41 protein-coding genes, 1 tRNA gene, 1 rRNA gene and 1 riboswitch (1 of these 44 running past the window's edge) are annotated in these 54,456 nt (G+C 43.7%); of the genes, 34 read left to right on the top strand and 9 right to left on the bottom strand.

The window, feature by feature from the left end; genetic code table 11:
* Positions 1-150: 150 nt before the first annotated feature.
* Positions 151-266: ribosomal RNA gene (gene rrf, locus AACT23_RS01690) — 5S ribosomal RNA — on the top strand.
* A 29-nt stretch (positions 267-295) separates the two neighbouring features.
* Positions 296-372 (top strand) — tRNA-Asp (locus tag AACT23_RS01685).
* A 527-nt stretch (positions 373-899) separates the two neighbouring features.
* Here AACT23_RS01685 and AACT23_RS01680 read toward each other — a convergent pair.
* Entirely contained in the window at positions 900-2,180 is a 1,281-nt protein-coding gene (locus AACT23_RS01680) for a cation:proton antiporter (protein ID WP_081265549.1), read from the bottom strand.
* 182 nt (positions 2,181-2,362) lie between these two features.
* Here AACT23_RS01680 and metH point away from each other — a divergent pair, with 182 nt between their 5' ends.
* Positions 2,363-6,040 (top strand): methionine synthase, encoded by a 3,678-nt coding sequence (metH, locus tag AACT23_RS01675; protein WP_094128239.1) that lies wholly within the window; start codon positions 2,363-2,365, stop codon positions 6,038-6,040.
* 67 nt (positions 6,041-6,107) lie between these two features.
* Here the strand turns inward: metH and lysC are convergent, their stop codons facing one another.
* Positions 6,108-7,460: a lysine-sensitive aspartokinase 3 gene (lysC, locus tag AACT23_RS01670; protein WP_094128236.1), complete on the bottom strand. Its 1,353-nt coding sequence runs from the start codon at positions 7,458-7,460 to the stop codon at positions 6,108-6,110.
* Between the two features lie 109 nt (positions 7,461-7,569).
* A riboswitch (Lysine riboswitch) is annotated at positions 7,570-7,745 on the bottom strand.
* 178 nt (positions 7,746-7,923) lie between these two features.
* Here lysC and AACT23_RS01665 point away from each other — a divergent pair.
* The 3 genes from AACT23_RS01665 (at position 7,924) to mgtE (ending at position 11,834) form a co-directional block, all read left to right on the top strand.
* Positions 7,924-9,045 (top strand): pyridoxal-phosphate-dependent aminotransferase family protein, encoded by a 1,122-nt coding sequence (locus AACT23_RS01665; protein ID WP_094128233.1) that lies wholly within the window; start codon positions 7,924-7,926, stop codon positions 9,043-9,045.
* 850 nt (positions 9,046-9,895) lie between these two features.
* A complete protein-coding gene (locus AACT23_RS01660) occupies positions 9,896-10,291 on the top strand; it encodes a hypothetical protein (protein ID WP_017050669.1) in 396 nt (131 codons plus the stop codon).
* A gap of 166 nt (positions 10,292-10,457) precedes the next feature.
* Positions 10,458-11,834, top strand: coding sequence for a magnesium transporter (gene mgtE / locus AACT23_RS01655; RefSeq protein ID WP_094128230.1), 1,377 nt, complete (start codon positions 10,458-10,460; stop codon positions 11,832-11,834).
* 114 nt (positions 11,835-11,948) lie between these two features.
* Here the strand turns inward: mgtE and AACT23_RS01650 are convergent, their stop codons facing one another.
* The 4 genes from AACT23_RS01650 to AACT23_RS01635 form a co-directional block, all read right to left on the bottom strand.
* Entirely contained in the window at positions 11,949-13,742 is a 1,794-nt protein-coding gene (locus tag AACT23_RS01650; RefSeq protein ID WP_094128226.1) for a PglL family O-oligosaccharyltransferase, read from the bottom strand.
* A 34-nt stretch (positions 13,743-13,776) separates the two neighbouring features.
* On the bottom strand, positions 13,777-16,599 hold the full coding sequence (gene uvrA / locus AACT23_RS01645) for an excinuclease ABC subunit UvrA (RefSeq protein WP_026029161.1): 2,823 nt from the start codon (positions 16,597-16,599) through the stop codon (positions 13,777-13,779).
* Between the two features lie 168 nt (positions 16,600-16,767).
* On the bottom strand, positions 16,768-17,637 hold the full coding sequence (gene galU / locus AACT23_RS01640) for a UTP--glucose-1-phosphate uridylyltransferase GalU (protein WP_013857894.1): 870 nt from the start codon (positions 17,635-17,637) through the stop codon (positions 16,768-16,770).
* A gap of 117 nt (positions 17,638-17,754) precedes the next feature.
* A complete protein-coding gene (locus AACT23_RS01635) occupies positions 17,755-18,402 on the bottom strand; it encodes a LuxR C-terminal-related transcriptional regulator (protein ID WP_026027842.1) in 648 nt (215 codons plus the stop codon).
* Positions 18,403-18,687: 285 nt separating this feature from the next.
* Between AACT23_RS01635 and AACT23_RS01630 the strand changes: the two genes are divergently transcribed.
* The 8 genes from AACT23_RS01630 (at position 18,688) to AACT23_RS01595 (ending at position 28,940) form a co-directional block, all read left to right on the top strand.
* Complete coding sequence (locus AACT23_RS01630; protein ID WP_064624271.1) at positions 18,688-19,224, top strand: single-stranded DNA-binding protein; 537 nt, start codon at positions 18,688-18,690, stop codon at positions 19,222-19,224.
* Between the two features lie 174 nt (positions 19,225-19,398).
* Positions 19,399-20,721 (top strand): tyrosine-type recombinase/integrase, encoded by a 1,323-nt coding sequence (locus tag AACT23_RS01625; protein WP_094128223.1) that lies wholly within the window; start codon positions 19,399-19,401, stop codon positions 20,719-20,721.
* A 5-nt stretch (positions 20,722-20,726) separates the two neighbouring features.
* Positions 20,727-22,280: a site-specific integrase gene (locus AACT23_RS01620; protein ID WP_094128220.1), complete on the top strand. Its 1,554-nt coding sequence runs from the start codon at positions 20,727-20,729 to the stop codon at positions 22,278-22,280.
* Positions 22,273-24,642, top strand: coding sequence for an integrase (locus AACT23_RS01615; RefSeq protein ID WP_094128217.1), 2,370 nt, complete (start codon positions 22,273-22,275; stop codon positions 24,640-24,642). The genes AACT23_RS01620 and AACT23_RS01615 overlap by 8 nt, the downstream gene beginning before the upstream one ends.
* A gap of 5 nt (positions 24,643-24,647) precedes the next feature.
* Positions 24,648-25,067, top strand: a complete 420-nt coding sequence (locus tag AACT23_RS01610; RefSeq protein WP_076665050.1) for a hypothetical protein — start codon at positions 24,648-24,650, stop codon at positions 25,065-25,067.
* Positions 25,068-25,374: 307 nt separating this feature from the next.
* Positions 25,375-26,487 carry a type II toxin-antitoxin system PemK/MazF family toxin gene (locus AACT23_RS01605; RefSeq protein ID WP_094128214.1) on the top strand — a complete coding sequence of 371 codons (1,113 nt, stop codon included), beginning with the start codon at positions 25,375-25,377 and terminating at the stop codon, positions 26,485-26,487.
* A gap of 570 nt (positions 26,488-27,057) precedes the next feature.
* On the top strand, positions 27,058-28,053 hold the full coding sequence (locus AACT23_RS01600) for a hypothetical protein (protein ID WP_094128211.1): 996 nt from the start codon (positions 27,058-27,060) through the stop codon (positions 28,051-28,053).
* Positions 28,054-28,064: 11 nt separating this feature from the next.
* On the top strand, positions 28,065-28,940 hold the full coding sequence (locus AACT23_RS01595; protein ID WP_001904796.1) for an S-4TM family putative pore-forming effector: 876 nt from the start codon (positions 28,065-28,067) through the stop codon (positions 28,938-28,940).
* A gap of 531 nt (positions 28,941-29,471) precedes the next feature.
* On the opposite strand, the gene AACT23_RS01590 is transcribed toward AACT23_RS01595, so the two are convergent.
* From AACT23_RS01590 to AACT23_RS01580, 3 genes are all read right to left on the bottom strand, one after another.
* The gene (locus AACT23_RS01590; RefSeq protein ID WP_176428654.1) at positions 29,472-30,059 is read right to left on the bottom strand and encodes a hypothetical protein; all 588 of its coding nucleotides are present in this window, start codon (positions 30,057-30,059) and stop codon (positions 29,472-29,474) included.
* Positions 30,060-30,602: 543 nt separating this feature from the next.
* Positions 30,603-30,791 carry a hypothetical protein gene (locus tag AACT23_RS01585; protein ID WP_094128208.1) on the bottom strand — a complete coding sequence of 63 codons (189 nt, stop codon included), beginning with the start codon at positions 30,789-30,791 and terminating at the stop codon, positions 30,603-30,605.
* 331 nt (positions 30,792-31,122) lie between these two features.
* Positions 31,123-32,379, bottom strand: a complete 1,257-nt coding sequence (locus AACT23_RS01580) for a chromosome partitioning protein ParB (protein WP_094128201.1) — start codon at positions 32,377-32,379, stop codon at positions 31,123-31,125.
* A gap of 148 nt (positions 32,380-32,527) precedes the next feature.
* Here AACT23_RS01580 and AACT23_RS01575 point away from each other — a divergent pair, with 148 nt between their 5' ends.
* From AACT23_RS01575 to AACT23_RS01480, 20 genes are all read left to right on the top strand, one after another.
* Complete coding sequence (locus AACT23_RS01575) at positions 32,528-33,700, top strand: hypothetical protein (protein WP_094128241.1); 1,173 nt, start codon at positions 32,528-32,530, stop codon at positions 33,698-33,700.
* A 397-nt stretch (positions 33,701-34,097) separates the two neighbouring features.
* Positions 34,098-35,447, top strand: a complete 1,350-nt coding sequence (locus tag AACT23_RS01570; RefSeq protein WP_094128198.1) for a nucleotide-binding domain-containing protein — start codon at positions 34,098-34,100, stop codon at positions 35,445-35,447.
* The gene (locus tag AACT23_RS01565) at positions 35,444-35,971 is read left to right on the top strand and encodes a hypothetical protein (protein WP_094128195.1); all 528 of its coding nucleotides are present in this window, start codon (positions 35,444-35,446) and stop codon (positions 35,969-35,971) included. The genes AACT23_RS01570 and AACT23_RS01565 overlap by 4 nt, the downstream gene beginning before the upstream one ends.
* 621 nt (positions 35,972-36,592) lie before the next feature.
* Complete coding sequence (csrD, locus tag AACT23_RS01560; protein WP_176428653.1) at positions 36,593-38,581, top strand: RNase E specificity factor CsrD; 1,989 nt, start codon at positions 36,593-36,595, stop codon at positions 38,579-38,581.
* Positions 38,582-38,593: 12 nt separating this feature from the next.
* Positions 38,594-40,036, top strand: a complete 1,443-nt coding sequence (locus AACT23_RS01555) for an MSHA biogenesis protein MshI (protein WP_094128187.1) — start codon at positions 38,594-38,596, stop codon at positions 40,034-40,036.
* A complete protein-coding gene (gspM, locus tag AACT23_RS01550; RefSeq protein WP_017047102.1) occupies positions 40,033-40,677 on the top strand; it encodes a type II secretion system protein GspM in 645 nt (214 codons plus the stop codon). The genes AACT23_RS01555 and gspM overlap by 4 nt, the downstream gene beginning before the upstream one ends.
* Positions 40,667-40,993, top strand: coding sequence for an MSHA biogenesis protein MshK (locus tag AACT23_RS01545; RefSeq protein ID WP_094128184.1), 327 nt, complete (start codon positions 40,667-40,669; stop codon positions 40,991-40,993). Before gspM ends, AACT23_RS01545 begins: the two co-directional genes overlap by 11 nt.
* Before the next feature lie 14 nt (positions 40,994-41,007).
* On the top strand, positions 41,008-42,636 hold the full coding sequence (gene mshL / locus AACT23_RS01540) for a pilus (MSHA type) biogenesis protein MshL (protein WP_094128181.1): 1,629 nt from the start codon (positions 41,008-41,010) through the stop codon (positions 42,634-42,636).
* 5 nt (positions 42,637-42,641) lie between these two features.
* Positions 42,642-43,487 carry an ExeA family protein gene (locus AACT23_RS01535; protein ID WP_026029164.1) on the top strand — a complete coding sequence of 282 codons (846 nt, stop codon included), beginning with the start codon at positions 42,642-42,644 and terminating at the stop codon, positions 43,485-43,487.
* Positions 43,484-44,614 carry a tetratricopeptide repeat protein gene (locus AACT23_RS01530; protein ID WP_094128178.1) on the top strand — a complete coding sequence of 377 codons (1,131 nt, stop codon included), beginning with the start codon at positions 43,484-43,486 and terminating at the stop codon, positions 44,612-44,614. The genes AACT23_RS01535 and AACT23_RS01530 overlap by 4 nt, the downstream gene beginning before the upstream one ends.
* The gene (locus AACT23_RS01525; protein WP_064624286.1) at positions 44,604-46,328 is read left to right on the top strand and encodes a GspE/PulE family protein; all 1,725 of its coding nucleotides are present in this window, start codon (positions 44,604-44,606) and stop codon (positions 46,326-46,328) included. Before AACT23_RS01530 ends, AACT23_RS01525 begins: the two co-directional genes overlap by 11 nt.
* A gap of 12 nt (positions 46,329-46,340) precedes the next feature.
* A complete protein-coding gene (locus AACT23_RS01520; protein WP_013857883.1) occupies positions 46,341-47,558 on the top strand; it encodes a type II secretion system F family protein in 1,218 nt (405 codons plus the stop codon).
* A gap of 10 nt (positions 47,559-47,568) precedes the next feature.
* Positions 47,569-48,030 (top strand): hypothetical protein, encoded by a 462-nt coding sequence (locus AACT23_RS01515; RefSeq protein WP_017050659.1) that lies wholly within the window; start codon positions 47,569-47,571, stop codon positions 48,028-48,030.
* Positions 48,031-48,125: 95 nt separating this feature from the next.
* Positions 48,126-48,701: a prepilin-type N-terminal cleavage/methylation domain-containing protein gene (locus AACT23_RS01510; RefSeq protein ID WP_013857881.1), complete on the top strand. Its 576-nt coding sequence runs from the start codon at positions 48,126-48,128 to the stop codon at positions 48,699-48,701.
* A gap of 37 nt (positions 48,702-48,738) precedes the next feature.
* Positions 48,739-49,200 (top strand): type II secretion system protein, encoded by a 462-nt coding sequence (locus AACT23_RS01505; protein ID WP_094128175.1) that lies wholly within the window; start codon positions 48,739-48,741, stop codon positions 49,198-49,200.
* A gap of 139 nt (positions 49,201-49,339) precedes the next feature.
* Positions 49,340-49,837 (top strand): prepilin-type N-terminal cleavage/methylation domain-containing protein, encoded by a 498-nt coding sequence (locus AACT23_RS01500; protein WP_047688145.1) that lies wholly within the window; start codon positions 49,340-49,342, stop codon positions 49,835-49,837.
* On the top strand, positions 49,827-50,384 hold the full coding sequence (locus AACT23_RS01495; protein ID WP_170901011.1) for a type IV pilus modification PilV family protein: 558 nt from the start codon (positions 49,827-49,829) through the stop codon (positions 50,382-50,384). The genes AACT23_RS01500 and AACT23_RS01495 overlap by 11 nt, the downstream gene beginning before the upstream one ends.
* Positions 50,384-51,154 carry a PilW family protein gene (locus AACT23_RS01490; RefSeq protein ID WP_094128172.1) on the top strand — a complete coding sequence of 257 codons (771 nt, stop codon included), beginning with the start codon at positions 50,384-50,386 and terminating at the stop codon, positions 51,152-51,154. The genes AACT23_RS01495 and AACT23_RS01490 overlap by 1 nt, the downstream gene beginning before the upstream one ends.
* On the top strand, positions 51,129-51,554 hold the full coding sequence (locus AACT23_RS01485) for an MSHA biogenesis protein MshP (protein ID WP_176428656.1): 426 nt from the start codon (positions 51,129-51,131) through the stop codon (positions 51,552-51,554). Before AACT23_RS01490 ends, AACT23_RS01485 begins: the two co-directional genes overlap by 26 nt.
* A protein-coding gene (locus AACT23_RS01480) for a DUF6701 domain-containing protein (RefSeq protein WP_094128166.1) crosses the window boundary here: on the top strand, positions 51,541-54,456 show its 5' portion. The gene runs 1,506 nt beyond the window's last position; only the first 2,916 of its 4,422 coding nucleotides appear in the window; its start codon is at positions 51,541-51,543; the stop codon falls past the right edge of the window. The genes AACT23_RS01485 and AACT23_RS01480 overlap by 14 nt, the downstream gene beginning before the upstream one ends.

Below are 54,456 nucleotides of genomic sequence, written 5' to 3'. Positions count from 1 at the left end.
GGGTGTGTAAGCGCTGCGAGGCGTTGAGCTAACCAATACTAATTGCCCGTGAGGCTTAACCATACAACACCGAAGGGGTTTTGTGGGCTCAATTGAAGAACATTGAATGTGTGAATGAGAACGAAACAGCTTTCCGAATTAAGAAATTTGCTTGGCGACCATAGCGTTGTGGACCCACCTGATTCCATGCCGAACTCAGAAGTGAAACACAACAGCGCCGATGGTAGTGTGGGGTCTCCCCATGTGAGAGTAGGACATCGCCAGGCTTTGAATATTGTCTAACCAGACACGCTGCGGAGCGGTAGTTCAGTTGGTTAGAATACCGGCCTGTCACGCCGGGGGTCGCGGGTTCGAGTCCCGTCCGCTCCGCCACTTATTAAGAAGCCCTGCTAGTAATAGCAGGGCTTCTTTCGTTTGAGCAAAAGAGCATTTTATTTTTTATCACTCTCACTGCCGTCTTCTAAAAATCAATTCCACACATACTTACATATTCACTCCTTGTAATCCGTAACACTCTGATTAGCTAGGGCTCGCTTACCGGTCCGTAATTTTACTTGGCGCCCTTCTTCAATAATCATTGAACCTGTTTGTTCAAACTTGTTCGGTTGACTTTAAGCTATTGTGTGATTATTTGTGTATGTGAATGACTTTCTTTGGGGTGTGCGAGAGCCATCATCACACCTTCATTTGAATAGGGTTCGCCAGCTTTTTAAATAGGTGTTACTAAAGCTATTCATAGTGATATTTCACCATAGTTCAACAGCCTTAATTAGATCATATTTTTTGAATTGGTATTACAGTAGATATAGAGAGGAGCAACAAAGTAAAGATAGCAAAAGCCGATGTTCTAGAACATCGGCTAGGGATAAAATTGGTTTGATCAGTCATTACTGACAGTTTTACACTGACGACTTTTCAGCTTGTTTTGCTTTGTCTATCAATGGGGTAATTGTTGAACCTTGAATAAGTATTGAGAACACCACGACAGCGTATGTCATAACAAGGATTATCTCTTTTACATCAATAAGCTTGTCTGGGATAACTAATATGCCAGATGGGATAGAAAGTGCCATTGCTAGTGCTAGCCCACCTCGTAGTCCTCCCCAAGTTAGTATCTTTATTGACCATGGGTTGTAGGAGCGGTAACGCTTGAAGCCGATGTAAGAGAAAAAAACGCTTAGATAGCGAGCAGATAAGACAAGAGGAATGGCGAAAGCCATCAATATCCAGTCCTCTTCATGGAATTTGAAGAGTAGCATCGACATACCGATAAGTAGGAAGAGCACACCATTCAAAAATTCGTCAACCAATTCCCAAAAGTGGTCAAGGTGTTCTTCACTTTCTTTTGAAAAGCCAATGAAGCGTGTCCAGTTGCCGATCATTATCCCTGATACAACCATAGCTAAAGGCCCGGAAACATGAATAACATCTGCAAAAACATAGCCAGCAGTCGGTATACCAATGGTTAAAAGCAGTTCCATTGAGTGATCATCGGTGGCGCTGATGAGGTAGTGGAATAATAGCCCAAGAGCTAGGCCATACAGGATGCCCCCCATTGCCTCTTGAATAAACAACATAGTTACACTACCTATGGTTGGTGCTTCTGTACCAAATGCAATAGTGAAAATAGTGACAAAGATAACCAAACCAAAACCATCATTAAAGAGCGATTCTCCCTCGATTTGGGTTGAAATACGTTTTGGTGCATTTAACTTTTTAACAATAGCTAATACGGCTATTGGGTCTGTTGGTGATATGAGTGCACCAAAGAGCAGACAGTAAACGAGATCGAAGTGAATACCGATAAATTGACAGAAGGCGTATAGCCCAAAACCGATGAAGAAGGTTGAAAATAGCGTTGCGCCTAGTGCAAGAACCGCGATTTCCCATTTCTGATCTTTTAGGTTGGGTAATTTGATGCCTAGGCCGCCAGCGAAAAGTAGAAAACCGAGTATTCCTTTGAGCAGAAAATTTTCAAAGTTAATACTGTTGACGGTTTCGGTCGCTATTTGAGTTAGATGAAACCAATCATTTTGACCTGCAACTAAGATCAATAATGACAACATCATCGATCCTGCTGTAATGGCGATAGTGGTTTGCATATTGCCTATCTTACTGTTTAGAAAGGCAATCAACATTGCTGCTCCTGATAGGAAGCATAAAGTGTAATAGACAGACATTGTTTTCTCGTCGTGTAACAAAATATGAATGAAATTCTCCTTGGATGATGTACAAATAGCAAACACTTTTTAGCCATGATTGCAGATGTATCAAACGATAATTAAAGTGAAGTTTAGACGTCTAGATTTCTAATGGTTATATGATAGGATGAGCGAATAACCAAAAGGAATGAGGCTGTACTGTGGGAAGAGAAGTTAGAAGTCAAATTGAAGCTCAATTGCAACAGAGAATATTATTGATTGATGGTGGCATGGGCACCATGATTCAGAGCTATAAATTGGAAGAGCAAGATTATCGCGGAGATCGCTTTGCCCATTGGCCAAGCGATCTGAAAGGAAATAATGACCTTCTCGTCTTGACGCAGCCTCAGTTAATCAAAGAAATTCATAGTGCTTACTTGGAAGCAGGTGCTGATATCCTCGAGACGAATACCTTCAACGCGACGAGCATCGCAATGGCCGACTACGATATGCAAGCCATTAGCGATGAGATCAATTTCGCTGCTGCAAAACTTGCACGCCAAGCTGCTGACGAATGGACGGCGAAAACGCCTGATAAACCTCGTTACGTGGCGGGAGTGCTAGGGCCAACAAACCGCACTTGCTCGCTCTCCCCTGACGTGAATGACCCTGGTTTTCGAAATATCAGCTTTGAGCAATTAGTTGAAGCTTACTCAGAATCAACACGTGCTTTAATTCGTGGTGGCAGCGACTTAATTTTGATTGAAACTATTTTCGATACTTTAAATGCTAAAGCCTGTGCCTTTGCGGTGGATTGTGTGTTTGAAGAGTTGGGTTACAAACTGCCCGTGATGATCTCAGGGACAATCACCGATGCCTCTGGTCGAACGCTTTCTGGGCAAACAACCGAAGCCTTTTATAATGCACTGCGACACGTTGAGCCTATCTCATTTGGTTTGAACTGTGCACTCGGTCCGGATGAATTGCGCCAATACGTTGAAGAGCTATCACGTATTTCCGAATGTTATGTCTCGGCTCACCCCAATGCGGGGTTGCCTAACGCATTCGGTGAATATGATCTTGAAGCCGATGAGATGGCGCAGCACATCGGGGAATGGGCGCGAGCAGGATTCTTGAACCTTGTTGGTGGCTGTTGTGGAACCACTCCTGAGCACATTAGACAAATGGCAAAAGTGGTCGAAGGTGTGAAACCAAGAGCGTTACCCGATATTCCAGTGGCTTGTCGTCTATCCGGTCTAGAGCCGCTGACGATTACCAAAGAGAGCTTATTCATCAACGTAGGTGAGCGAACTAACGTCACTGGTTCTGCGCGTTTTAAGCGTTTAATCAAAGATGAACAGTATGATGAGGCACTGCATGTTGCTCGAGAGCAGGTCGAAAACGGTGCACAAATCATCGATATCAATATGGATGAAGGGATGTTGGATGCGCAAGCTTGCATGGTCCGCTTTCTCAATTTATGCGCTTCTGAGCCGGATATTTCCAAAGTACCAATCATGGTTGATTCTTCTAAGTGGGAGGTGATTGAAGCAGGTCTCAAATGCATTCAAGGCAAAGGGATTGTGAACTCGATTTCCCTCAAGGAGGGAAAAGAGAAGTTTGTTGAACAAGCTAAACTCATTCGCCGCTATGGTGCTGCTGTGATCGTGATGGCGTTTGATGAAGTAGGCCAAGCAGATACCCGTGAGCGAAAACTTGAAATTTGTACCAAAGCTTATCGAATTTTGGTTGATGAGGTTGGTTTCCCTGCTGAAGATATCATTTTTGATCCCAATATTTTCGCGGTTGCGACTGGTATTGATGAGCATAATAATTATGCTGTGGACTTTATCGAAGCCGTGGCTGATATCAAACGTAATTTACCCCATGCGATGATTTCCGGCGGGGTTTCCAACGTCTCTTTCTCTTTTCGCGGTAACAACTATGTGCGTGAAGCGATCCATGCTGTATTCCTTTATCACTGTTTTAAAAACGGCATGGACATGGGTATCGTCAATGCCGGTCAGCTTGAGATTTACGATAACGTGCCTGAGAAACTGCGTGAAGCAGTCGAAGATATCATTCTCAATCGCCGCAGCGATGGCACTGAACGCTTACTGGATATTGCGGCTGAATACGCGAACAAAGGTGTCGGTAAGGAAGAGGATGCCAGTGCGCTTGAATGGCGTTCATGGCCAGTCGCAAAACGTTTAGAGCATGCGTTGGTCAAAGGTATCACCGAGTATATTGTTGAAGATACAGAAGAAGCTCGTCAAAATGCCACTCGCCCACTGGATGTGATCGAAGGGCCTCTAATGGATGGAATGAACGTGGTCGGTGACCTCTTTGGCGAAGGGAAAATGTTCCTGCCGCAAGTGGTGAAATCGGCGCGCGTTATGAAGCAAGCCGTTGCGCATTTAGAGCCCTACATCAACGCGCTTAAGCAAGCGGGTTCCAATAATGGCAAAATCCTTCTTGCCACAGTTAAAGGGGATGTACACGACATCGGCAAAAATATCGTTGGCGTCGTTTTGCAGTGTAATAACTACGAAATCATTGACCTCGGCGTTATGGTGCCATGCGAGCAGATCCTTAAAGTCGCGAAAGAACAGAATGTCGACATCATTGGGTTATCCGGCCTCATCACTCCCTCTTTAGATGAAATGGTGCACGTCGCCAAAGAAATGGAGCGACAAGGGTTTAAATTACCGCTTTTGATTGGCGGAGCAACCACCTCTAAAGCACATACCGCAGTTAAAATTGAGCAAAATTATCACCAGCCTGTTGTGTATGTGAACAATGCTTCGCGCGCAGTAGGCGTTTGTTCTTCGCTTCTTTCTGATGAGTTACGTCCTGCTTTTGTTGAAAAATTAAACATCGACTATGAACGCACGCGTGATCAACATCACCGTAAAACCCCCCGTACTAAACCCGTCTCATTAGAAGTGGCAAGGGCAAATAAAGCGGTTATCGATTGGGATAACTATACGCCGCCAGTTCCGGCTAAATTGGGCGTACATGTGTTTGATGATTTTGATGTGGCTACCCTTCGTCGTTACATCGACTGGACACCATTTTTCATGACATGGTCATTGATGGGTAAATATCCGACGATTTTTGAACACGAAGAGGTGGGAGAGGAAGCGCAAAGTTTATTCCATGATGCTAATGCATTGCTTGATAGAGTTGAGCGAGAAGGGCTACTCAAGGCTCGCGGTATTTGCGCTTTATTCCCGGCCGCGAGTGTGGGGGATGATATCGAAGTGTATAGCGATGAATCGCGCACCGAGGTTGCTCATGTTCTGCATCACTTACGCCAACAAACCGAAAAGCCCAAAGGTTATAACTACTGCTTGTCCGATTACATTGCACCAAAAGAGAGTGGTAAACGAGATTGGATCGGCGCATTTGCCGTGACAGGCGGAATTGGTGAACGAGAATTAGCAGACCAATATAAAGCGCAAGGCGATGACTACAACGCCATCATGATCCAAGCGGTAGCTGATCGCCTTGCTGAGGCTTTTGCGGAATATTTGCATCAGCAAGTTCGTAAAGAAATTTGGGGCTATGCTGCTGACGAAGAGTTGTCGAACGATGATTTGATCCGTGAGAAATACCAAGGTATACGCCCAGCGCCGGGCTATCCAGCGTGTCCTGAGCATACGGAAAAAGGCACCTTGTGGAAGATGTTGCAGGTTGAGCAAACCATCGATATGTCTTTAACCACCAGTTACGCTATGTGGCCGGGTGCTTCGGTGTCAGGTTGGTACTTCTCGCATCCTGACTCTCGTTATTTTGCCATTGCACAAATTCAGCAAGATCAGATGCAAGATTACGCGCAACGTAAAGGCTGGAATATGCAAGAAGCGGAAAAATGGCTTGGGCCGAATTTAGATTAAGTAATAAAAAAACAGGTTGGCTAAGTCAACCTGTTTTTTATTCAGCGTGTAACTACTCAATGTGGTTTTATCGTTCAAACAAATCTTGATGAAGTTTCTGAATTGCCGCTTTAGAAACCGACTCGTGTAATAAAAAGCAGAGGTTGTGCGGGCTGGCACCATAGCAAATCATACGCAAATTGAAATCTTCTAAGGTGCTAAAAACTTGTTTTGCATAGCCTTTGCTTTCACTCATGTTATTGCCGATCAGCGCAACTAAACACAGATTATGTTCGACTTCAACTTTACACAGCTCTTCTAATTCTAAGCGCACCGCTTGAGGCAGTTCAGGTGCTCCACCTGAGGTATCGGTTTTATCTAATGTTAATGAGACGCTGATTTCAGAGGTGGTGATCAGATCCACCGAAATTTTGTGTTTGGCTAAAATTTCAAACACCTTCGAAAGAAAGCCGTATGCGTGAAACATGCTAGCGCTGCGTAGCGTAACCATGGTTTGATTGCAGCGTAGGGTCAAGGCTCTAAATAGAGGTGAGCTTTCCACACGTTTACGGATCCAAGTGCCGCCTTTTTCAGGCTCTTTTGAGGAGCCGACAAACACAGGGATATCGTGGCGAAGCGCGGGCAGCAACGTCGATGGATGCAAAATCTTAGCGCCAAAGTTTGCCATCTCCGATGCTTCGCTAAAGCTTATTTCCGCAATCGGAGCGGCTTTAGGCGCAATGCGAGGGTCGGTCGTATAAATCCCCGGCACATCAGTCCAAATTTCTAAGCCAGAAGCTTGTACCGCTTCGGCGATCAAGGCCGCAGAATAATCACTGCCGCCTCGGCCCAATGTGGTTGTATTCCCTTGTTCATCAGCGCCGATGAAACCTTGAGTTACCACTACGTGTTGCAGGCAAAGTAGTGTTAACTTCTCTTGGGCTAATTGCTGGATCTGCTCTAATTGCGGTTCCGCCCGACCGTAGTGGTCATCAGTACGCAGCACTTCTCGAATATCAAAACGGATCGCATCCATGCCACGTTCACGCAGTAATTGCGTCAGAATGAAGGTCGACATTAACTCGCCACAAGCAACTAAGTGATCGGTCAGCTTTTTACTCGCTTGAAAAGAGGCCGCTTCTGCGACACTGGCCACCATATCTAAAATTGAGTGTACCTCTTTTTCAACTTGTAGCGGGTCGGCAAGTTTATCAATAATCGCATGATGAATATCAGCTAACTTTTTGATAATACTTAAGCGTTGATTGGCATCTTGTACGCCATTGGCTAATTCAACCAATAAATTCGTCACGCCAGAGCAGGCACTGCTCACGACTAATTTGGTCTCTGGATTATTTTCGATCACAGCGGCACAAAGGCTCATTGCTTCAAAGTTAGCAACGCTTGTTCCGCCAAATTTGGCGACATTGAATGCGCTCACGGCATTTCTCCCACGACTTCCTGAAATAAAAATAGTGTTGGTGTACCAACGTCCAATGTTTGAAGAGAGTTTTTCTAGAGCAAATAAAGAGGTGTTTTTATGATTGGTTTACCTCAGAAGCTCTTCATCAGGGTTGCTGATGACAGTTGAAGGGATTCAGCCCATTCAACCGATAAACCAAATCCACAACCTTGGTTTATCTCGGCACTGCTCCCCATTAATGTTTTGTATTGGAGTTGAGGCTCCACAAAACATCTGCCTGGGCAGTGCTCCTCTTCTGCTAGATAGCTCATTCATTGAACGTTTTTGAACTGTTAATGTCAATCGCTAATTAAGTCCAAATGTAAAATAAAATTAACCAGAGTGTGACACTGGTTTGACCTCTAGACTTCGGTCGAATTGTTGCATCAGCGGATTTGTTTTACTCTGGGTATTCGTATTTGGCCGCAAGCAAGGAGCAACTATGTCCATTACCAGTTTTAACCCACCCCAGCGAATTTTGATGGGACCAGGCCCGTCAGATATTTACCCCCAAGTATTACAAGCGCTGAGCAGGCCGACTGTTGGCCACTTAGATCCGCTTTTTATCCAGATGATGGATGAGCTAAAGCAGCTGCTTAAATACGCTTTTCAAACGGAAAATGAGTTTACCATCGCGGTTTCCGCGCCGGGCAGCGCTGGTATGGAGGCGTGCTTTGTCAACCTGATTGAGCCGGGAGATAAGGTCATCGTGTGTCGCAATGGCGTTTTTGGCGAGCGTATGCGCGAGAATGTAGTGCGCTGTGGCGGAGAGGCTGTGCTGGTGGATGATGAGTGGGGAGCCCCCGTTTCGCTCGATAAAGTCGAGCAAGCCATACAGGCTAACCCTGATGCTAAAATTCTCGCGTTTGTCCATGCAGAAACGTCAACTGGTGCATTGAGTGATGGGCAAGCATTAGGTTTGCTGGCTAAGCAAAACAACATGCTGAGTATTGTAGATGCGGTGACATCCTTAGGCGGCGTGCCACTTTATGTGGATCAATGGCAGCTCGATGCCGTCTATTCTGGGAGCCAAAAGTGCTTATCGTGCCCTCCGGGTTTATCGCCACTGACTTTTTCAGCGCAAGCGATTGAAAAAATTCAATCTCGCACAACCCCCGTTCAAAGCTGGTTTTTAGATCAAAGCTTAGTGCTTGGTTATTGGAGCGGTGCAGGCAAGCGCAGTTATCACCACACTGCGCCTGTTAACAGTTTGTACGCATTGCATGAAGCCTTGCTGGTGTTGAAAAACGAAGGTCTAGAGCAGGCGTGGGCACGTCATCGTGTGATGCATGACAAATTAAAGCTGGGCCTAGAAAAATTAGGATTTGAATTTGTCGTTGCTGAAGATTGTCGTTTACCGCAATTGAATGCGATCTATATTCCAACAGGGGTTGATGAGGCTAAAGTGCGAGCGCATCTACTCAATCAATACAACTTGGAGATCGGCGCAGGTCTTGGCACTTTAGCGGGTAAAGCGTGGCGTATTGGCCTAATGGGGTATGGGGCACGCAGTGAAAACGTGGCCTTATGCTTGCGGGCGCTAGAAGAGTCATTAACAAATTAGCAAAGAAACTACATAAGGGAGCATTTGCTCCTTTTTAGTGGTGCTGATGCCGAACGTTGTTCGTCTCAGCATCAATCATAAAATTCATTTTTATTGTTAGATCTTCCCTAGCGTGAGTGGAATACTCGTGATTGATATCTTAAGATAAAGTTTGTCGTTAATGGTTTAATTATTCGTATGAATATAAGTGGCATTTTGTGTATTTATAATAAATATACGATGACAAAGTTTGTGGCCTAAATATTAGAACAGGTTTGGATGCTACTTTGTATTGTCATGGTATTGTAAAAAATGAACATTGTTCGATTGTTTTGGTTGACCATTATTTTATCTGCGTTAGGATAACCGCGCTGAGAAAGCATACTTATTATTAACTTTTTAGAGGTGCAATAGAAACCTATGGACTCGTCGAGTAGTCGATTATCCAAGTGTGGTATTTTCTGGTTAGTAGAAAAGCCTACGTTTTGTTGCCAACTTTTCATTTAAAGCCTCGCTTTTGCTAAGTTGGTATTCATACTAACGAAGCTCCTTTTCTTGTTCTCTCCTGTCAATATCACACTCTTTTTATAGAGTATCGTGTTTGTTTAAGTCGATCATATGATTTATTCAATACAGCGTTTCTACTGGCTAGAGCGTGAATGCTTTTGAATTTCTTGCGTGTCATCTGTACACCGCTAGAACTTTCGCAAGTACACGGCTTCTCTATTTGACTGACTTTATCTTCTCCTAACTTGCTTGTTCAAGGCGGGGAATGCTTGAGCTTGATGGTATAAGCTTATTGCAGCTCAGTTACGTGGATTTTCTGCATAATTTGGTTTCTTTGCCTTGATAGTTTCAAGGAGATACAAAGATGGTTATGTACAACACATCATTAGCTATGGGCAACCGGCTACCTGCTGCTCACTCTATTCAAACCGAAATGGATAACAACTTTATTTGTGTAGGCGCATCGCTATCTGTAGAGGCGGTGATTGCGATTCTACGCTCATCGTCCTTAACCGATAAGCGTTTAAACCTTATCTTTATCTCTGGTGATGCAGGTGAATACTTAGGATTTGTTTATTTAAGCAAGGTGGTGGTATCACAGATGAATATCATCATGAAAGATATTATGCACAAAAGCGATATTGCCGTATCGGCCTTAATGGATAAGGTTCAAGCTAGAAAGTTATTATTAGACAGTCATTTGCCTATGATTCCTATCATCGATAGTCGGAATCGAGTGATTGGCGCCTATTCTATATAATAAATATTAACAAACTTTAAAATAAGTCGCTCAACTTCACTAAATGAAATTTTAGTGAGATTGGAACAGTGTGCTTAAAATTTAAGTTATTCATTGAATACATTGATTCTAAAAATAAGCTTTAAAATTATTATGTTTATTTTTAAAGTTAAATATCGGCTGAGATATGATAATGAAATTACAAAAAATAGCGTTAGAACTCGCTGCGATTAATTTTAATCGTGACCCATTAAACTTAAATCAATTAATGGAACAGTATCCTATCGCTGATATTGCTCAAGTCTTCGCTGAGCAGTTGGCTAATCAGACCTTGAGCGAAGAGGATGTCTTTGAGCTGGTGCAATTGATGCCAATCGCTCGTCAAGCGGCGCTATTGGGGTATTTTTCTGAGCCTATCAGAGAAAAAGTGGTAGAGAGAATGCCGCTCGAAGCGCTTGCGAAAGTGCTTCAAGTTATGCCCCATGATGAAAGGGCTGACTTATATGCTCACTTGGATGAGACGCGCCAACCGCCGCTACTTGCTCTACTGGATCAACAAGAGCGGCAAGATGTACAACAACTTGCAGCCTACCCTCAAGGCTCGGTCGGCTCTATCATGACGACAGATTATGCGACGTTAAACGCCGATGATGATGTGCAGCAGGCGATTGCGCGTTTACGTGAAATGGCCAACGAGAGGGAAACCATCTATCAAGCGTATGTGATTGATAAACAGAATCGCTTACTTGGTACACTTTCGCTTAAGGATTTAGTGCTGGCACAACCAACCTCGCTTGTCTCTGACATCATGACCAAAGAGACAGTGTTTGTGCGAGCCGATGAAGATCAAGAGTGTGCAGCGCAAGCCATCAGTAAATACGATTTACTTGCGGTGCCTGTTTTTGATGAGCAATTTCGTTTGGTCGGTATAGTGACTTATGACGATGCGATGGACGTGGCCGAGCAGCAAGCGGATATGGATTTTCATAAAGTCGCTGCGGTTGGTTTTACCGGTAACCTTAAAGAAGCCAGCGTATGGCTAATGTACAAGAAACGTGTGTTTTGGCTGGTGTTGTTAGTCTTTGGTAATCTTTTTTCTGGTGCTGGTATTGCGTACTTTGAGGAGACGATTCAAACCTATGTAGCCTTGGTCTTCTTCTTACCACTGTTGATTGATAGCGGCGGTAATGCAGGATCCCAGTCAGCAACGTTGATGGTTCGAGCCTTAGCCACTGGTGAAGTGGTGATGAAAGATTGGCTATCCATGTTGGTGCGAGAGTTAGGGATTGCGGCGTTATTAGGGGCAACAATGGCCATTGCTGTTTCTTTATTGGGTTTTTGGCGAGGCGGCAGTGATATCGCTTTTGTCGTTGCGGTAACGATGCAAATTGTGGTGATTATTGGTTGTGTTGTTGGAATGCTCCTTCCGTTCATTCTGAATAAGTTTAAGCTCGATCCTGCGTCAGCCAGTGCTCCGTTGATCACGACCATTGCGGATTCTATCGGGGTGATCATCTATTTCAGCGTTGCTACCATGGTGTTGGATTTTCCACCAGTGACGTAAGCCACTCATCTGGCAGTGAGATCTACGGGTTGGAGTGTGAAATAAGCCCAACGGTCAAAAGCTTTCTCTATTTTTGGGAAAGCTTTTTTTATGAATAAGGCTCATATACTCAATTTAATTGGCAGACGAACGATCAGCCGAACTGGCTGGCGGACTATACTGCACCTCACTGAAATCCATATTGGGGAACAAAAATGCGGCTTCGGAGCGAATTTGCTCGGCGCGGCTTTCGTCACCAATACCTTGGTAAGCCAAGATCAGATTATTGTAAAAAGCAGGACGCGGTTTATGTTTTATGATGGCCAATGACCAGTCGATGTATGGCGTAATCAATTTAGGATCTTGATTATACAGGCCAATGTTGAGGTAAGTGCTGTAGACATCCCAATCAAAACGGTCTTTCCAAACCACAGGGTTCGTCACCTTTTGTAGGATATCCGGGTTCTTGGGTTGAGATTTCTCAAATTGGGTAAGCACGTAATTACTGTGCAGTGCGCTGAGCATATAAAAGCCAGTCAAAATCGGCACTACTAAACTCAATACTCGAAACAGGGATTTACTGATAAGGCCAAAAGGGGCCGAACGGTATTTAGCCACGCGTTGATCAACCCAAAAAAGCAGAATAATGAAGGTTATCCAATGAATGGCAGAATGGTAAAATGGGTATTCGAGTTGGCTGTGCAACACGATAGGGATGAAAAGGGCGAACATCGCAAGCCTGGTCCCTTTCTTGGCCGAATACATCCGCATGAGCACGAAAAGCATGGCCAGTGTGATCCCTAGCACAGGTAACAAACCGCCTTCCACCGCCCAGAATAGTAATTCATTATGAGGATGATCCATCGAAGCCAACCCCGGTTGGTAGCTAGGGTTTAATTGGTGTTGCCTTGCGGTATAAAGCAAATATTCAGATTCAAACTTGCCATAGCCATAACCCGTGAAGGGTTTTTCTATGACCATATCGATGGTTTGAGGAAAGGTATAACGACGAGGGCTCTCTAAATCAGCCTTATTCTCTAGAAAATCGCCCGTGCCTTGGGAATAGACAGCGACAAACCCTAAAGCAATACCCAATAGCGTTGCAGCGCTCCATCCCCAAAACCGTTTAGGCGTCGAAAATTTAAATAGGTAAGGCAGAACAAAAAGCGTGCCGAGTGCCGCGCCAATCCAGCCAGTGCGCGAGGCTAATATCACCAGCAACGGTGCAGTGAGCAGTGGAGTGACATAAAGTAGGCTCACTTCGCTAACATGCTGATTGTACTTTTTCGGTTGACGAGCTAGTAAATAGCCGGACATAACTAGCCCTGTCGCGAGAAAGCTCGCCATCACATTCGGTTGCTGAAAAATGCCGTAAGGGCGGTTGATGAGGGTGTTGTAGCCAAAAATATTATCGGGTGAAAGCAAAAAGTATTGGTACAGACCAAATAGAGTTTCAATCAATACCGCGAGTACGATAAACCAGAGTAATCGCTGCTTATGTTTGTTACTAAAACGAAATTGTTGCAGCAATACAAAAAAAAGCAGCCCAGTCCATAGTCCTAACATTCGACTCAGCGACGACTCAATTTGAGCATTCGTATAAAGCAGCGGAATCGTCATGATGGTACAACTGATGAAAAGACCGATGGTCAGTTTGGAATAGCGTAACCTACGGTTAGATGCGAGTTGATACAGACCTAATGAGAGCGTAAAACTAAGGGCAAGCCAAGTGGTTGGATTAAAAGATAAAGCCAGACCTGAGCCACCAGGGTTGGGCATAAAAAAATGCATTGCCAGTAAATAGAGAATGCCAATCGAAAGCAAAAAGGGTTTGTTTAAGGGGATGGCGGGTGTTTGTGCTTCAAGTTGTGTACCGCTTAGATGCAATGTTGCCATAGGTCTCGCGTTCCAATTAAAAGAAACCAGCAACCACTTGCTGGTTTCTTTACTTTACCGTTTTTTTCTATTTCAACATAGGCTTAAGAAAGCGTGCTGTGTGTGAACCTTCGATCTGCGCCACATCTTCGGGCGTTCCTTGAGCAATAATTTCGCCGCCGCCTTGTCCACCTTCTGGCCCTAAGTCGATCACCCAGTCTGCGGTTTTAATCACATCTAAGTTGTGTTCAATCACCACCACGGTATTGCCGTGGTCGCGTAGGCGATGCAGTACGGTCAAGAGCTGTTGGATATCATGGAAGTGTAAGCCTGTCGTTGGCTCATCCAAAATGTACAAGGTTTTTCCTGTATCGCGTTTTGATAGTTCACGAGCCAGTTTGACGCGTTGAGCTTCGCCCCCTGACAATGTCGTCGCCGCTTGTCCGAGGCGTATGTAGGATAAACCCACGTCAATCAAAGTCTTGAGTTTGCGAGCGATCATCGGTACGGGCTCAAAAAAAGCGTAAGCATCTTCGACGGTCATCTCCAACACTTCATCAATCGCTTTGCCTTTGTAGCGGACTTCCAATGTTTCACGATTATAGCGTTTGCCCTTACACACATCGCATGGCACGTAAACATCGGGTAAAAAGTGCATTTCAACCTTAATCACACCATCACCTTGGCATGCTTCGCAGCGTCCACCGCGTACGTTAAAGCTAAAACGACCCGGTTTATAGCCTCGAGAGCGAGACTCTTGAGTGCCCGAGAATAGCTCTCGGATCGGTGTGAAAATGCCTGTATAGGTGGCCGGGTTTGAGCGGGGAGTTCGGCCTATCGGGCTTTGGTCAATGTCGATGACCTTATCAAAATGCTCTAACCCTTTGATTTTTTGATATGGAGCAGGCGTTGCTGTGGTGGCTCCATTTAAGGCCGTATGAGCAATTTTAAAAAAGGTATCATTAATTAAGGTTGATTTACCGGAGCCTGAAACTCCGGTTACGCAGCTAAATAAACCAACAGGAATTGATAAATCAACCGTCTTGAGGTTGTTACCCGACGCGCCGATAAGCTCCACCGTTTTCTTGGGATCTCTCGGGGTACGCACGGTAGGAATCGCAATTTTTTTCGCGCCGCTCAGGTACTGTCCCGTGAGCGAATTAGGGTTGGAAATAATGTCATTCACATTCCCTTCTGCGACGACTTGCCCACCATGCACACCAGCGCCGGGGCCAATATCAATTACATGATCGGCCATACGAATCGCGTCTTCGTCATGCTCTACAACTAATACCGTGTTGCCTAGATCGCGTAAATGTGTGAGCGTTTTTAATAGCCGTTCGTTATCACGCTGGTGGAGCCCAATCGATGGCTCATCTAAGACGTACATTACCCCAACGAGTCCAGCGCCAATTTGGCTCGCTAAGCGAATCCGTTGTGCTTCGCCTCCTGATAGGGTTTCAGCACTCCGAGAAAGGTTGAGATAATTCAATCCAACGTTGACGAGGAAATGCAAACGGTCATTGATCTCTTTCATTACTTTTTCAGCAATTTGTGCTCGTTGGCCTTCTAAATCAAGAGATTGGAAAAATTGCAAGGCATCGGCAATGCTCAGTTCCACCACTTCCGGGAGTGCGGTGTCATTGATAAATACGTTGCGAGCTTCGATGCGTAAACGGGTGCCATTACAACTGGTACAAGGCTTAGTCGAGATGTATTTCACCAAATCTTCACGGACAGAGTTAGATTCTGTATCGCGATAACGCCGTTCAAGTGTATTGAGAATGCCTTCAAACGGATGGCGTTTAACCCGAATATCACCACGGTCATTAATGTAGTTAAACTCAATCTCAGTTTTCCCCGAGCCTTTCAAGATGATTTCCTGAACCTTTTTAGGCAGTTTGTTAAATGGGGTGTGTAAATCAAAATCATAATGCGCAGCGAGTGACGTGAGCATCTGGAAGTAGTAGTAATTTTTCTGATCCCAGCCACGAATCGCTCCTTGCGCGAGGCTGAGTTGGCTATCTTGGATAACGCGTTCAGGGTCAAAATATTGTTGTACGCCTAAACCATCACAGGTGTGGCATGCGCCCGCTGGGTTATTAAATGAGAACAGCCGAGGCTCTAACTCCTGCATACTGTAGCCACAGTGTGGACAAGCAAAATTGGCTGAGAATACAATCTGTTCGCCTTCACCATCCATATCAGTAACCACAGCAATACCGCCTGACAACTCGAGCGCTGTCTCAAAGGATTCGGCTAGGCGCTGCTGTAGGTCAGGACGAACTTTAAAGCGATCAACCACCACTTCAATGGTGTGCTTTTTGTGCAGCTCAAGGGTTGGTGGATCAGTCAGATCGCACGTTTCACCATCAATGCGGGCACGGATAAAACCTTGCGCGGCCAAGTTTTCCAGCGTTTTAACGTGTTCACCTTTGCGCTCTTTCACAATCGGTGCAAGCAGCATCAGTTTTGAGCCTTCAGCTAATTCCAACACCTTATCAACCATTTGGCTGATGGTTTGAGCGCGAAGTGGCACTTTGTGCTCTGGGCAGCGCGGCTCACCGACTCGCGCATAAAGCAGACGCAAGTAGTCATAAACTTCGGTAATGGTGCCAACCGTAGAACGAGGGTTATGCGAGGTTGATTTTTGTTCAATAGAGATAGCCGGTGAAAGACCTTCAATATGGTCAACATCCGGTTTTTCCATCAAAGATAAAAATTGGCGTGCATAGGCAGACAGCGATTCAACATAGCGGCGTTGGCCCTCTGCGTAGAGTGTATCAAAGGCGAGAGACGACTTCCCCGAGCCTGATAGCCCTGTAATCACCGTTAGTTTATCGCGTGGAATGGTCAGGTTGATATTTTTCAGGTTGTGGGTTCGAGCGCCCCTAACTTCAATTTTGTCCATCATCTAGGCTCTATGTAACACAAGTTAAGCAAGTATTGCATAGTGTGAGTTTTGTGCAAATAGGTACTGGATAAAAAAACAGTAAATAAAAACCACGGGACTTGCCGTGGTTTTTATTGGGGAGACGCTAGGTTACTAACGCATTAGGTGACTAACGCATTCGGTTACTTAAGCTTTATGAGTCGAATGTTTATCCAACGCGACTTTTTGTTCGTTCTTTTTGTACATGTTTTCAAAGCAGTAGTTAGTGGCTTCGATATAGCCTTCTACGCTACCACAGTCAAAGCGTTGGCCTTTGAATTTATACGCCAATACACAGCCTGATTGCGCTTGTTTGAGTAGCGCGTCGGTAATTTGAATTTCGCCACCTTTACCCGGCTCTGTTTGCTCAATCAGATCAAAAATATCTGGGGTTAAAATGTAGCGACCAATGATGGCTAAATTGCTTGGTGCGGTGCCTGGTTCTGGTTTTTCAACCATGTCATCCACTCGGAACAGATCGTCTTTGATCATTTCACCGGAAATAACACCGTATTTATGTGTTTCATTTTCAGGCACTTCTTGAACGGCAACAATTGAGCAGCGGAACTGTTTATACAGAGCGACCATTTGTGCCAAAACCCCTTTTTCTTGATTGACACATAAGTCATCGGCCAGCACCACCGCAAAAGGTTCATCGCCGACTAATTCTCGACCCGTTAAAATCGCATGGCCTAAACCTTTCATTTCACGTTGACGAATGTAGGTGAAGTTGGCGGTATCAATGATTTCACGAATATCAACCAGTAGCTCTTCTTTGTTGGTGCCACTAATTTGATGCTCTAGCTCATAGTTTTTATCGAAGTGATCCATGATCGAGTGTTTTCCACGCCCAGTCACAATACACATCCCGGTCATTCCAGCTTGAATCGCCTCTTCAACACCATATTCGATCAAGGGTTTATTGACGACTGGCATCATCTCTTTAGGCATTGATTTGGTCGCTGGAAGAAAACGTGTACCGTAGCCAGCGGCTGGGAATAGGCATTTTTTGATCATGCTATAACCTTATTTTTATTTGAATTGTTAATTGATGGCGCAACCTTATCATGCTTTATGAAACGCTATCACCACTAAAGCGGTGAACTCAGTTAAATTCTGCGTGAAAGCACATAATTAAGACAGAATATTTTGATTGGCCCACGCAATCGCTTGGACCCTATTTTTGACCGATAGCTTTTTGAATATTTGGTAGAGATGTGATTTGACCGTGAATTCACTGATGAATAAATCTTCCGACATTTGGTTATTCGATGCGCCAGTTTGTAAGCAGCGGAGGATCTGTATTTCGCGGGCGGTTAAGTCTGTAATCACTTGAGCAGTATGGGATTCAAACGCGTAGCGATAGTAGTGCAGTAACTGGCTTACAGCGTGTCTGGGTAGCCAATTTTGTCCGTTAATGATTTCACCAAGCCCAAATGCAATTTTATCTAGGGTGTCATTTTTATAAAATAGCCCCTTTAAATGGCCAAAGGTTAGTAAGTCATTCGTGGTTAATCTTTGCAACACATTGATAAGGATCGTTTCATGATGCTGACTGCTTAATGGGCAGTTTCCCAAGCGTTGCTGCAGTAGCGCATAATCGGCATGGTCAATCATCAATATTTTGTGTTTATCTGGACAATACGTTTGGCGCAGGATTTCAGGCTCAATTTTCGGAATGGGCAGTCCAAGCCGATCGGTTAAATGGTCAATATAAGGGTGTTCTTGTTCTTTATCTAAGCAAAGAAAGTAAATGGTGCGGGTATAGTTTGCTTTTCTCATGGTCACTTCCTGTTGACGAGAATGTTAGACAACTGTCTAGAAAATGACGGAAATTAGGTTATAAAGCCAACGAGATAAATAAAATTGCGCTTAGTTTCATATAGTAAGGTAACTGAGTGTTTTGTCATCCTTAAATTAGAGGTGGCGGTTCTAAAAAATAGGAAATTGAGCAAGATTGTGAGATGAATTTTGACAACTATTTCTGTGAAGATTTGTGCCTCGCATAAAGCGTGGTATCCTAGTCAGCTATTTAAAGAACACTCATGATGGAAGACGGAGCAAAACATGGCAAGCCGTGGAGTAAATAAAGTTATTTTAGTGGGTAACCTAGGTAACGACCCAGAAATTCGTTATATGCCTGGTGGCGCTGCTGTGGCAAATATCACCATTGCAACGTCAGATTCATGGCGTGATAAAGCAACTGGCGAGCAACGCGAAAAAACCGAATGGCACCGTGTTGCGCTGTTTGGCAAATTAGCCGAAGTGGCTGGTGAATACTTACGTAAAGGTTCACAAGTGTACATTGAAGGTCAGCTACAAACTCGTAAGTGGCAAGATCAAAGTGGACAAGATCGTTATACCACCGAAGTTGTCGTACAAGGGTTTAATGGTGTGATGCAAATGTTGGGTGGCCGTGCTCAAGGTGGTGCTCCAGCACAAGGTGGAATGCCACAACAACAGCAACAAGGTGGCGGATGGGGGCAACCTCAGCAGCCTGCGATGCAAAAGCAACCACAGCAACAGCAGCAGTCAGCTCCTCAACAGGCTCAACCTCAGTATAATGAACCACCAATGGATTTTGATGACGACATCCCATTCTGACGGTTACTTGAGATCTAGTTTTGTTAAGTTTGATTATTTAAATTAAATATAACAAGGGTTTGAGATAAAAAGTTTACAGTGAGTCTTGCAACTTCTGTAAACTTTTTTTATGCTAATATTATGGTTCTGAGTTACCTTGAGTATTTGTTAAGTTTAAGTGGATTTAAGGACGCAATGAAGACAAAAGTATTTCAAATGGCGAGTGGAGAAAGCTACTCAATTCTTTTAGGTGAGGATGGTATGCCATTGCCTTACCATAACCTCTTTGTCACCCTGCATTACCGAAATCAATCAAAAGCAAGTAACACCTGTTCTCGTGTTTTTGATCACCTTAGCTTTCTTGAGGAAATTTGTCGGTTTGAAAATATTGATTTGATTGAACGATGTAAAACGGGTGATTTTCTGACAAAGAAAGAGTTTGAGAACATTAAGAAACACTCAAAGCTTACAGTGGCGTCATTCCGTGAAATGGTTGCGAGACATAAATCCTCTAATGTTGTGAGCATCAAGGAAAATAAACTTGAAACGGCAAGAGCCAATTTTGTCGTCAATCCTGAGGGGGACATCTCCCCCCACACGACATACAACCGACTAACTGTGTTTGCGCAATTTATTGGCTGGCTCGAAGAAGAATTGTTTCCCTCTAAAGATTCCACGGCTGAGATCGAACTCAAGAAAATGAGGGGTGACAAGTTTGGCACCAGTGATGAAGCTCTTGATTGGGGAAACTGGCGCTCTCTAGAGCCAATTGAAAAAATTCGAGTCCTTGATGTGGTTCACCCTGACTCCTCAGAGAATCCTTGGAAATCAGAATCTGTTCGATATCGCAATCAACTTATCGTAAACATGTTTTTTGCTATTGGCTGTCGCCGTGGAGAACTGCTTAAAATCAGAGTAAAAACAGACAGCAATCAATCTGATATCAGAAAGCGTGACAAAGACGGTCGTTACTTCGTTATGCTCCGCTCACAAACTGACTACAGCGACAAACGCAAGCACAGACCAGAAGGTAAGACCATGGGGCGATTCGTCCCAATGGATAAACGTTTGGCGGATATGTATGAAAACTACCTTATCCATCACCGTCCTAATGCTGCTGGATCTGAGTATATCGAGTACCTGTTCGTTACTCATAACCATAAAGTGCAAACTAACACTGCCTTATCAATGGCTCAGGTAAATAAGATTTTTCGTGATATTTCTGATGTGGTTGGCTTTAGGGTTCACCCCCATGGGATACGTCATACTTGGAACGATGAATACAGTAGGTTTGCAGATAAACGCATTGCTGAAGGAAAAACAACGGAAGCCAAGTCGGAAGCCGATAGGCGAAAATTGATGGGCTGGAGTGAAGATTCCAGTAGCGCAAAACGTTACTCAAAACGACATGATGATAAACGTGCAATGGACATGGCGTTAGACCTTCAAGAAGAAGAGTCAACCACCATAAATTCAATCGTCCAACAACGTGATGAAGATGTTTGGACAGGGGAATAATAAAAATGAATCACCATCATGTGAATTTTGACTTTGCTAACGAAAGCAAGGTCACAACATGTATGTCATACAATGGCTTTGAATTTAATTACCTTTCAGATCGATGGACTCTAAATCGGGATGTCACGGTATTGGTGGATTTCTTAGATTCATTTGTACAGCCGCTACAAGAGGATATTCGAGAAGTACTGGTATTTTATGCTGAAACTTCATCTGCTAAACACACCCAAAATATATCCGTGCAGCTTAAGCTTTACCAAACGATAACAGGTCAAAATGACTTAACTGAACAGGGGGTTGCATCCTTTAAAAATGCATTACCTAAGAAGGAGTGGTACAAGGTATCGGTTGTTCGGGGAATGCTGCGACAAATGCGCTATTTGGGGCTGGATAAACATATTGATGATGCAGTGTTCAAGCTGACTGATCAATGGAGTTTAGGTGGCAATGATAAAGGGGTTGCTGTACTTACTCTTGACCCTGAAACAGGGCCATTCAGTGATTTAGAGTTTCAAGCAATTGGTTTACATGCTGCTCATCGATATGCTGAAGGGGCGCTTAGAACAGATGAGTATGCTTGTCTCTCTATGTTTAAGGCATCCGGTCGTCGTCCTGTTCAGATTGCATCTATCAAGTGTAAAGACTTTTCTTATTCGACCAATTATACCGGATCTCCAACGTATGTGGTGCTGATTCCTAGGGCAAAAGTACGTGGAGGAAAGTTCCGTAGTATCCTAAAGCCTTATGCTTTAGTGAATTCGGTCGCACAGGTTGTTGAGCTACATATCAAAGAGCAAACAGCTAAGGTGGAAGCAGCTTTAGGGCGGAAAATGACGCTTGAAGAAAAAGGTGAACTACCTTTGTTTATCGATGTTGGCACCACTGTAGAAATTCAATCAATACCTCCAAATTCATTAATGGACTATCTCAAATCCGAACTGCCGCATATTAAAACAAGCAACCTAACGAGTAAGCTAAACAGTGCGGTCAAAAAGCTGAAAGTCATCAGTGAGCGAACTGGCGAACCTTTAAAGTCAACAAGCTACCGTTTTCGCTACACCTTGGGTTCCAGAGCGGCTAGGGAGGGGGCTGGTATACTTACTATTGCCAACTTGCTTGACCATTCTGATACACAAAATGTAAAAGTGTATGTTGCTAACGCCCCTGAGCATGCAGTGCATATTTCAAAAATCATGAACCAACCTCTGGCTCGTTATGCCTCTGCTTTCGCAGGCAAACTGGTTGAAGACGAGGCTGAAGCCAATACAGAAAATGCAGGTGCGGCACGCATTCCATGTCGAGAAAAAGACTGCGAGGTCGGTTCATGCGGCTCAAGCAGTTTTTGCCAAGATTATGCCCCTATCGCTTGCTATTTATGCCCTAAATTCCGTCCGTGGGCACATGCTCCGCATCACCTAATCCTCGAATGGTTGGTTGAAGAGCGAGATCGATTAAAAGTAGATACTAATGGCGACATGCAAATCGTTTCAATCAATGACAATGCCATTCTAGCGGTATGCCAAGTAATCCAGCTATGTAGGGAGCATAACAATGGCTGATGTATTGATTTTTAAGCCTAAGCACGAGCTTGAGCATACGAAAAACCAAGCCGATTTCATCGAATTAGGACGTCAGATAGCGCCATTAAGCAAGAAGTATGTCTACGATGAAAATTACTGGCCTGATGTAGGTAACTTCACCATTTTTGGTGCCAATAGCCGACAAAAAAATCCAGATGAGTTACTGGATGAATCTTTAATTCCCTTTGCAAAAGCTTACGTTACCTATGGCGGCGGAACCACATCAGGCATCAACCTTAAATTCCAAGCCTTACGCGCAATCAATGCTGCTTGGCTGCGACTACACAAGGGCGAAGATTTTGAAACCACTAAGCTTACGGGGAAGGACTTTGATGCAGCTCAGCGCGCAGCTAAGGAATCGTTAAGTGCAGGAGCTGCTTATCAGGCTGGGTGTGGTTTAAATAAACTTCTCAACTTCTTGATTGAGTACAAATTAGTGAAGCCATTTAAGTGGAAGAGTGGACTCAAAAAGCCTGCTGAAAATGCGACAGGGGATGATGCTGACAAGAGAAGGCAAGACAAAATGCCTGACGAAAATGCGTTGATGGCTCTCGCCTCCATCAATGCTCAAAAAACAGAAGACTTAAGTCCTCGGGATATTTTCACGACATCTACGATAACCTTGTTGCTGGCTGCCCCAAACCGTGGTTCAGAGCCTCTGTACTTGCTTTCCGACCCCATTCATACCGATGAGCTGAAAGTTTGGGAAGTGCTAAAAATGGATGGCTTCACTAAGGAGGATGTTAAGGACATCCTTAAATACCAAAAAGAGAACGGTATTGTATTTGAGACTGACAATGGTGCCGTATTTGACAGGGCTGGGAATGAAACCGAAGATTCTCAGGATGCTGACGATGAAGAGCTAGACCTTACCGCAACCATCCAAATTAAAGGTATAAAATGGTATTCGGGTAAGGACTTTGGGCACGCACACAAGTGGATTCCTACGTGTATGTACGGTGTTGTAGAAGCTGCGGTAGAGCGTTTGAGAGCAAAATCAGAGCCTGCACGAAAGTTTGCAAAGATGCTAGAAGAAAGTTCGTGCTTTCCACGGCACGAGCTTTGTCCTGACGTCCCTGAAGACCAACTCCTAACGATGGATGAAGCTGCAATGGCACTTGGGTTGGATTCGTCAAGGTATGGTGACCTTTCTGATGCAAAAAATTGCAGAAAGTGGCGAACATCTAGAAACCATTTCCTAAAGCGTAAGGGTATCTTAACTGAAGATTACCAAGTTACGCTCCGAGATTTAAATGTAATCCTTCGAAAAGATCTTCCAGAGGGCTTCCCTTACATACCATTTGATAACGGTAATGGACATGTAAAAGTAAAATGGTCAGAGGCTTTGTATGCTGGTTTTGCCAATTGCTTGGACACTGCAAAATCAACCATTTCTACCGAGTTGTACATTCCAACCATTAATACGTTGAATGAAGACCTTGCTCCAACGAAAAAAAAGAACAGAACCACAGGAGAGCTAGCGACAGGTGTGCGTTCAGTTTTTCAGCGTTGGGGGCATGGTGATTTGAGCATGACCTCGCATCAAATCCGTCACATGCTAGACACCATGGCGGCAGTCAATGGAATGGATGGAGAGCAACGTGCTAAATGGGCTATGCGAAGCGATCCTAGGCACAATCGTTATTACGACCATACAACTCCGGAGGAGTATGGTGCGGACTTTATTGAAGACCGAGAGGCAGACCTTGTCTCACAGGGTTTGATGGAGAATCCAACAACAGGCACTATACAAATTCAGGTGCAGGTGGCGACCCCCAGAACAGTGCAAGAATTGAACACCAAGACGGCTTTAACCGCACATACAAACGAATTTGGCATGTGTGTGACGTCTTATATGGAAGAGGTTTGCACTAAATATCGCGACTGTATTAACTGCGACCAGCAAGTTTGTGTAAAAGGCGATGACGGCAAATGTGAGCGCATTCGTAAGCGTCTAAAAGAGGAGAAAAAACTTCTCAAAATGGACAAAAAAGCGGTTGATGATGGTGTTCAAGGGGCTAGGCAGTTCTATGAGCGCAGGAAATTGACCACAGAGCGCTGTGAGCAACTGCTTGCCATGATGGAAGACCCAAGTATCGAGGATGGATCTCTAATCAGGCTGCTTAACGTAGAGGATGTTACCCAGTTGGATCGTGCGATGGATGCGAATGGTAAAAAGCGTTTACCTAAGATTGAAAACTTTCAGCGCATCAAAGAGAGCCAGAAAATTATCGTCACGGTTGATGAAATGATTGGTATTGAGAACAATCCGTCATCATTTGATGATGAACTATTTGATGCTTTAGATGAAATGGATGCAATAGATTTTTTTGAGGATTGATTATTGTGGCTAAACACTTAACAGACACTGATATTAGCAATGTTTGTGAGCTTCTAGATGATTGGCCCACGGACTCTAAGCTGACATGGGATAGATTGGTAGAGGCAGTAGCACATGATTACAAGCTTTCTACCACGAGGCAAACACTGCAAAAGCAGGTACGTATCAAGCGCGCATTTAATGAGGTTAAGGCGCTTGTCTCGGGTAATTCTCCTAAGGCTGTTGCTGCACGAAATAGACACCTTCCATCCAGTTTGAAGGCTGCGGCTGATCAACTAGAAAAGCGGGAACGAACCATTGCGCGACTTGAAGCCGAGAACAACAGACTACTTGAGCAATTCCATACTTGGTTGTACAACGCCACCCAGCATGGAATTACGATTGAGCAACTAAACGAACCATTGGAAACTAAACAAGAAAAATGAGTGCTCAATGAGCAAAGCAACTACGGAAGTTCAAGGCTCGCAAGTTGATGAATATTTAGCTAAGTTCATGTCATGGAAAGAAATACAGTCTGCCACTGATGTGGCAGAAAAATGAGCCGTGGTGTAAAAAACTAAATAGAACAGAAGTTCTAAGCGTGTAGTGAATTAGTCTGAATAAAATCTTTCAGCTTCGTCACCTCGATGTGACTTGAACTGACAGGTCATTCTAAATCGATTTTGCCCCATTCAAAGCTAGAACCGTACCGTGCCTCATTTCTATACGTTGTGAATTGAACTATTTTTTCTTATGTTACAAAGTGTCTATCAATTTGGTGGTAATTCAATCGCCGTAAATTTAGTGACTCTGTATAATGACCCGAAAGCGAATTCCAATAAAAGCAGAGAGATATGTGTGGTGCTAACAGTAACCTACTATTTGTTCGATGATACCCAAACTGCAAAACCAGCGGTGCTTGGTGTGGAGTCTTATACCAACATTAACGAGATACTTCTTCCTGACTCATCTAATACCAATGTCACTATCACTTGCTATTTCGAAGGACACACAACATACCGATGGATTGTCAAAGCTGTTGAATTAAAAGGGAGTAGTGTGTCTGTTCGTCTCACGCCAAGAGATACAGAAGGTGAGATATTCTTGAAACAGACCATGAAGCGAGTTCATAAATCAGCGATGCAACTGTTACGTTTTGGGACAATTGTAGAGGTCGATTTCGGGTTCAAACCTAAGATTTATAAAGGAACTGATAAACAAACCTCTGCCAAGCGATACCCTGATGTAGTACAACATCTCGAGTTGTACAAAAGAAGACCCGCGATTGTCTTGAAGACAACACATAGGGGGGTGCAAGTGATTCCTTTGACTTCACAAGAACCAGAAGACTATGCAAAAAATCATTCGGTTTTTAAACTAAGTGAAGATAGTCTCATGGATTGTACCCAATTGGGAAAAGGGTCATATGTACTTTCCCACTTAGTTCAAACAGTCGGTTATAGCCGCATTCTCCCACCATTGAGCAGATATAGATCTAATCAGTCACAACGGCTAGAAACTTACAGAGTACGAATCAGCCCTGATGATGAAAAATGTCTCAAAACAGCTTTAGCCCACAATGTTGGCCTTGGTGATTATTACGATAACAAGAAGTTATTGAACTGTAAAAAACAGTTAGTCAAAGAGCTTACTGACGATAACGAAAAACTAGTGAGCACCATGTCAGAACTTACGTTTGAGAGTAATGGTCTAAAGCAAGAGCTTGCACGAATCCGACAGGAACACTCAACTCTGCGAGAGTTACTGAAAGATCAGTATCTTCGTGCTAATCTATACACTACCGAGGAAGTGGATAAACAGATCGACAACGAGTTAATCGAGTTCGCAGAAGTAGTAACCCCTTGACTACTTAAGGCTCTTTTAATATACTCCCCTTATTGGTTTGAGATTTAGAGACGGCACTCTCTCAAACGACGCTGAAAAATTGCCCTGCCGACGAAAACAAAGAACTTTCTTTCAAAAAAACCGCCTATTGGCGGTTTTTTTGTCCCAATTCCAAGCCAATGTTTTTATCTGTGCCAATTGTAGTTGGTATGACCGCAATTGGTAATCAATAGCTGTAGTAACTGAAATTGATAAGTGTAACAGAGCGATTTTCATAACTAGGCTAATTCATAACTTTCTAATTTTGAAAAGTTGCCGATACAGTTTTGTCCCTACTCGTATCAGGTCGATCTGTTCTGCCACGTTTATGCCCCAAAACGTTCTGGAGCAATAGAGCATTCATACACTGGCAATACTAATTTGCCTTACTGATAGTAATCTAGATGTTTCTCGACGAATAACAGGTTATCTCTCACATTATATTTTTTGGTTAAAGTTGCGTAGTAATACGAGGTAAAGTCTATCAAAAATCTTTTCCGAACAATGATATAAGCCTGTATAATCGCCTAGTGGCATAAAAATGAGGTTTGTATGTCGGATTTTAGAATCAATAAGTCGATTAATGCATTTGTAGCCGATCACATTGACTTGCATAAAGACACTGTTCAAAAAGGACGAAACAGTCGAAATTGGCTGCTTGATCAACTTGAGTCGATGGCTCAGAAAGTGGAGCATTTTCCTCCTAGATACACAGATAGACACAAAGGATTTGGTTCATTTCATAGAAGCACAAAAAAACAACCTTTAGACGATATAGATCAGCTGTTTTGCTTTTCAGCACGAGGAGATATGCATTACTCGGAGGTGGGAAGTACTGTTTATATCAATATAGCTGGTGATAATGAGATATATGGGCATCTAACCAGTACCAATGACAATACAAAATTAAGTTCTATCAAAATGGTTAACCTTATGGTTAGCTCTTTAGATAGTATTGGTCAATATAAAAATACACCTCACAGGAATGGTGAAGCCGCGACTTTACAAGCTGCTGCTTACGATTGGAACTTTGATATCGTGCCTTGCTTCTTTACAGCGGCAGATGCAAACGGTAAAGACTACTACTTAATTCCGGATGGAAGTGGTAATTGGAAAAAAACTGACCCTAGGGAAGATAAAAACCGTTCTGCTCGGATTAATCAGTCTCATAGAGGACAAATATTACAGCTAATCCGAATAATAAAATACTGGAATAAACGACAAACGATGGCGACTATGGGCTCTTACCTTTTAGAGAATATGGTTCTCGATTACTTTGAAAACAATAAACCTTCTGAGGAATATATTGAGTTTTCAATACGTGCAATTTTTGACTACATTGCAAATGCTGTCTATTTCCCTGTAAATGACCCCAAAGGTATTCAAGGAAACTTAAACAATCTTGACTTCGACAAAATGAAGTCGATCAGCGAGAGAGCTAAACTTGACTCTTTAAGGCTACATAATGCTGATCAATATGAGTTTTCTAATCCGGATAAAGCAATCAACGAACTAAAAGCCATTTTTGGCTCTGACTTTGTTGGGTAGGTTGACCAAAAGTGAATTTAATTAATCAGAGACAAAACGAACGCTCCTCAATCGAGTTACTTGCTGCGCAAAGGAACGTGTACTCTTCTGCAAAATGGCTATTAGGTATTTATGCAACTCTGGCTATACCATTTTTAATCGGCCTAAATACATTAGGAAAGCATTATGCATTAGAGATGTTGAAGCTAGATTTGACTAACTGGATAGCTATTTTTGCTTTAACGTTGACGTTGTTTGATGTGCTATGGCTAAAAAGCAAAGTGGTCCAATTGCAGGAGAAAGCCGCAACGATCCAAGAGCAATTTGATCGATATGTTTATAATTTGCATTGGGACCCGATTATTGTAGGTGCTAAGGTGTCCAGTCATGACATTAGTAAACAAGCTAGTAGCTATTCAAAATCTCATGATATTAACAGACTGTCTAACTGGTACTCAGTTGAGGTTTCCAACCATCATGAGAGAAAAGGAATACTCTTATGCCAAAGTGAGAATTTGGGATGGGATATAGAACTTAGAACTTCTTATATTTTTTACGTTAGCTTATTTATAATTGCATACATCTTTGCAATCCTTGGTACTGCTCTTCACAAAGAGGCATCATTAACCGAGTTTATAATGTCCTACATTATTCCAAGCATGCCTTTGTTAACCTATTTCAGAGGTGTCTACATAGAGCAGCGTCGAGCTATTGATGCAAAGAAAGCGTTGAGTGAAAGTTTGGACAATGCATTATCCCAACCACGAGTATCGAAAAAAACAATAGAAAGCATCCAGTTTCAGATATATACAAATAGAAAGTCGAACCCTCTGATATTTGATTGGTTTAATCACCTCAAATCAAAAAAACTACAAGAACTAGTAACTAGAGTTACTCAAGGACGATAAAATGAATAGCCACCGACTTGATAGACATGCTTCAGTTAGACTCTGGGCTGCCCAACCTCACCTTATCCGAAACTGACAGTTTAGAGCGCAAACTCTAGCAAATTTCTGCCCCTTTATTGGTTCCGTCTAACAAACTTGTGATTTCAATCAGTCGCAATTTACCCAAATATAGCTCATGTGACGTTAATGATAGTTATGCGTTGAGAGTGAAATTTTAATTGGCTTGGTAAGTCACTTCGGGACAAGAGCGCCTTAGCGCTAATACTCTAAAAAGCTTCTGCCCCAATAAGTTTGTTAGCTCAATACATTGAGGCAGAGGGTGTCAGTTCAATGATTATTTCAGAGAACTGAGCCAAAACATGGAATAGATATGAAATAGAACTGTTCAGCTAATTTCCGGATTGGTTATCCGTAACAATAATTAAACGTTCATCGATTACAGAACCTATCGTGCACAAATTATAGCTTGCTGGTAATCGCACTCTGAAACAGTTTTGAATAAACATGACAAGGACATTGATGAACCACCACTCATCGAGCTTTAACGACAATCAGACGCTCATCAATGGTAGGAGCGCTTGTATAGCTATAGTCAAAAGTAAAGTTATTAGATTCTATGGTTTTATTTGTTTTTCCCCAGAATGTGTCATCTAGAAGCTGAGATTCCATTGGTGCATATATACTTATTAGCGTGTTGAGTGCTTTTTGAGCTTCTCGCTTGTCAGCGTGAATTCCATATCCAACATCCTTCGACCAATCGTTCCACATGAGCTTAACATTAGCCACTTTGCCTGTACCTGCTTTTTCGTTAATGAACCACTTAACTGTTTCTGCTCTTCCTTGTATGCATCCATATAACGCTCCCCAACTCCCTGACGCTGGCGTTATCTTAGGCTCTCGACAATCAAGAGCTTTTGTTGCTAACTTACTTTCTAAAGCAAATGTGTCAAATCCACGTTTTACTGTAGCATTTAATTCTGTCACTTCTTTATCTTCAGGCGATTTTTTAGGAAGCATCCCTACTATCCCAGCAAAGATAATGAAGAAAGTTAACATTTTGATAGACCAATTCGTTTTATTCCACCAAAATCCGATAATAGTTTTAATTAAGTTTTTCATAAGGTTTTGCCTTGTTTATATACTTTATTTCGTCATAACCTGACGTGTCACATTTTACAACTTAAAACCTTCCGTTTCTGTTATCTGCATAACTCCATTTACCTTTTGTAATGTCACCTTTCCATGCCCTGAAGTTTTAACGCTCACTAACGCCTCTCTGGAATCTTTCCGAATACTTCGTGTAATTCCTTATCTAACGTTAACAATCCGTTGTATACCTCTATAGAGTGCGAATTTGATATCCCTTATTTGCCCTAGCTTAGTAAACAATGCCATATTTATAACTGAATAGTCACACCTTCGAGGTAAAAATTATAATCCAAAATGAACAAATTTGAGTTGGTACTCTAACCAATAAATGTCCAATTATGAGTTGGTATACCTTCAGGCTGACAGTGCGGTCTTTTCGTGATTGACCTGCGGATGTGTAAGATCGTGTATGAGTTACTACACTAAAAAACGTTATTAGGCTTACCAACTATTTGTTGGCCAAATCTAAGCCCAAGCATCCTATAAGGCCTTTCTCATGGTTGGACGAGGAAATCAGTTAATGAAATCAGCCACTATTTTTAATAGTTCAGATGCAGGCTTTGCCGAGGTAGGAGTTTTGTAGACCACAACCTTATCGCCGTACTGGACTATAAGGTTTCCGGCATCAGTGAGTGTGACCGATGCGATTGCCTTCTCACCCATCTCGTCTTGTATTATGTGCAGTATGTCTTCCGAAGTCATGAAGTTAACCTCGTGGCCTCAAAGTATGACCCTGAAAAGTAGCTACTGCCAACGATGAATATGTCGTATTTGATTGTTACCTCTCTGGCTAGATTTGTGTGATCTATCTTAGCTTTTAGGCAGTGCTTACATGTTATGAGCCATCGACTCAAAATCTGGGATGACGTTTGGATAGTTAAGTCAAACTCTGCAAAATTCCCTTGTATCCTCACATTATCGACCGTAAACAAATGCAGCGCATCAGTATCTAACAGGCTTAGTTCGTGGATAAGCTCATTCATAGTTTTTCCTTAAAAAGGCTTAGGCAGGCTTGTGTGCCCACCTAAAATCTCTATTTTTTAATTTCTACATTGCTTTGCTTCTGAACTCGTTTGGGCGTCGGCCCTTTGGGGAGGCATGGGACGCAAAATGCCTCATTGATGTTACCTGCGGCAGGGAGCGGTATATTATTACCATTTTCATCTTTTTTATATCTAGCCACTCGACGCACACTAATTCGGTTCCCCGGAACTGAAAGGCCAAGATGGAGGTTCCAACCTTTGAAAATAGCGGACAGTTTACATAGCAACGAATAGGATGTTGATTCATGAACGATTGATTGAAGATAATTTCTAACCTGATATTCGATATCATCCTCGGAGCTAAGGCCTAATGAAGAGATTACGCGAGTGAGATACGTTTCTGGACAAAGAGGTAGGTTCTCATGCTCACAAACAGAAAGCTGTTTCTTTATTAGATAATGCGCGAACGCGTAGATAGTCTCAGACGCCTGACTCTCAAGCCTATGTTTTTTAAAAACTTCTGAAATAAAATGAACAGACAGGGCAAGTTCATTGTGTTCTTCTACATATGCTAATATTTCTGCGGGTTGAAATGACGTTCCCTGCGTTCCGCGAAAAGCATATGGATTTCTGGTCATGTCATATGCTTTGGCGAGCATCGCGACGCGAGAAAGGACAGACGCACTTACCTTAACTCCTGCCATCTCTAAAACTTGCGATCTTGAGCGTATATTTCCCACATCTATATGCGCAAAACTGAGATCGTCAGTAACACCATAAGTAATGGGCGCTATAAACCCAACACAAGCCTCACATGCAGCCTCTAGCCTATGGTGTCCATTCAGAATTTCACCTTCATAAGAAATAATGATTGGCTCACCAGTTAGACACCATTCGCGTCGTTTCATCGATTCAGCGTATTTTCTGACTTTTATTTTACTGAGACGTCGGTTTTTATTTTTTTTATTTACCGAACCTCGACTAGAAAACGTCAACATGTTTCTCGCCAACTGAGGGCTAATAAAAATGGTGGTGTGTTTAAGTGTTGTTTGTACGACCTTTACTCCTGCGTAGTATTTAGCGTTAACCTTGAAGATTTCTTCTAGCTGATCAGGTGTGAGTAACTCAGTAGCATTTTTCAGAAGACTAGTAGAGCTGGCTAGATAACTCGTTCGTTCGCTTTCATCAAATCGATTGACTAGACTGCTGACAATCGAGTTCTCTAGATCTGCATTTGAAAATTCATCGGTATCACTGATATGTGGTTCTGTCATGTTTTTCATCCCTTGCCCTGCCTGTGGCAACATAGTGCGCAATCATGCGAATAAGATTGTGATTCTCGCTCATTATTGATCCGACATTGCTGTCGGATCAAATTTAATTTTTAAATTACACTGCGGCAAACACGATATTGGACATAAAGAGTTGAAAGTTTTGGAACAAAAAATCAGCGGCATGTTGTTTTCGACTAAGGAAAAAACCTTTAAAACCTTGGTTTCAACTATTCCAATGGTTGAAATTGATGCCTATTTTTCTGCTGAGAATGTTCAATCGAAGTTGAAGTGGGTTATTGATGCCGCAACCAATGCGACTAACGTAGATAAGGTAAAGGCTATTCAGGCTGAGCTTGAGACACGAGTAGTCAAGGATGATGTTTTTGCGCCAGTTTCTCTTACCTTTGCTGTTGAGGGTAAGCCAATCTTAGATAGCACGTCCCGCAGTCTGCCGACATTGTCTTTCAATTCAAACAGTACCTATATCGTTGGCAATGTACTTACTTTCATTGCCATTTGTAGGATGCTTGGAGTTAAGACCTTCTTGTTTAGCTCAAGATTAAGCGCAAAAGAAATTAATCAAAAAAGCCTAGCTCGGCAGCGATTAGCTATGGAAAAAGTTGAAATTCGGATTATTTTCGATGATGAAAAAGGGCTAGATGCAACAGACATCGTTCATTTATTTAAAAAGAATGCTCTCTTTGATACAGCTTTAAATCTGCCTCATGTCGGTGATGGAGACTGCTTGTCTAGTGAAGGTGGTTTCCCATTACGTCCATTTATTCTTCAGTTGATTGAAGACACTGATATCGAGTCTTATGGTGGCGTCAGCTTTGATGCTAAGCATGTGAAAGTGTCTGAGAGTACTATCACCACTCAATATGTTTTGTTTAAGTTGCTTGTCGGTGCGGTAGCCGGAGCTGGTACTCAAGAATACAGTAAGATGCCTAAAGACATAACTTTGGAATCAGGAGAGAGCCTCACATCGATACTAGCTGGAGACTATATGAATAATATCTCTGCATTCATGAGTGGATGGCTGAAACCTTTGAAAGAATCGTTTGTCAGCAATCGTTCTGGTTATCAACTGTCTCCTCAAGTTTGGCAAGCGTTAGGTCTCGTTATTTATCAACTAGTGAAGGATGGTATGTCGTCAGAGGAACTTGAAAATGCAGGACGAGAATTGGGCAGTCTTGACTACAGCAAGAACGCTAAACATTGGAAAGGCTGTCCTGTAATGGAACTTGATGCTCAAGGGCGTATTTATAAAAATGCCGCAAACTCTACACGTCAGTTTAGGCTCGGTTTGCAGGAGTACTTCTTGAAAGTGATCAGGGATGAGGCTTGCAATTAATAAAGTACGCAAGTTTCCAGTTCGGCTAATGCCTCTTAAGCACAAGTCCAACACCGATTGAACTGATGTGGCTAGCTTAGAATTGCCCCTTTATCATTTTCGGGCAACAAACTGGCTCGTGATTAGTGGTGATTTTCACTCAAATATTTCTCATGCAAATCCATGCCATTTATGCGAGTTAAATGAATTTAAATGCAGTGCGCTTTGGTGGTGAGTAGCTGTGGGACTAAAGCGTCTTAGTATTATCAACCTAATCGATTCGTTCTTTTCTTTACAATTAGCTTCTTCTTGATAGTAGAATTTATAATAGTATCAATAACTTGTTGTTGATGGTTTGATGCTTATTGATTATGATTGTTTTTAGCGCATTATTGTTGGTATCAGTATCTGAGGTTATATGAATTTTAAAGATTTATTCGAAGATGTTTATAATCAGCACTCTTCAAGTTCTGTCATTCAAAAGAGTGCTGGACACAAAGTTGCTAATGAATCATTTCAAGACTCGTGGTCGCAAGAGTCAGCTTCAACTTCGCTAATAGGCCCTCAAGAAGAATATATATTACAGAACTATATTCGCCCCATTTACGGTAAACAATACTTAAATAAAGCTCCAATAGGTACACATCCTGATTTTTTGTCTTTGCAGGGAACAAATGATTTAATCCATCATTATTCTTGTACGATGTTTATGGATATAAAAGGCTCCACAAGACTCTCTCTCCTTTATGACCTTAATGATGTCTTTCGATTCAAAAATGCTGTAATTCAAACATGTGTTGAAGTTGTTCGCTCTTTTGATGGATATGTGCATCGTTTAATGGGTGATGCTGTGATGTCTTTTTTTGGGAGCAAAGATAAGTCTACAGAAGATTCTATTGCAGATGCGGTTAATTGTGCGGCGACGTTAAAGTTGTTGCTTGAACAGGGAATTAAGCCTTGGATGGAAAGTCATGGCTTTGACGCAAAAGATTTCGGATTTCGTGTGGGAATCGACTTTGGTAATGAAAAGGATGTCCTCTGGGGGAGCTTTGGTTATTCTTCGGTTGGTGAAGTTTCTGCCACTGGTTTATCTGTTGATATGGCATCAAAACTTCAAAGTCGAGCTAGCAAAAATAGTACAATGTTAGGGCAAGGTTTGTTAGATCACGTTTTTTGGCCAGATTATTATTCTAAATTCAAACAAAGGACTGTCTCTGGCATTCTTCAAAATGAGCCAGTTGTAGTACCGAATATTACTACTGCTGAAGGTCAACCGCTTGACTATCGCATGAAAGAACTAAACTTTGAGCGTTTTATCGAAGTAAGCGCGTTACCTAGGCAATCCAGAGCATCTGTGAACAAAAACATAAGGCATAATCCAGATATAGATTTCCAATGCTTCGTGGTTGAGAATAGTGTTAAAAATGAATATATATCTGCATCAAGATATTTAGATAAAAATTTAGACCTCACGTTTGAAATCATAGCATCAACACGATCTCGGTTGCAGTTTCCTTTAAAGGTTAAGCTTGTAAAAACTAATTTTGGACCAGAGGTTCCTGATTTAGAAGATGGTAAAGAGCAAATAAAGAGCACTAAATATTTGTCTGTTAATCGAGAGAAATTCAGCAAAATAACTCCACCATATGTAAAAATTGAAGAGGCGGAATCAACTAGTTATCGTGGGTTACATACGATGAAATGCGAGATTTATGATAAAAATAATAGTCTTATTTTTAGGGATTGGATTGGGGTAATGATAAAATGAATAGTGACCAACAGGTTTTGTTTGAAGCCTTAAAAAGAACGGATTCATACATTGTTTCAGCAGACCAAAAAGCTTCATTTTTATTAGCAGCAGGAGTGACTTACCTTGGAATATACACTTCGCTATTTTATGGATTTCTCTCAGATAAAAGTTTAGTTGTACCAAATGAATTAACATTATCCGTTATTGGTGTTTTATTAGTGACATGGTCAATATGGTTTTATAAAATAAAAACCGTTTTTACACCTCGACTTAAATCTTCTTGGGGTAAGTCATTGATTTCCTACGCTTCAATGATTAATAACCACAACGACGTGTTAGATTGTTTTTGTTCTTATGAGTCCTTAAAGAATAATAATTTTGATCTAGATAAAGATTTGCTGGAAAATTACTGGATATGTGCTGAGATTTGTAACACTAAAATGCTGGCGTTCAAATCTAGTTTACTTTGGCTGTTTTTTACTCTGAGTGGTTCTGTGCTTGGCTTGGCAATACTGGCCTTTTACTCCACATTTTTCAGTTGAGTTAAGGTTTTTTTTCTGCGAAAATTTTAAACTGAACACCTTGCCCTTTGAATGTCTATGCATGTTTTCATTCAAAGCCTGTGCGTATCGCCGCACTATTCATAATTAAGCCTAATACCGTTAGGCTTGTCTGGTCTTTAAGCCAAAATTATTTCTGTCCAAAGGTGTGCTGACGGGGTGTAAAAAATAGGTATTGATACTGGCTGGTTTTCGAGAGGATGAAATCGAAGAGTTTCTAGCTTAGTAATACATACTCACTAACCCAAAGACTTTTTTGTGACATTGGATGGTTAGTGAGTCGTGTACTAATACACGATTAGAATGGTATCATCGCATACAAGATAGCTTGATGTGTTTTTGTAAAGTTTTATTGGTTTTCGTGACTTTTTTAACGGAATTCTTTACAGTTTTAGTTGTGGTTGGTTTTTATCTGTTGTTTAACAATGGCTTAATGGGCTGTCCCTTTGCTCAAGGTAACCATAACCCTTTTAAACGTTCGAATGTCGAAAAAAGCCGCGAAAACCGCGGCTTTTTTATATAGTTATCACTATTAGCATTTTCTTATTTGTCAGCACAGCTTAGTGATCGACAAAGTTTACGTTGAAAAGGAATTCAGCATTCATGCGGTATACACCAACACTGAAACTGAGTACTCGGTTAGTAGCTTTTGTTACGCTCATCGTAACCAGTGCAATGTTCATTTTGTTTATTGGTGGAACTTTGTCTTTTCAACGGCTTGGACAAGAATATCTCAATCACTACCTAGCAGGAATTGTGGAGGTAGTCGATAAAGAAATAGAAGATCCTGATGCCGCTTATTCATTGCAACGTTGGATGCCCAAAATGTTGCAAGCCAGTAGCATTGTTGAAATGCAGCTCTCTTCACCAGCTGGCGTTATTTACCGTTTTAAAGATACCTCGTCCAAAGTCGACCCTGCCCGTTTGTACCATATCGATATTATCCTTGAACGTAATCCAGGCTACAGCATCAGATTTAAAGCCGTTCCTCCCTATCTCAGTTATAGCTACTCATTGGGTGCCATGTGGTCTATTACGTTGGCAGTTGGTCTCATCGTGTTTTGTTTGATTCGTGGGGTAAAGTGGCTTAAAGAGCAATTGCTTGGAACTGAATTGTTGGAGGAGCGAGGGCGAATGATTCTCGCCGGTCGAGTGGAGCAGTACGCCAAAGGTGATCACCGCGAGTGGCCTTATACGGCGAGTGAGGCGCTTGATGTCCTGATTGATGAGCTGCAAGATGCTCGTCAAGAGCGTAGCCGCTTTGATACTTTTATCCGGACCCAAACCTTCTTAGATAAGTTGACGGGTACGGCCAACCGTGTCCTTTTTGATAGCAAATTGGAATCAGCCTTGTTAGAGAATGGCGCGCGTGGTGGCGTTTTGTTAGTGCGTATCGATGATTGGGATTCTCTGTGCGAAGAAAATGATAAAAAAGCAGCGGATGATCTCGTTGTGGAAGTCGGGGAGAACATCTCTAACGTCATACAGCGTTACCCGGATGTTATTTTATCTCGCTATTACGATACCGATTTTGCCATTTTTGTGCCGCACCAAGGGGTAAAAGAGGTCGCTTCTATTGCTACACAATGTTTGAAGCTTTTAGCGCGCATATCGCCTCCAGAGCCGCTCGATAAAGAAAACTGGTGCCATATAGGTATCAGTATGTACAGCGAAGGCGAGCGGCGTGGTCGAGTGTTGGATGAGGCAGAAACGGCCTTAAAAAGTGCTCAGTTACAGCGAGTGAACACGTGGAGCCGCTTTAAAAAGAGTACTTTTTTCCAAGAGGAACGCGGCAGTGTGCGTTGGCGAACTTTGTTTGATCAGGTGCTGACGCCTGAGAAAATAATTTTATTCCGTCAACCTTGCTATTTGCTTGAAAAGACGAATGATTTAGTATGGCTGCACGATGAGTTGTTTGCGCGTATTGATGATCCAGAACAAGGTGTTATAAAAGCCTCTCGCTTTCATTCTGCTTTAGAAACTGTAGGTTATGAAATGGTGATGGATCGAGCCGTATTGCTGCAGGTGGTTCGTTTACTCAAACGCTCTGAAGTTAAGGTCAATGTGTCAGTGAACTTGCATGTCGTCCCATTCGCCGATAAGTCGTATTTTAAGTGGTTTCGACATGAATTGCTGCAACTGACCTCGAGTAGCCGATCGCAGCTCTCTTTTGAGTTTCCTGAAGGTCGGTTAGTACAGCATCTCGATTATATGCGCCCCGTTATTAAGATGATCTCCGGCCTCGGTGCTAAGGTAATCGTAGGGCAGGCTGGCAGAACGATTGTCAGCACTCACTACATAAAAGATCTTAAGATTGATTTCCTTAAGTTACACCGCAGTTTGATGAAGAAAATAGACCAACGGCATGAAAATCAGCTGTTTGTTCGTAGCATGATCGGTGCTTGTGGCGGTACTCAGACTCAAGTTATTGCGGTCGGTGTCGAAACAGAGCAAGAGTGGCAAACGCTAAAAAACCTAGGCATTCATGGTGGGCAAGGCCGACTGTTTGAAGAAGAACAGCCTTTGTTACCTGAGAAAATAATTAGCCCTAGCGTGACCTTAGGGCGAAGAAATCGTTGGCGTAAAAAATAAAAGCGAACCTATATGAATCTTCAGTCACTGATTGATAAATTAAAACCATCTAAAGCGACGTTGCGGCAATTGTTCGTTGTCGTAAGACCTGATGCTCTCTATTTCTCGGCTTTGGATGATGCGACTTTGCCGGCAGAGATCCCGCTTGATGGTGCAACGTGGCAACAGGTACTCTTTCACGCACTCAAACCGCTCAACATCAAGGGTACGGTAATTAACCTTGTCCTCCACGCTCATTTTTATCAAACTTATCAAATAGAAAAACCGCAGTTACCCAAAGAAGAGTGGTCAGTCGCCCTGCCATTTTTATTGAAAGATCTGGTGACAGAGAAAGTCACTGACATCATCGCTGATGCTTTTCCGTTACCCGCAGATAATAAAATTCAAGCCTACGTGGTCTCAAAACGCACGGTATTGGAAGTGGCGTCGCAACTGAGTGCGATGGGTTTAGAGTTAGGCAAAGTCATTCCCGAAGATGAAGTGTGGGCGAGAAGTGCCGGTGATCTTGAGCATTTTTTGCTGTTACAGCGTAGTAAAAACAGCAGTTTTAAGTTTGACGCATTTGTGGACCAAAAATGCTGTTTTCAACGCACAATGAGAGGTGTTGTCTCTCCCATTACTGGCGTCGCCAGCTCGGTTTTACAGCTCGATGGTTTAGCGTTAGAACTGCAACGTTCGATTGATTACCTTTCCTCGCAGCTTAAAGGGGCCTCATTACATCAGCTAAAAGTGCTGTGTGATGAAGAAGCGCAGCAAGAGTTGGTTGATGCATTAAATGAACGCCTAAATGTCAAAGTTTCCCTGCTTGATGAGCGGTTACCGAGTTCGGCGCATCTGCTGGTGGAGCAAGTGACTCGCATTGACGATTCAATGCTCAACTTATATCCGGCGCATCTTAAGCCGAAGAAAGAGTATTTTTCACTGTCCATGGTCTGCGCGATTTGGGGCATTGTCGCTTTAGTGATGCTATTGGCCTATGCCAGTTATCAATGGCAAAATAGTCAATTGAAACAGCAGCTACAAGCTAAACAAGCGCAAAATCAAGTCCTTGCTGCTGAATTAGAAACGACCAAACAGAAAGTTGATAAGCATAAGCCATCGGTTGAAAAAATAGCGGCGATTGAGCGTTTGAAGCAGCAAATTAAGGGCAAACAAGCCACATTGGATTCGATTAATGAGTTTGATCAATCACAACAGGTCGGTTACTCAGGAGTCATGCGTTCGCTAGCCACACTCAGCCGTGATGATATTTCATTAACGACCATTACCATCCATCATGAGCAGCTCGATTTGCAAGGCTTGGCTAGAGAGGCGAAAGATATTCCAAACTGGTTAAGTCAGTTTAAAAGCGAACTGAACCTAGTGGGACGTAGTTTTGAAAAGTTAAAAATTGCGCGCAATGAGCAAGGCATTCTCATCTTTGAGCTTAAAACTAAAGCGGAGGATAGCCAATGAATTGGCAGAGCATCAGCAACAAATTCTTAGCCATCAGTTCGCGTGAAAAAATGTTGATCGCCCTGTGTGGCTTAGTGGTGATTACACTGCTCTTGTTTAGCTTGTTACTTGAACCCGCGATGAAATCGGTGGCGGCTAATCGGTTACAGCTTCAGTCTGTTGAGCAGATGAACCAGCGAATGCAAGGTGAAATTCTGTTATTGACTGCTAAGCTTAATAAAGATCCGAATCAAGAGATTAATCTAGAATTCAAACAGTTAATGGCGCAGAGCCAAACTCTCTCGCTTGAGCTGGCAGCATTGGTTGATTCACTGATTACACCCGCAAAGATGGCGCAATTGCTTGAAAGTGTTTTGGCAACCAGCCCAGAGTTGACGTTGGTCTCCATGGAGTCATTAGCAGCAGAGCCGATTGCAAATAACAACCAATCATCTGAATATTCAGGCTATTATGTTCATCCTGTGAGATTGGAGTTCACCGGTAATTACTTCGCGATATTGAATTATTTGACCAATTTAGAAAGTTTACCGATGAAGTATTATTGGCGTCATTTCCAATACAAGGTAGAAAATTACCCCCAAGCCAGAGTCATTATGGAAGTGTACACATTAGGCATTAGACAGGAGTTTATTGGTGGTTAGATCCGTTTTTTCACTGCTGTTGATGTGTGTTGTATGCAGTAGTTGGGCAGCGCAAGATCCTACCGCGCCATTAGGTTGGGTGAGTGAGAGCGCATCACCTGTCAATAAAATAGAGAGTTACCCGCTACCTAGGTTGCAAAGTATTGTATGCCAACAAACCATACCTTGTGTGGCAGTGCTTAACGATCAAGTGGTTGGCATCGGAGAGTCGCTATTTGGCTACACAGTAGAAGCCATTGAACCACAGCAAGTGACCCTTTCTCGCAGAGGAAAGACGTGGGATTTAGGCCTCTTTTCTCTGGACATCAAGCAGTAAGGTATAGAAATCGTATGCGTAAAATCGTATTAGGCGTAGTCATCGTATCCTTAATGGGCTGTTCTATGGGGCATCGCGATCCAGTTGAGATGAAACAGTCTTTGAATCAGGCGATTAATGAAGCCAACAGCCGAAATCTAGCCGTTCTACCGGCCTCCGTAGAAGCTGACTTGATGCCTGACATTGAGGGAATCACAGCGCGCAGTCAAGAAACGGTTAAACGCTTTCGTATCCAAGCTGATAATGTGGATGCAAGGGTATTTTTTGCCAGTTTAGTGAAAGGGACTGAGTTTAGTGCCGCCATCCACCCTGAAGTTACTGGAAGTGTAACGGTAAATCTAACCGACGTGACTTTGGATGATGTATTGGCCGTCGTTCGTGACATGTATGGCTATGAAATTATCAAAAAGGGTAAAGTGATTCAGGTTTACCCGTCAGGCCTGCGTACTGTGACTATCCCGGTCGATTATTTAGAACTTAAACGTACGGGCCGTTCTTTAACTTCCATCACCACCGGTACGATCACTAATACGGATACCGGTTCTAGTTCCTCGAGTAGTTCTAGCTCAAATTCCAGTTCTAATTCCAATTCGAGTAACTCATCCAGTAGTTCGAAAGGTGGAACGGAAATTGAAACCACCAGTGAAAGCGATTTCTGGCCGCAGCTTGAAAAAGCCGTTGCACAGCTGATTGGCTCGGGCAAAGGTCAAGGCGTTGTTGTCACGCCACAAGCGAGCGTAATCACTGTTCGAGCCTACCCAGATGAAATACGTGAAGTGCGAGAGTTTTTAGGCATTTCTCAGCAACGTCTACAGCGACAAGTGATCCTTGAAGCGAAAATTTTAGAAGTCACCTTGAGCGATGGTTACCAGCAAGGGATCAATTGGTCAAATATGTCCTTTGGCAATGGTGATGTTGTGATTAATAAGGTCGGTAGTGCGGCTTCGTTACTGCCGGGGATGGATGCGATTGGCACTCTGTTGCAAGGCCAAACCAATGTCACCATTTCAGATGGTAGTTTTGAAGCAGTGCTTAACTTCATGGGAACTCAAGGGGATTTGAATGTCCTATCCAGTCCAAGAGTCACCGCTGCTAATAACCAAAAAGCGGTGATCAAAGTCGGCACCGATGAATACTATGTCACTGACGTAACGGGTGTGGTTGGTAATGGCGATAACTCCAATGTTGCACCAGATATCCAACTCACGCCTTTTTTCTCGGGTATCTCGCTCGACGTGACGCCACAAATTGATGACCAAGGCAATGTGCTATTGCACGTGCACCCCGCGGTGATTGAAGTCGACGAGCAGAAGAAACAAATTGAATATGCAGGCAACCAAATTGTGTTGCCATTAGCGCGCAGTACGATCCGCGAATCAGATTCGGTGATTCGCGCGCAAGATGGTGACGTTGTGGTGATTGGTGGATTAATGAAATCCAACACCTCCAATCAAGTATCTAAAGTCCCTTTTTTGGGGGATTTACCCGGTTTAGGATATCTGTTTCGTAACACCTCTGAGCTGACTGAGAAAACCGAATTGGTGATTTTGCTGAAACCAACGGTTGTGGGTGTTAATACGTGGCAAAAAGAGCTCGAACGCTCGCGTGAACTACTACAGGAGTGGTTCCCAGACGAAGAATAAACATCATGTATCTTGAGCACTTTGGTTTTGAGCAACTGCCTTTTCATCTCACGCCTAATACATCACTGTTTTTAGGCTTAGCGCCACATTACGAGGCGATTCAGACAGTGAGTGCCGCCATTGATTTAGGCGAAGGGGTGATCAAGATAACCGGAGAAGTCGGAACCGGAAAAACCATGGTGTGTCGTATGTTGATCAATCATTTACATGATCATATTGCACTGATTTATTTACCCAACCCAGCGCTTAATGGTCGAGAACTTCGCCAAGCTGTCGCCAGCGAACTAGGCCTTAGTAAGCAAGATGATGCGGATATTGTTGATCGTATTCAGCAACAATTGATTGTGCTAAAGCAGCAGGGGAAACGAGTAGTCGCGATTGTTGATGAAGCACAAGCGTTACCAGACGATGCATTAGAAGTGCTGCGTTTATTCGGCAATTTAGAAACAGAATACACAAAGTTGTTGCAACTGGTGTTGATCGGCCAACCAGAGCTCGATGAGCGTTTAGCGCAGCACCATCTGCGCCAATTTCGCCAACGAATTACTTTTAGCGCTTATCTGCGGCCGCTCTCTTTAGATGAAACAGTCGCTTATATCGAGAGCCGCTTGAGCAAAGCCGGAGGTGATGCGCAACTGTTTAATCTTGAACAGAAAAAAGCGTTGTGGCGAGCCAGTTATGGTACCCCTCGTTTGATTAACCAAGTGTGTCACAAAGCTCTGTTGCTGGCTTTTACGCAAAACGACAGCACGATTCGCAATCAGCACCTATTTACAGCGATTCACGATACGTTTGATACCTGTAAGCCTAAGTTTAAACGCCCTTTTATGTGGGGATGGAGTCAATCATGAGTGCGATGAACGATGCACTATCAAAACTGGCACAAGCGCAACGCCAATCAGTGGTGAACTTGCAACCAGCGCAAGTTGCGAAAGTAAAACGCAGCCGCGCTTGGTTGTGGATGGTAGCCGGGTTTGCTGCCAGCTTAGCAGTCGGTGGATGGGCGGTGTCACAGCAGCAAGCTATGGTTGACCAAGCTATGGTTGACCAAGCTGCGGTTGACCAAACTATGGTCAGTCAGACACTGGCCAATCAAGCAATAGTGAATGAACCTGAGAGCCTGTTGTTAGAGGTTGATGAGCGAAGCTCTTCGCCTGCGCTTGTTTCTCCGACCACCAAAATTGTTCCGGTTCACCGTCCCGTTTACCAAACTGCCGTTGTTGCAGTGGACAAAAAAACGTCAAATTCAGCAACGCCCACAGTGACGGTTAAACAGGATTCGGCCTTAGCCAATCAACAGCCGTTGCATTCTAACCGTGTGGTCGCGCTCGGTGCTGAAAGTGACCAAGAAATCTCAAGTGTTTTGATTGAACAAGTGGATTTGACGCCAGAGCAACTGGCGGTAAAAGCAATGAGCCGCGCTGATAAAGCCGTGGACAGCAATGAGCTCAAAGAGGCACTGGATGCGTACAGTGAAGTGCTACGCTTTACCCCAGAAAATGAACTCGCCCGTCAAAAATTATCCGCGCTCTATTACGGCAAAGGTGATGCGCGCAAAGCTTTTGAAATTTTACAAAGCGGTATAAAGCTCAATCATAACGGAGAAAGTTTGCGGATCGCGTTGGCTAAATTGCTGATTAAAGAGAAGCAGAGTGAAGCGGCGTTAACCCCTCTAGTTCATTTACCTGACAATGCTTCGATCGATTATCTCTCGCTAAGGGCAGCCTTGGCACAAAAAGCCAAGCAAGATTCACTCGCATTAGAAAGCTATCAACGCTTAGTCAAGCTTGATGCTGAGAACGCACGCTGGTGGTTAGGGCTTGCGATAGCACAAGAGCGCACGATGGATTTTCAGGCGGCCAAATATACCTACCAACAAGCGCTTGCGAAAGTTGGCCTCTCGAGTCAGTCGCAACTGTTTATTCGTGATCGCCTAGTCGTACTAAGCAGTTTAGAGGAGAGTGCGAGTGCAAATTAAGCTACGAAAACGCTTAGGTGATCTGCTGGTTGAAGAAGGGATCATCACTGAAAATCAAGTGGAACAAGCGCTCGCTGCGCAAAAGCGCAGTGGACGTAAACTGGGTGACACGCTGATCGAACTCGGCTTTTTGTCAGAGCAGCAGATGCTTAGCTTCTTATCGCAGCAACTTTCGCTGCCACTGATCGATCTCAGCCGAGCCAATGTCGATATTGATGCAGTGCAGATCCTCCCGGAGGTACATGCACGCCGTTTACGCGCCTTAATCATTGGCAAAAATGGCGACACGCTGCGCATCGCAATGAGTGATCCGGCGGATCTGTTTGCTCAAGAATCTCTGCTCACTCAATTACCCCAATACAGTTTTGAATTTGTTATTGCTCCAGAAAAACAATTGGTTGAAGGGTTTGATCGTTATTATCGCCGCACCAAAGAGATTGCGTCCTTTGCCGAGCAGCTACAACTGGAACACCAAGGCAATACCGCCTTTGATTTCGATATCGGTGATGATGACAGCGATGAAGTGACCGTTGTTAAGCTCATCAACTCTCTATTTGAAGATGCGATTCAGGTCGGGGCGTCTGATATTCATATCGAACCTGATGCTAACGTATTGCGTTTACGCCAGCGGATTGATGGGGTATTACACGAAACCCTACTCAATGAAACCAACATCGCTTCGGCTTTAGTGCTGCGTTTAAAATTGATGGCCAATCTTGATATCTCAGAAAAACGCCTCCCACAAGATGGCCGTTTTAATATTCGAGCCAAAGGCCAATCGGTCGATATTCGTATGTCGACCATGCCAGTACAATACGGTGAGTCGGTGGTGATGCGTTTGCTCAACCAATCATCCGGAGTTCGTAAACTGGAAGAGTCAGGTATTCCTGATGATATTTTACAGCGTTTACGTCATCAACTTAAACGTCCACACGGCATGATCTTAGTGACTGGCCCAACCGGCTCAGGGAAAACGACGACGCTATACGGCGCGTTATCAGAGCTCAATGTTCCCGGTAAAAAAATCATTACCGCAGAAGATCCGGTTGAGTACCGATTGCCACGCATCAGCCAAGTGCAGATCAACCCTAAAATTGACCTTGATTTCTCAACGGTGCTGAGAACCTTTTTGCGTCAAGACCCGGACATTATTCTAGTCGGGGAGATGCGCGATCAAGAAACGGTTGAAATTGGTTTGCGCGCGGCCTTAACCGGCCACTTAGTGTTGAGCACCTTACACACCAATGATGCGGTTGATAGCGCCTTGCGCATGATGGACATGGGCGCACCGGGCTATTTAGTGGCCAGCGCCGTGCGGGCGGTGGTTGCCCAACGTTTAGTGCGTAAAGTGTGCCCCGATTGTAAAGCGGTGGATGAGGTTGATGAAGCCCGTAAACAGTGGCTGACTGTGCGTTTCCCAAATCAAGTTGAAGCGGCTTTTACGCGTGGGCGTGGGTGCCAGAACTGCAATTTGACGGGGTACCGTGGGCGAATTGGGGTTTTTGAAATGCTAGAACTTGAACACGAGATGATGGATGCGCTGCGCGCCAACGATGCGGTTAGTTTTGCGCAAGCCGCTCGTCAGTCGAAGCAGTACAAACCGCTGCTAGCTTCGGCGATGGAGTTGGCGCTACAAGGGGTTGTCAGTTTAGATGAAGTGATGAGCTTAGGTGAAGGTGATTCATCCGGCATCATTCAAGCCATCTATCTATAGTTAAGGTTACTCATGCCAACGTATCGTTATCAGGGTCGAAATTTAGATGGTAGCAAAACCTCGGGGCATGTTGATGCCCCGACAGAAGAGCTCGCGGCGGAAGCGCTATTTAACAAAGGCGTGATTCCGACCTTAATTTCGTCAGACCAAGGGGCTGATTTTTCGATTGATTGGAAATCGCTGTTTACCCCAAGTGTGCCACTTGAGGTGTTGGTGATCTTCTGTCGTCAGCTTTACAGCTTGACCAAGGCGGGTGTGCCGCTGCTGCGCTCGATGAAAGGACTTATCCAAAATTGTGCTAATAAACAGCTTAAAGAAGCATTGGAAGCGGTTAGCAATGAGCTAACCAACGGGCGCAGTTTATCGAGCTCAATGCAGATGTACCCGAAAGTCTTTAGCCCGTTGTTTGTGTCGATGATCCACGTCGGTGAGAACACAGGGCGGCTTGATGAAGCCTTGTTGCAATTGTCTCATTACTACGAGCAAGAAGTCGAAACTCGTAAACGGATTAAAACGGCGATGCGTTATCCGAGTTTTGTTATCAGCTTTATTTTGGTCGCGATGTTCATTCTCAACGTTAAAGTGATCCCACAATTTACTAGCATGTTTAGCCGTTTCGGGGTTGATTTACCGCTGCCAACTCGCATTTTAATTGGTATGTCAGATTTCTTTGTCAACTACTGGCCGATGATGATAGGCGTATTGCTTGGGTGTTTATTTGCTTTCAGAGCTTGGTTGAGCACAGCCGCAGGGCGTCAAAAGTGGGATAAGTTTCGCTTAAGAATGCCTATTGTCGGCGGCATAGTGAACCGAGCGCAATTGGCGCGTTTTTCTCGAACTTTTGCCTTGATGTTGAAAGCGGGGGTGCCGTTAAACCAATCGATAGCATTATCTGCCGAAGCGTTGGATAACAAATTTCTAGAATCTCGCCTGTTAGAAATGAAAGCGGCCATTGAAGCGGGAACAAGCGTATCCACCACCGCGGTAAACGCCAATATTTTTACACCATTAGTTATTCAGATGATTTCGGTGGGTGAAGAGACAGGGCGCATTGATGAGTTGCTACTTGAAGTCGCGGACTTCTATGATAGAGAGGTGGATTACGATCTCAAAACCCTCACCGCGCGTATAGAGCCGATTTTATTGGTAATTGTCGCCGCTATGGTGTTGGTGCTGGCACTTGGCATCTTTTTGCCAATGTGGGGAATGCTCGACGCGATCAAAGGATAAAGGTTGTCAGATGAAAACGGCGATAGAGCGTTCTCAGTTCGTAATTTGGGGGTTGATTGTCTTTGTTCTTTTGATGGCTTTGCTATCAGCATGGCAGTCGATAGAAAAAGAAGCCAATCAAACCGCATTAGCGATGGCGAGCAGTAAAATCGTAGAAAGTGCCAATTTTTATAAGCAAGATTGGTTATTAAAGGGGCGGCCCTCAACTTTAATCGCGAATGGTCGATTACTCAATATGAGTGCAACGGGCTGGGTATTACCATTGGCTGAGAATGAATCAAGTATAGATTGTCGTTATTGGTTAAGCCTGCTATACCCAGATGAACAACTGCTTGAAAGCAAAGTGATTTCAATTGAATCGGCACATCAAGCAAATCAGTATCAATGTCGCTATGTTTACAGTCAAAAACAGGTGATAACCATTGAACTTTTAAGGGATAAGTTTACAGTAAGCGTCGATTTTTCAGCATGAGTTTTCGACGTAAGCAGTGAAATGGGCACTCGCCCCGTAGCGATGCGAGAACAAGTGCGTATAATACACGGTAATAACAAAGAGATAGGTAGAGCATGGATAACAAACAAACGGGCTTTTCCTTAGTTGAATTAGTCGTAGTGATTGTGGTTGTCGGCTTATTGGCCGTTGCAGCGCTACCCCGCTTTTTAGATGTCACCGATGAAGCGAAAAAAGCCAGCATCGAAGGGGTTGCCGGTGGTTTTGCTACTGGTGTTCTATCGGCGCGTGCTCAGTGGGAAGCTCAGGCAAGAACCTCTGTGACTTTGGGCTCGGAAAAACAAAACACCGTCAACTATGATGGTGTCAATTTCTGGCTGACTCGCTCTACAGATAGCAGCGGGGCCGCGACCGGTTTTAGGGACGGTTATCCGTTGGCGCTCAATACCGATAATACCAGTTATCCAGCGGCGATTACGGATCAGTCATGTATTGATTTAATGGATAATTTGCTGCAAAACCCACCAAAAGTTGACACAGTCGCTAATGCAGCCAATAACGCTAATGTAAAATATTCAGCACAAGCCGATGACGGTCAAGCCACTTGTACTTATGTGCAAAAAGAGGGCGGAACCGCGCACCAGTTTGTGTATGAGATAAAAACTGGTCGTGTGACCGTCACTTTGCAGTAAGTCTGCGCATTGATTAAAACATAGAGAGAAAGTAACTATGAAAAGACAAAACGGTTTCACCCTAATCGAACTTGTGGTTGTGATTGTCATTCTCGGCATTCTCGCCGTCACCGCAGCACCACGTTTTTTGAATTTTCAGGGAGATGCTCGTAAAGCGTCCTTGCAAGGATTGAAAGGCGCTATTGATGGGGCGAGCGGGATTGTATACGGTAAAGCGGCTTTGGCAGGTAAGGAAACTCAGGCATCAGGACAAGATGTTGATGGCATCAGTTTGGTTTATGGTTATCCTGCTGCCACTTCGGCAGGTATCGGTAATGCAGTCGTAGGCATTAATAGTGACTGGGATTCCAACCCATCAGCAGCAGCTGGAACCAGTCAATATTCGTTTAAAGGCTCTTCTAAATGGGGTACGGATACTACTGGCTGTAACGTTACCTATGTTCAACCAACGCCAAGTAGCGCAGCACCAACAACAACTGCTTATACAGAGGGTTGTTAATCGTTAAAGAAAAGCAAAGGCTAGTATTACTAGCCTTTGCTTTTAGCTCTTTCTCATCCACAAAAGTCAGTAAAACTTAAGCCCACTAAGGAAATTTCTTATATACTTTAAGCACTTGTTTTTTCGCTAGAGGTATAAAATGCAGCAACATTTAGCAGCACGGCGTGGTTTTACGTTGATCGAACTGGTCGTGGTTATTGTGCTGCTGGGCATTGTTGCTGTGTACGCCGCAAGCCGTTATACCGGCATATCCTCCTTTTCAAGCGTGACCACACAAAGCGAAGTGTTGGCCTCACTGCGTTTGACCCAAAACCGCGCCATGCAGCGCACCGACCTCTGTAATCGCTGGTTGGTCAGCAATAATCAAGCGCAGCAAGTATCTCCTTCCGTTTCTGCTGGTGCTTGCACCACTTCACTACCAAGTACGCTGGCAGACAGCAGTTTTGTCGATGCTGCGGCGAACGATATCACCCTGACGTTAACCAATAATGATGGTAGCCATTTTTTAGATTTTGATAGTTTAGGTCGCGCCGCGCAGTGCTTAACGGCAAACTGCACCGTTACCTTAAATAATCTGCAATCGGGTGAATCTCGCCAAGTGTGCATCAATAGCGAGGGGTACATTTATGCGTGTTAACGCGCCGCGCGGGTTTACTCTCATTGAGATGATCATCGTTATCACGGTAACGGCAATAGCCATGACAGGCATTACTGCCGCGCTTTATCCTCGCTCGCAACAAAGCGCTGAACAGGTGCTAGCAGTAAAAGCCGCCGAGTTAGGCCGCGCGGTTATGGATGAAGTAATGGGCCGAGCCTTTGACCAAAACTCCGGCCCTAATGGTGGAGTGCCTGAGTGTGTATTAGTGACAGCATCAGGACGAACAATGTGTACGTCCATTGCGCAACTTGGTCCCGAATCTAGTGAAACTAATAATACTTTGTACAACGATGTGGATGATTTCCATGGCCTAACGGGATCGGTTAAAGATGTATTAGGCATTGATATCAGTGCTGATTACCAACGTTATAACGTTGAGATTCAAATATTTTATGAACAGGACAGTGGCGGGCAACTAAGCGGAGTGAACGCTAACCAACTGACTCACTATAAACGGGTATCTGTGGTGATCATTGACCCGAAGGGCAACCGCTACCCGTTTGCGGCAATTAAGGGCAATTTCTGATGCGTGGTTTTACCCTGATTGAAATGGTGATTGCGATTATTCTGTTGTCGGTAGTCGGGCTATTTTTAGGCTCTGTGATCCGCCAAAGTATGGGTATTTATGTTGATACCACCGCCCGCGAAGCTTTGATCCAACAAGGGCGCTTTGTTACTGAGCGGCTGAGCCGAGAACTGCGTGAAGCGGTACCAAACAGCGTGATGGTAGAAAATGGTTGCATTGAGTTTTTACCGATCACTGACAGCGCGATCTACAACGACCTGCCAACCGTGCAATCGCCTTCGGCTGCGGTGCGTTTATTGCCGATCGACAAAAAGGTACTCAATGGCGATCGTCTGGTCGTGTTTCCAACCAACGCCGCTTCGCTACGCCAAACGCCAAGTGCAAGCGGGCAAACAGCGCAAGTAAACGCAGATGTGGATTTTACATCACCCAACAACACAAGCATGGTTGATGTTGCCTTGGCACAACCAACCGGATTTGTAATTCAATCGCCAGCTAAGCGAGTCTATTTTTATCGCACGCCAGTGGCTTTTTGTTATCAGAACAATCGTATTTATCGTTATGCGGATTACGCGCTTAATCGCAGTGCGCTCAGCCCTGCACAGCTTGGTACTCCAGTATTGATGGCTGAAAACATTAGCCAAGCCAACTTTCACGTCACGCAGCCAGAGCTACAACGCAACGGCTTAGTGAAAATTGAACTGACATTTTCCGACCGCGGCGAGGAGGTAAAGTTTGACCATGATGCGCTTATCTACAACACGCCATAAACAGCAAGGTAGCGGCTTAGTATTGGTTATCTTTATCATTGTGGTGGTCGGCTTTGTTGCATCGGTCGCGAACCGTAATCAACAGCGCAATAGCCAGCAATTGGTTTCGATGGTGTTAGGGACAAGGGCCGAAATGGCCGCGCGATCGGCGATCAACGTTGAACTGAGTCGTTTTTATCAAACGCCACCTAGCGGGAGTTGCCATACTAATTCTGTACAATCACTCACGTTTGAAGGTGAAGGATTAGCGCAATGTAGCGCACAGGTTAAATGTAATTTGGTGGGTACAATGGATGATGGCCGTACTGTTCATCAACTCACGTCAACCGGGCGCTGTCAGTCTGGCGATTGGATGTTGCAGCGAGTTATTGAAGTGGGGGTGAAAAGTGATTCACTATAAATGGCTGATTAGCTTACTGCTCATGAGCGGTGGGGTTTGTGCCCAACAATATAATTTATCCAATAATCAATATCCTCCTTGTAATACCTCGTGGCAAAAATCTGGCAACAGTTATACCTGTAGCGGTAATGGTCAAGTGACGTTAAATGATGGTGATGTGATTGTCGCCGATGTTGACTCAACACTGATCGCCAATGACGGTTTTTATTTGATTAATAACCAAGTGGGTAACGCATCAAATAGGATAAGTCTGCAAGCGAACTACGGAGCGATAGCCAGCCAAGGCTCTCAAAATACGATTTATGGGGATGTTTCAGCCAACAGCAGCAACGTAACTTTCAATAACACCAATTTAATTGGTAATGTTACGACGGGAGGAAACGTCACTATCAACGGTGGTAGCGTGCAGGGTAATTTAACCAGTAATGATCAAACGGTTGTTATTACTGGAGCAAACGTGGTTGGTAATATTACGGCGCAATCAGGCATTGTCATTACAGGAAGTGTGTATAGCGGCAATATTACGATGACCTCTAATAACTCTGTGACGTTTAATTCGGTGGATATGACTTCCGGTTCTGTATCAGGGGCAAGTCATTTCACGGCAAACAATAGCCAGCTAGGAAGGCCTGATTCTCAGGTCAGTATTAATACTACCTCTAACGATATCACCTTAAATGACTCAACGGCTTATGGTGATTTTAATGCGGCAATTAATAATGCTGGTGGCCAAGTTAATGTCAACAATAGTTCAATTACTGGTACATGTTCCCCCATATCTAATCCATTGAATGCTTGTGACCCCTCTCCTGTAGCGCGCTATCATTTTGATGAAGTGCAATGGAGTGGGGCTGTCAATGAAGTCAAGAATGCGTTTGGCTCCTCTCTTAACGGCCGCGCAATGAATGGTGCGCTTACCAGCTCTCAATCACCGGCGCTACCCGCCAATATTAATAATTACGGTACTTGTGGTTATGGCGAGTTTGTTGCCAACCAAAACCAATATGTACAAGTGGCTCATGATAGCCAGTTATCCTTCTCGGACCAGCTAACGATATCTGCGTGGGTGTACCCCGTCAGTCGCCCGGCGAATGGTGGCTTGCATACCATAGTGGCGAAAGATACTAACTACGAATTCCACCTTGATAGCCAAGGGCGAGTTTTTTGGTATTGGGAGAGAAGTTCTGGCGGTGCCAATACATTAACCACATCCAATGTTATTCCGCTAAATACTTGGACTCATATCACCATTCGCTATAACCGCTCAGCAAGTAGTAATGAGAGACAAAAAATCTATATTAATGGTGTGGTTGCGGCGACAAACAGCGATAATCAACCACTCAAAACCAATACAGTGAATTTGGAGATTGGTCGAGATTACAATTCCGACAACAGAACTTTCTCCGGAAGGCTTGATGAGGTGGCTATTTATAATCAAGCTCTCACTGATAGTCAGATTGTCAATCTGTATAACGAACGCCATCTGTGCCAAAGTTCAGGGCTGCAATGTTTTAGCGATGATTTCCAAAGTCAGCCATTGGATGAGCAGTGGCGAGTATTCAGTAGCAGTGGTAACTTTACGCCTTCAATCATCAATAATCGCATGCGATTAACACAAGCGGTGCAAAACCAAGCCACCGCTTCAACATTCCAACGCATTTTCCCAGCGGCAGGGAACCGTGTAGAGGTTGAATTTGACTATTTTGCCTATGGCGGTAATGGTGCTGATGGGGTGGCGATTGTCTTCTCTGATGCCTCTGTCACTCCTCAAGTTGGAGCATTTGGTGGTCCTTTAGGTTTTGGTTATAAAGTCAATGAGCAAAAACCCGGATTTGCGGGCGGCTGGTTAGGCATTGGATTGGATGAATATGGTAATTATTCGATTGAAGGTGGCGGGAATGGTCCAGGCCGCAGGCGGCAAGCTGTTGTATTAAGAGGTTCTGGTTCTGGCTATAGCGGTTATAACTATTTAGCAGGCACGTGTAATAACGGCACAACCAATACCAATGGAGATTGCCTAAATCCGAGGGTAGACAATACCAATGGTAATCCTCAGCACCGCTACCGAATTGTTATTGACTCAACTCAAGCTTCAACGTCGCTGGTGACCGTAAGCCGTAAAGTTGGCACTGACAGTTGGAAAACTTTAATTGGGCCAGTTGATGTGATGTCATTTGCGGCGCAACAAAATGTTCCTACGGATCTGTTTATGTCCATTACAGGTTCTACAGGCTCTTCGACTAATAACCATGAAATTGATAATTTCGAAGTCTGTGCGCTCAATTCTCGTCCAGTTGGTGAGCAAATTAATCACTTTCGCATCTCTTTGCCAGCACAAGGTTTAACTTGTGCTGCCTCTGACGTGTCTGTGACGGCGTGTGCCGATGAAAATTGCAATAACTTATTTACCGATCCGGTTATTGCTTATTTAGTCCCTAACTCTCTACCTAGTGCAACGGGCGGTTGGGTGAATGGTTCAACTATCTCATTTAGCAATGGGGTTGGTAACACCCAACTTAGGCGTAACAGCGCAGGTAATGTCACCGTTGATGTTTCTGGTTCCGTTCCCACGGCTATGTCTTTCAATAACACTTTATGCAGCCACAATGGGAATGCCGGCCCCTTTTTGGCCAGTAACTGCACGATGAACTTTGCTGACAGTGGCTTCATTTTGGATGTACCTAATTCCTATGCCAATCAATCGGTAACTGGGACCATTAAAGCGGTACGAAAAGATAACGCTTCACAACTGTGTTTGCCTAGTTTTCAAAATGTACAGAAACCCGTTTCCTTTTGGAGTGATTACTTGAGCCCTAATGGGGGACAAGGTTTTAGCGCTTTATCGGTTGGTGTGAATAGTGTGACGGTAGGGCAGTCATCCAATACTGCGATGCCAGTGGTG

This window comes from Vibrio sp. V09_P4A23P171 (assembly GCF_963875615.1).
In the GTDB taxonomy this organism is placed as follows: domain Bacteria; phylum Pseudomonadota; class Gammaproteobacteria; order Enterobacterales; family Vibrionaceae; genus Vibrio; species Vibrio anguillarum.
This window is presented reverse-complemented; position numbering and strand designations above follow the sequence as displayed.

Excerpts from the sequence above, each read along its gene's own strand:
- AACT23_RS01515 (WP_017050659.1), top strand. The coding sequence starts at position 47,569 with ATGAAAACGGCGATAGAGCGTTCTCAGTTCGTAATTTGGGGGTTGATT.
- AACT23_RS01625 (WP_094128223.1), top strand. The coding sequence starts at position 19,399 with ATGAAGACAAAAGTATTTCAAATGGCGAGTGGAGAAAGCTACTCAATT.
- AACT23_RS01585 (WP_094128208.1), bottom strand. The coding sequence starts at position 30,791 with ATGACTTCGGAAGACATACTGCACATAATACAAGACGAGATGGGTGAG.
- AACT23_RS01615 (WP_094128217.1), top strand. The coding sequence starts at position 22,273 with ATGGCTGATGTATTGATTTTTAAGCCTAAGCACGAGCTTGAGCATACG.
- AACT23_RS01500 (WP_047688145.1), top strand. The coding sequence starts at position 49,340 with ATGCAGCAACATTTAGCAGCACGGCGTGGTTTTACGTTGATCGAACTG.
- AACT23_RS01520 (WP_013857883.1), top strand. The coding sequence starts at position 46,341 with ATGCCAACGTATCGTTATCAGGGTCGAAATTTAGATGGTAGCAAAACC.
- AACT23_RS01575 (WP_094128241.1), top strand. The coding sequence starts at position 32,528 with ATGTTGTTTTCGACTAAGGAAAAAACCTTTAAAACCTTGGTTTCAACT.
- mgtE (WP_094128230.1), top strand. The coding sequence starts at position 10,458 with ATGATAATGAAATTACAAAAAATAGCGTTAGAACTCGCTGCGATTAAT.
- AACT23_RS01620 (WP_094128220.1), top strand. The coding sequence starts at position 20,727 with ATGAATCACCATCATGTGAATTTTGACTTTGCTAACGAAAGCAAGGTC.
- AACT23_RS01570 (WP_094128198.1), top strand. The coding sequence starts at position 34,098 with ATGAATTTTAAAGATTTATTCGAAGATGTTTATAATCAGCACTCTTCA.
- csrD (WP_176428653.1), top strand. The coding sequence starts at position 36,593 with ATGCGGTATACACCAACACTGAAACTGAGTACTCGGTTAGTAGCTTTT.
- galU (WP_013857894.1), bottom strand. The coding sequence starts at position 17,637 with ATGATCAAAAAATGCCTATTCCCAGCCGCTGGCTACGGTACACGTTTT.
- gspM (WP_017047102.1), top strand. The coding sequence starts at position 40,033 with ATGAATTGGCAGAGCATCAGCAACAAATTCTTAGCCATCAGTTCGCGT.
- AACT23_RS01565 (WP_094128195.1), top strand. The coding sequence starts at position 35,444 with ATGAATAGTGACCAACAGGTTTTGTTTGAAGCCTTAAAAAGAACGGAT.
- AACT23_RS01605 (WP_094128214.1), top strand. The coding sequence starts at position 25,375 with ATGTTACAAAGTGTCTATCAATTTGGTGGTAATTCAATCGCCGTAAAT.
- AACT23_RS01535 (WP_026029164.1), top strand. The coding sequence starts at position 42,642 with ATGTATCTTGAGCACTTTGGTTTTGAGCAACTGCCTTTTCATCTCACG.
- mshL (WP_094128181.1), top strand. The coding sequence starts at position 41,008 with ATGCGTAAAATCGTATTAGGCGTAGTCATCGTATCCTTAATGGGCTGT.
- AACT23_RS01660 (WP_017050669.1), top strand. The coding sequence starts at position 9,896 with ATGGTTATGTACAACACATCATTAGCTATGGGCAACCGGCTACCTGCT.
- AACT23_RS01555 (WP_094128187.1), top strand. The coding sequence starts at position 38,594 with ATGAATCTTCAGTCACTGATTGATAAATTAAAACCATCTAAAGCGACG.
- AACT23_RS01485 (WP_176428656.1), top strand. The coding sequence starts at position 51,129 with ATGCGCTTATCTACAACACGCCATAAACAGCAAGGTAGCGGCTTAGTA.
- uvrA (WP_026029161.1), bottom strand. The coding sequence starts at position 16,599 with ATGGACAAAATTGAAGTTAGGGGCGCTCGAACCCACAACCTGAAAAAT.
- AACT23_RS01630 (WP_064624271.1), top strand. The coding sequence starts at position 18,688 with ATGGCAAGCCGTGGAGTAAATAAAGTTATTTTAGTGGGTAACCTAGGT.
- AACT23_RS01600 (WP_094128211.1), top strand. The coding sequence starts at position 27,058 with ATGTCGGATTTTAGAATCAATAAGTCGATTAATGCATTTGTAGCCGAT.
- AACT23_RS01590 (WP_176428654.1), bottom strand. The coding sequence starts at position 30,059 with ATGAAAAACTTAATTAAAACTATTATCGGATTTTGGTGGAATAAAACG.
- AACT23_RS01665 (WP_094128233.1), top strand. The coding sequence starts at position 7,924 with ATGTCCATTACCAGTTTTAACCCACCCCAGCGAATTTTGATGGGACCA.
- AACT23_RS01635 (WP_026027842.1), bottom strand. The coding sequence starts at position 18,402 with ATGAGAAAAGCAAACTATACCCGCACCATTTACTTTCTTTGCTTAGAT.
- AACT23_RS01495 (WP_170901011.1), top strand. The coding sequence starts at position 49,827 with ATGCGTGTTAACGCGCCGCGCGGGTTTACTCTCATTGAGATGATCATC.
- AACT23_RS01505 (WP_094128175.1), top strand. The coding sequence starts at position 48,739 with ATGAAAAGACAAAACGGTTTCACCCTAATCGAACTTGTGGTTGTGATT.
- AACT23_RS01580 (WP_094128201.1), bottom strand. The coding sequence starts at position 32,379 with ATGTTGCCACAGGCAGGGCAAGGGATGAAAAACATGACAGAACCACAT.
- AACT23_RS01680 (WP_081265549.1), bottom strand. The coding sequence starts at position 2,180 with ATGTCTGTCTATTACACTTTATGCTTCCTATCAGGAGCAGCAATGTTG.
- AACT23_RS01490 (WP_094128172.1), top strand. The coding sequence starts at position 50,384 with ATGCGTGGTTTTACCCTGATTGAAATGGTGATTGCGATTATTCTGTTG.
- AACT23_RS01530 (WP_094128178.1), top strand. The coding sequence starts at position 43,484 with ATGAGTGCGATGAACGATGCACTATCAAAACTGGCACAAGCGCAACGC.
- AACT23_RS01510 (WP_013857881.1), top strand. The coding sequence starts at position 48,126 with ATGGATAACAAACAAACGGGCTTTTCCTTAGTTGAATTAGTCGTAGTG.